A 56,100-nucleotide genomic window follows, 5' to 3' on the forward strand; every position below is an offset into this window, starting at 1 on the left:
CGTCGGTCGACGACCACGTCTTCGCCGCGGAGGGCTCCGAGTCCTCGCACCAGGCCCAGTTCTCCGAGCTCGACATGCTCAAGGAGCGCTTCGCCAGCGGCTTCGAGAGCGGCACGATGTTCAGCGGCAGCAACGCCGAGCTCGAGGCCGCGAACTGAGCACCCTGGCGTGACTACACCAGAGCAGCAGCGCGGCCGGTCTCCTGTGGAGGGGTGACCGGCCGTGCTGCGTTTTTTCAGGCGCAGGCGACGCAGGTGCGGGCGGCCGGACGGGCCAGCAGGCGCTCGGGCGGGATCGGGCGGCCGCAGCGCTCGCAGACGCCGTACGTGCCCGCGTCCAGGCGGGCCAGGGCGTCGTCGAGGTCGGCGAGGCGCCGGCGGGTGGCGGCCAGGACCGCGGTGAGCTGGGCGCGCTCGTAGGCGATGGTGCTGCCCTCGGGGTCGTGCTCGTCGTCGGCGTTGGACTCGCGGGACGCCTCGAACACGGCGCGCAGGTCGGCCTCCAGCGCGACGGCCTCGGCCTCGGCCGCGTCCCGGCGGTGCCGCAGCTCCGCCCGCATCACGGTATCCACCGGTACTCCACCTCCGGGCGGCCCGCGCCGGTGCCGTAGCGCAGGTGGCGGGCCGCGGCGCCGCGCTCGGCCAGATACTCAAGATACCGCCGCGCGGTCACCCGGGAGGCCTGCAACGACTGGGCCACCTCGGCCGAGGAGAGGCCGCCGGACGCCGCGCGGATCAGGTCCGCGACGGCCGCCAGGGACTCGGGGCTCATCCCCTTCGGCAGGTGGTTCGGGGACTGCCCGCGCAGGGTCTCCAGCAGCCCGTCGACCTCGCCCTGGTCCGCGACGGACTCCGTGCGCGCGATCTGGGTCCGGTACTGCCGGTACCGCTCCAGCTTCTCCCGCAGCGCGGCGAAGGCGAACGGCTTGAGCAGGTAGTGCACGATGCCCTGCGACACCGCCGCGCGCACCACGTCCAGGTCCCGGGCCGAGGTCACGGCCATCACGTCGGCGGGATGGCCGGCCGCCCGCATCGCGCGCACCAGGTCCATCCCGTGCATGTCCGGGAGGTTCATGTCCAGCAGGACCAGGTCCACCCGCTCCTTCACGAGCACCCGCAGCGCCTCCGCGGCCGTCGCGGCCCGGGCCGCCACCGCGAAGCCGGGGACGCGCTCGACGTACATCACGTGGGCGTCGGCCGCGATGGGCTCGTCCTCGACCACGAGCACCCGGATCACGGCGCGACCGCCGCGGCGCGCATCGGCAGCCGGACGGTGAACGCGGCCCCGTCCACGTCGATGCCGCCGCCGTGCCGGTGCACCGCCTGCCCGGCGAGGGCCAGGCCGAGGCCGCGGCCCATGAGTGCCCCGGCCGCTGGCTTCGTCGACCAGCCGCGCTCGAAGGCGTGGGTGACGTCGGCGGGGTCGAGGCCGGGGCCGCTGTCGGCGACGCGCAGCACCAGCGCCCCGTCGCGCAGCAGCGCGGCGAACTCGACCCGGCGCGGGGGCGGGGCGGCGACGGCGGCGTCGATGGCGTTGTCGAGCAGGTTGCCCACGATCGTCACGAGGTCCCCGGGTGGGAGGGCTGCCTCCGGTACCTCCGCGTCGGCCGCGACCTCGAGGTCCACGCCGCGCTCGGCGGCCTGCGCGGCCTTGGCGAGCAGCAGCGCCGCCAGCACCGGCTCGCGCACGGCCCCCACCACCCGGTCGGTGAGCCGCTGCGCGACCGCGAGCTCGTTGGCGGCGAACGCGATCGCCTCCTCCGTGCGGCCCAGCTCGATCAGGGAGAGCATGGTGTGCAGGCGGTTCGCGGCCTCGTGGGCCTGGGCGCGCAGCGACTCGGCGAAGCCGCGCACCGAGTCGAGCTCGCCGGTGAGCGCCTGCAGGTCGGTGTGGTCGCGCAGGGTCACCACGGTGCCGAGCGGCGCGCCGGCGCCGGCGGTGCTCGCGGGCGCCTGGTTGATGACGAGCACCCGGTCGCCGGCCAGGTGGATCTCGTCGGTGCGGGCCCGGCCCTCGGCCAGGGCGCCGCCGAGCGCGGCGGGCAGCCCGGCCTCGCCGATCGGCCGGCCCAGCGCGTCCTCGCCGAGCGCGAGCAGGCGACGGGCCTCGTCGTTGGCCAGCAGCAGGCGGCCGTTGCGGTCGAGCAGGAGCAGGCCCTCGCGGACGGCATGCAGGACGGCGTCGTAGAACTCGTACATCCGCGCCAGTTCTGCCGGCCCGAGGTCGTGGGTCTGCCGGCGCAGCCACCGGCTCACCAGCCAGGAGCCGGCCCCGGCGAGCAGCATCGCCAGCGCGGCGGTCACGAGCAGCGACGGGATGCGGCCGCGGACCTGGCGGGCGACCGAGGTGAGCCGGATGCCGACCGAGACCAGCCCGGCGATCCGGTCGCCGTCGCGCACCGGGACGACGGCCCGCATCGACGGGCCGAGGGTGCCGGTGTAGGTCTCGGTGAGCGGGCGGCCCTGGGCCGCGGGGCCGATGGTGCCGAGGAAGTGCCCGCCGATCTGGCGACGATCCGGATGGGTGTACCGGATGCCGGCCGTCGTCATGATGACCACGAAGTCGGTCTCGGCGTCGCGGTTGAGCTGGTCGGCCAGCGGCAGCAGGACGGCGGTCGGGTCGGGGGCGGCGAGCCCGTCGCGCACGGCGGGCGAGTCGGCGACGCTCCACGCGATGCCGAGGACCTTCTGCCGGGCGGCGTCGAGGCTGGCCCGGTCGGCCTGCACGTACGCGCCGCCGAGAGTGCCGGCGACGAGCACGGTGATGACGGTCAGCTGGAGGCCGAGCAGCTGACGGGCGAGGCTCCAACGGCGCGGGGACATGTACGCAATGTACTTAATAGTGACCGGGGTCACTGCGGCTCGCATGCTCACGGTATGACGCCCCCAGACACCACCGCGGCCGCCCCCGCCCGGCGGCGCGACCGAACCCATCTGCTGTATCTGGCCGTGATCGTCGCGGTCGTCGCCGGCGCCGCGTTCGGCCTCCTCGCGCCCAAGGCGGCGCTGGAGATGAAGCCGCTCGGCACCGGCTTCGTCAGCCTCATCCGCATGATGATCAGCCCGATCATCTTCTGCACGATCGTGCTCGGCATCGGCTCGGTGCGCCGGCTCGCCCGGGTCGGCCGGGTCGGCGGCCTGGCCCTGGGCTACTTCCTGGTCATGTCGACCGTGGCGCTCGCGATCGGCCTCGTCGTGGGCAACATCCTGCAGCCCGGCGCGAACCTGCACCTGACCGAGGCGGCGAAGGCGGCCGCGGAGAAGCAGGCGCAGAGCGGCTCCGGCTCGACGACCGACTTCCTGCTCGGCATCATCCCGACCAGCTTCTTCTCGTCGCTCACCTCGGGCCAGGTGCTGCAGGCCCTGCTCGTGGCGCTGCTGACCGGCTTCGCGCTGCACGCGATCGGCGAGTCGGGCCAGAAGATCCTGGTCGGCATCGGCCACCTGCAGAAGCTCGTCTTCCGCGTGCTCGCGATGATCATGTGGCTGGCCCCGATCGGCGCGTTCGGCGCCATCGCGGCCGTCGTCGGCGCCGGCGGCTGGAGCGCCATCGAGAGCCTGCTGCAGATCATGGCCGGCTTCTACCTCACCTGCGCGATCTTCGTGTTCGTGGTGCTCGGCGTCATCCTGCGGGCGGTGGCCGGGGTGAACATCCTGCTGCTGCTGAGGTACCTCGCGCGGGAGTTCCTGCTCATCCTGGGCACCTCGTCGTCGGAGTCCGCGCTGCCGCGGCTCATCGCCAAGATGGAGCACGCCGGCGTCTCGCGCACGGTCGTCGGCCTGACCGTGCCGACCGGCTACTCCTTCAACCTCGACGGCACCGCGATCTACCTGACCATGGCGTCGCTGTTCATCGCCGACGCGCTCGGCCAGCCGCTGAGCATCCCCCAGCAGATCTCGCTCCTGCTCTTCATGATCATCGCGTCGAAGGGCGCCGCGGGCGTGACGGGCGCCGGCCTGTCGACCCTCGCGGGCGGCCTGCAGGCGCACCGCCCCGAGCTCGTCGACGGCGTCGGCCTGATCGTGGGCATCGACCGCTTCATGTCCGAGGCCCGGGCCCTGACCAACTTCGCGGGCAACGCGGTGGCGACGATCCTGGTCGGCAAGTGGACGCACGACTTCGACCGCGCCCGCTGCGACGAGGTCCTGGCCGGCCGCCTGCCGTTCGACGAGCGCACCATGGTCGACGACCACACCCCGCGCACCGCGGACGACGAGGAGCCGGCACCGCGCCCGCCTGCCCCGAGGACCGAGGCTGCGGTCTGAGCACCCCGAGGGGCGAGCGGGTCACCGCTCGCCCCTCGCCGTGCCCCGGCGTCAGCGCGCGCCGAGCCTCGTCGCCCCGTGCGTGGCCATCGCCCGGGTGCCGAGCCAGGTGACGACCTCGCCGGAGGGCATCGGGCGGCCCAGGTAGTAGCCCTGGATCTCGTCGCAGCCGAGGGCGTGCAGCTGCTCCCAGGTGGCCGCGTCCTCGACGCCCTCGGCGACGACGTGCATGCCGAGGTTGTGGCCGAGGTCCACGGTGGAGCGCACGATCGCGAGCTCGCTGGTGCGCTCGCGCATGTGGGTGACGAAGGAGCGGTCGACCTTGAGCTCCTGCACCGGGAGGTTCTTGAGGTAGGCCAGCGACGAGTAGCCGGTGCCGAAGTCGTCGATCGACAGGCGCACGCCGAGCTCGTGCAGGCGGTTGAGCACCTCCAGGGCGCGGTCCGGGTCGGTCATGATGACGCTCTCGGTGATCTCGACGACGAGCCGGTCGGCCGGGACGCCGTACTGCTCGGTGAGGCGCCGGATCTCCTCGGGCAGCTCCAGGTCGAGCAGGCAGCGGGCGGACACGTTCACCGACACGGAGATGTCGTGGCCGGCCGCGCGCCAGGCGTGGCAGTCGCGCAGGGCGGTCTCGAGGACGTACGAGGTGAGCTGGCGGATCAGGCCCGTGGTCTCCGCGAGGGGGATGAACTCGTTCGGGCCGAGCAGGCCGTGCTCGGGGTGCTGCCAGCGGACCAGGGCCTCGGCGCCGAGCACCCGGCCGGTGCCGGCGTCGGCCTTGGGCTGGTAGAAGATGACGAGCTCGCCGGTGGCGACCGCGCGGCGGAGCTGGCCGAGCAGCCCGAGGCGGTAGGGGTTGTGGCGGTCGAACCGGGGGTCGTAGACGACGTGGTGCTCGTGGCCGCTCTTGGCCGCGTACATCGCCACGTCCGCGCGCTGCAGCAGCTGGGCCGAGTCGGTGGCGTGCTCCGGGTAGACGGCCACCCCGATGCTGCTGTCCACCTCGAGCGACAGGCCCCCGAGCGCGAACGGCTCGTCGAGCGCGGCGGTGATCTCGGCCGCGGCCGCCGTCGCGTCCCCGGTGCCGCCGATGTCCGGCAGCAGTACCGCGAACTCGTCCCCGCCCAGCCGGGCCACCGTGGCCCGCTCGCCCAGCACCCCGGTGAGCCGCCCCGCGACCTGCCGCAGCAGCAGGTCCCCGTTGTGGTGCCCGAGCGTGTCGTTGACCTCCTTGAACCGGTCGAGGTCGATGAGCAGCAGCGCGCTGGACCCGCCGCGGCGGTCGGCCGCGAGCAGCACCTGCTCGGCCCGCTCCAGCAGCAGCGCCCGGCTCGGCAGCCCGGTCAGCTGGTCGGTGAACGCCTGCTCGGTCAGGGCCTGCTCGCGCAGCCGCCGCTGGACGTCGTGCAGCCGCGCGGTGATCCAGCCGACGGACTCGCCGGCCAGCACGCACGTGGCCGTGACGTAGTACACCGAGCGCCCCAGCCCGGGAGCGTGCGACGCGATCGCCAGCGGAATCCAGTACGCGATCGCGAGGACGGGGCTGAGCACGAGGGTGGTGCCGCGCCGCTGGGCGGTGCCGACCCAGACCGCGAGCAGGAAGTAGAGGATGGCGGCGAGGTACGGGTCCGGCTCCGCCCAGTTGCCCACCCCGAGCAGCAGCAGCGCGGGCACGACCGTCCACAGCGAGGCGCGGCGGGGCCAGCGATGCCAGGGCAGGCGCCACATCACGAACCCGGCGACCATGGCGACGACGCCGACGACACCGACCACGAGCGCGGCCATGCCGGACAGCGTCAGCGGGAGCCCGAGGGTGAGCAACCCGCCGGCGACGAACATGGCGCTGATGGCCCGGCCGGCGACCCGGCGGAACTCGCCGTCGGGCTCTTCCCGGGGTTGCGTTCGGGCAGTCGACCTCACGGCCCCTCCATCGGACCTGGCCCGCGCTCCTTGAGGGGGCCCGGCGACCGCACCCGGATTGCTCCCGCAAGATGGACGGATGGACGCGGGGCATAGGCGCTGTCCCGCCGCCGTGCCTAATTCTCTATCGGATAGATAGGGGATTGACCGACCCCGTTTCTATTGTCTACCGTATCGGCATGAATTCACTCCGGTTGACCAGTCGGCGGTACGTCGACTGCTGCCGGACCTGCGCGTGCCTGTGTCCGGCCCGAGCCGTCTGACCGCCGCGCCCCAGCAAGCCCAAGCACCCGCGACCCGGCCGCCGCCGGGCGATTCCCCGTGCCCAGAACCCCGGGAGCCCCCATGTCCGAGAACCCGGAGACCGGAACGCGGCGCCGCGTCCCGCTCGACTGGATCGCCGTCGGTGTCGCCGCGGCCGTCGCCGCGCTCGCCGCCGCCCGTCTGCTGCCCGCCATCCCGTGGGACAGCGTCACCGTCCCCCTCATCAAGTAGGACGCCGCCATGACCGCCGTGACCGCTGACCCGCCGAGCCGGGCCGAACGCTTCACCGCCATCCCGGTCCTGCGCTATGCGCCGGGCGTGCTCCTGCTCATCGCGATCGGCCTGGCCGGCAAGTGGGCCCAGGCCGAGCTCAAGGTCGTCGCCGCGAGCACGCACACGCACCTGCCCGACATCGAGTACGTGCTGTGGGCCATCGTCATCGGGCTCGTCGTCGCCAACACCGTCGGGCTGCACCCGATCTTCCGGCCGGGCGTGGGCACGTACGAGTTCTGGCTGAAGATCGGCATCGTGCTGCTCGGGGCCCGGTTCATCCTCGGCGACCTCGCCAAGGTCGGCGGGGTCAGCCTGGGGCTCATCCTCATCGACGGCACCATCGCGGTCACCACCGTGCTGCTGCTGAGCAGGCTCTTCGGGCTCAAGGGCAAGCTGGGTTCGCTGCTGGCCATCGGTACCGCCATCTGCGGCGTGTCCGCGATCATCGCCGGCAAGGGCGCCATCGAGGCCGACGACGAGGAGTCCGGCTACTCCATCGCCGCGATCCTCGCGCTCGGCGCCGTCGCCCTGTTCTCGTTCCCGGCGATCGGCCACGGCCTCGGGCTGAGCCAGCACGAGTTCGGGCTCTGGGCGGGCCTGGCCGTCGACAACACCGCGGAGACCACGGCCACCGGCGCCATCTACGGCGCCGAGGCCCAGAACGTCGCCGTGCTCGTGAAGAGCACCCGCAACGCGCTCATCGGCTTCGTGGTGCTCGGGTTCGCGCTGTACTGGGCCTCCCGCGGCCAGGCCGCCACCATCGAGAAGGGCAGCCGGGCGAGGTTTCTGTGGGAGAAGTTCCCCAAGTTCGTGCTCGGCTTCATCGCCGTCTCGGCCCTGGCCACCTGGGGCGTGTTCACCAAGGCGGACATCGCCAGCCTCGGCAACGTCTCGAAGTGGGCGTTCCTGCTGACGTTCGCCGGCGTCGGGCTCAACACCGACTTCCGCGCGTTCGCCCGCAGCGGCTGGCGGCCGTTCATCGTCGGCGCGCTCTCGCTCGCCGTCGTCGCCGTCACCTCGCTGCTGCTCGTGCTCGGCGCGACCGCCGTCTTCGACCTCGGATGAGCACCGCCGTCCGGACCGCGCCGCCGGCCCAGCGGGCCTGGGGCCTGCGGCTCGTCTCGATCGTGACGCTGGGCGTGCTGTGGCAGATCACCGCCACCGTCATGCACAACCCGGCGTTCATCCCCGCCCCGGCCGCCGTGTGGCACCGGCTCGTCCAGACCTCGACCGACGGCTACAGCGGCCACACGCTCGCCGAGCACCTGGGCGTGAGCCTGCGCCGTATCCTGATCGGCTCCGCGATCGGCGTCGCGGGCGGCCTGCTCGCCGGGGTCGTGATGGGCACCGTCGCCTGGGTCCGGGTCGTCACCGAGCCCGTGGTCACGTTCGTGCGGGCGCTGCCGCCGCTGGCGTACTTCAGCCTCTTCATCATCTGGTTCGGCATCGACGAGACGCCGAAGCTGTGGCTGCTGTCCATCGCCGCGCTCCCGCCCGTGGCCGTGGCCACCGCCTCGGCCGTCGGCTCGGCCCCGACCGCGCTCGTCGAGGCGGTCCGCGCGCTCGGCGCCGGCCGGTGGGCGGCCGTGCGCGACGTGGTGCTGCCCAGCGCCCTGCCGGAGATCTTCACCGGCATCCGGCTCGCGGTCGGCATCGCGTACTCCTCCGTCGTCGCGGCCGAGACCATCAACGGCGTCCCGGGGATCGGCGGCATGGTCCGCGACGCCCAGCGCTACTCGCAGACCGACGTGGTGGTGCTCGGCCTCTTCGCCATCGGACTCTCCGGGCTCGCCATCGACGGCGTGCTCCGGCTCATCGAACAGCGCCTCATTCCGTGGCGCGGCAGAAGCTGACTGAAGGAATCCCCTTGCGAATCAAGCGTCTCGCGATCCTCGCCGTCACCACCGCACTCCTCGCCGCGTGCGGCAACGGTGCCGCCGGCGGAAGCCCGGACAAGAGCGAGAAGACCATCCGGATCGCGTACCAGGCCTTCCCCAGCGGCGACCTGATCGTGAAGAACCAGGGCCTGCTCGAGAAGGCCCTGCCCGACTACAAGATCACGTGGACCAAGTTCGACTCCGGCGCCAGCATCAACACCGCGTTCGTCGCCGGCAGCGTCGACATCGCGGCCATCGGCTCCAGCCCGGTCGCGCGCGGGCTGTCGGCCCCGCTGAACATCCCGTACCAGGTCGCCTTCGTCCTCGACGTGGCCGGCGACAACGAGGCCCTCGTGGCCCGCAACGGCACGAACATCGCCACCGTGGCCGACCTGCGCGGGCACAAGGTCGCCACGCCGTTCGCCTCCACCGCGCACTACAGCCTGCTCGCCGCGCTGGACCGGGCCGGCGTCAAGGAGTCCGAGCTGACCATCGTGGACCTGGAGCCGCAGGACATCCAGGCCGCGTGGACCCGCGGCGACCTCGACGCCGCCTACACCTGGCTGCCGTCGCTGGACGAGCTCAAGAAGACCGGCAAGGTGCTCGTCTCCAGCCGCGAGCTGGCCACCGCGGGCAAGCCGACGCTCGACCTCGGCGTCGTGTCCACCGCGTTCGCCAACGCGCACCCGGACGCGGTCGACGCCTGGCGCAAGGCCGAGGCGAAGGCGCTCGGCATCATCGCCGGGCAGCCGGACGCGGCCGCCGCGGCGGTCGCCAAGGAGCTCAACATCACCGCCGCCGACGCCGCGCACCAGCTGAGCCAGGGTGTGTTCCTCAAGCCGGCCGACCTGTCGTCGCCGGAGTGGCTCGGCACCGACGGCAAGGTCGGGGACCTCGCCCGGAACCTGCTCGCCGCGGCCCAGTTCCTCAAGGCCCAGAACAAGATCGACGCGGTGCCCGACCCGGCGGTCATCGAGAAGGCCATCTACACCAAGGGCCTGCCCGGTGTCCTCGCCGCCTGAGCCGGCCGTCCTCGTCGAGGATGTCGAGCACCGCTACGGGCCGGTGACCGCGCTCGGCCCGCTGAGCCTCACCGTCGCCGCGGGCGCGTTCCTCGTCCTCGTCGGGGCCTCCGGCTGCGGCAAGAGCACCCTGCTGCGGCTGATCGCCGGCTTCGAGCGCCCGAGCGCCGGCCGGGTCCGGGTCGCCGGCGCCGAGCCGGTGCCGGGCCGCGGCGCGGGGCTGGTGTTCCAGGCCCCGCGGCTGCTGCCGTGGAAGACCGTCGGCGGCAACGTGGCCCTGGCGCTGCGCTACGCCGGGGTCCCGCGCGAGGAGCGGGCCGGGCGGGTCGCGGAGCTGCTCGAGCGCGTCGGGCTGCACGACGTGGCCGGGCGCCGGACCTGGGAGGTCTCGGGCGGCCAGCAGCAGCGCGTGGCGATCGCGCGGGCGTTGGCCGTACCGAATCCGCTCCTGCTGCTCGACGAGCCGTTCGCCGCCCTCGACGCCCTGACCCGTGAGCGGCTGCAGGAGGACCTGCGGCGCGTGAGCGAGGCGAGCGGCCGCACGTGCGTGTTCGTCACCCACAGCGTGGACGAGGCCGTGTTCCTCGGCAGCCGGGTCGTGGTGCTCAGTGACCGGCCCGGCCGCGTCGCGCTGGACCAGCCGATCGACCTGCCGCGGACCGGCGTCGACCCGGAGGAGCTGCGGCGGTTGCCAGAGTACGCCGCCTACCGCGCCGAGCTCGGGCGCGCCGTCCGGGCCCCGGAACAGCAGAGGAGTACCGTATGAAACTCGATCCGCTCGGCCCGGCCTTCGGGGCCGAGGTGTTCGGTGTCGACCTGCACCGCGCGACCGACGAGTCCATTGTGGACATCCGGGCCGCGCTCGTCGAGCACAAGGTGCTGTTCTTCCGCGACCAGCAGCTCGACGACGACGGGCACGTGCGCCTCGGCCGCCGGCTCGGCGAGCTGACCGCGTCGCACCCGGTCGTCGGCGGCGTGGACGAGGCCCACCCGGAGATCTACGCGCTGGACAGCTCCGACGGCGGGTTCGCCGACGTGTGGCACACCGACGTGACGTTCATGCGCCGCCCGCCGCTGGGCTCGATCCTGCGCGCGGTCACGCTCCCGCCGACCGGTGGCGACACCAGCTGGGCCGACAGCCAGCTCGCCTACGAGTCCCTGTCGGCGCCGGTGCGCCGCCTCGCCGACGAGCTGACCGCGGTGCACGACGGCAACCGGGAGTTCGGCTACTACCTGGCCCAGCGCCGCGGCGGCCGGGGCAGCGAGTGGGACGGCGAGGTGGTGACCCGCCTCGACCCGGTCGAGCACCCGGTGGTGCGGGTCCACCCGGAGACGGGCCGCCGCGGGCTCTTCGTGAACCCGGGCTTCACCTCGCACATCGCCGGGGTGTCGGAGGCGGAGAGCCGCGGCATCCTCGACCTGTTCTACGCGCACCTCACCAAGCCCGAGCACATCGTGCGGCACCGCTGGCGGGTCGGCGACGTGGCGATGTGGGACAACCGCAGCACCGCGCACTACGCCAACCACGACTACGGCACCGCGCACCGGGTCATGCACCGCATCACGCTGCGCGGCGACATCCCGAGCGGGGTCGCATGAGCCTCCCCGACTTCCTCATCGCCGGGGTGCCCAAGGCCGGCACCTCGGCGCTGCACGCGGCGCTCGCCCCGCACCCGCGGCTGCACCTGTCCGCCGTGAAGGAGCCCAAGTTCTTCCTGAGCGACGGCCCGCCCCCGCGCCGCGGCGGCCCCGGCGACGTGCAGACCTACCAGGAGCACGTGTGGCGGCGGGCCGACTACGAGGCCCTGTTCGACCCGGCCCCGCCCGGTGCCCTGCGCGGCGAGGCGACCCCGTTCTACCTGCACGACCTGGACTCGCACGCCCGCATCGCCAAGCTGCTGCCGGGCGTGCGGATCATCCTGGTGCTGCGCGATCCGGTCGACCGCGCCCACTCCAACTGGGCGCACCTGTTCGGCGCCGGCCTGGAGTCCGAAGCCGACTTCCTGCGCGCGGTCGAGCTCGAGCCGCGGCGCGTCGCCGCCGGCTGGGCGCAGTTCTGGCACTACACGGGGCTCGGGCGCTACGGCAGCCAGCTCGAGCACCTGCTGGCCCATGTGGACCGGGAGCGGGTGCTGCTGCTGCGGTACCGCGACCTGCGCGACCGCCCCGCCGAGACCCTCGACCGCGTGTGCGCGTTCCTCGGCGTCGAGACCGGCCTGCTCGCCGAGGCCCCGCCGGAGAACGTGCGCGCGTTCGTCGACGACACGCGGGCCAACGCCGTCATCCGCCTCGCGTTGCGCACCGGCGGGCGGATCGGGCACCATTTCCCCCTGCCGGTGCGCAAGGTCTTCCGCACACCGCTGCTCGGCCTGCTGCACCGCCGGCACGGGTCGCGGCCGCGGGTGACCGCCGCGCAACGCGCGACCCTGCTGCCTCGTTTCGCCGATGAGATCCGCAAGCTCGAGGACGTGAGCGGGGAGTCGTACGCCGACTGGCTCAGCCTCGAACACGCCAGCCGCTACCAGCCGTGAGGGGACGTACCGTGTCCGTGCCGCCGCTGCCCCGCCTGCACGACTCCGCCGTGGCGGTCGCCCCGCCCGACGGCGGCACCGGCACCTGGGCGGGTGCGCCGAGCGCCTGGCGCGAGGGCGAGGAGATCTACCTCGCGTACCGCCTGCGCCGCCCCGTCGGCGAGGGCCGCGGCTACGCGAACGTCGTGGCCCGCTCGGCCGACGGGGTGACGTTCACGCCCGTCGCCGAGGTGCACAAGGACCGCTTCGGCGGCGCCTCCCTCGAGCGCCCGGCCCTCGTGCGCACCCCCGACGGCCGGTGGCGGCTGTACGTGAGCGTGGCGACGCCCGGCACCAAGCACTGGCGCGTCGACGTCCTCGAAGCCGACTCGCCGGACGGGCTCGGCGACGCCCCGGCGCGGACGGTCCTGCCCGGCGACCACACGATCGGCGTCAAGGACCCGGTGGTGTACTTCGACGGCGTCCAGTGGCACCTGTGGGCGTCCTGCCACCCCCTCGAGTCCGACGAGCACGCGGACCGCATGTCGACCTGGTACGCGACCAGCCGCGACGGCCTGGAGTGGCAGTGGCAGGGCGTGGCCCTGGCCGGCCGCCCCGGTGCCTGGGACGCCCGCGGGGTCCGGGTCTCCGCGATCGTGCCCACGGCGACCGGCGTGCTCGCCACCTACGACGGCCGCGCGAGCGCCGAGGAGAACTGGGAGGAGCGCACCGGCGTGGCCACGGGCACCTTCGACGCCCTGACCGCGACGGACGCCGAGCCCCTGACCTCGCCGCACGCGCCGGGCGGCCTGCGCTACCTGAGCCTGGTCACCCTGCCGGACGGCCGCCACCGCGTGTACTACGAGATGACCCGCGAGGACGGCGCCCACGAGCTGCGTACCGAGCTGGTCTGACCGGGGTTTGCCTCAATGCTGCGCCGCGAGCCGCCGGCGGAACTCGGCGTAGGCGGACTGGACGACCCCGTTGAGGCGCTCCAGCTCGGCCGGTGACGGCTCCCGGCGCAGGTTCACCTCGATCTTGAAGTCGCCGTCCTCGACCCGCACGCGCAGGTCCTCGAGCAGGTCCGGCGGCAGCTTGCTCAGCACGAACGCGCGGAACGCCTCGGCGAGGGTGCCGGGCATGTCGCCGCAGCCGCACGTGCGGCCCTCCAGCACCGCGCCGAGGTGGCTGCGCCCGACCATCGCGTCCGGGTGCACCGGGTCGAGCACGGCCAGGCCCTCCTCGATGACGGTGCGGGCCTCGCCGAGGCGGTTGCGGTGCTGCAGGAACAGTCCCAGGGCGATCCGGCCGCGGCCCAGCAGCTCGGGGTCGGCGCCGGTCTGCGCGATCCGCACGGCGTCGCGCAGGCACGGCTCGGCCTCGGTGAACCGCTCGGCCTCCTGCAGGGCCAGGCCCCAGTTGCGCAGCACCTGGCTGACCGGCTCGGGCCGGCCGATGCGCACGGCCCGCTCGTGGGCGGCCGCGTACGCGTGCAGGCCCGCCCCCGTCTCCCCCGCCTCGCCGTGCGCGAGGGCCAGGCCCATCGCGGCCATGAGCGCGGCCTCGGCGTTGCCCTGCCGGTCGTAGGCGGCGAGCACCCGCCGGATGGCCTCGACCCGCCCGGCCTGGTCACCGGCGTCGCGGCCGAGGTTGGCCAGGCTCGACAGGGCGTTGAGCGTGGCGCGGTGGTCCGGGCCGAGCTGGGCCTCCAGCAGCCGCACCAGGTCGCGGACGATGCCGGCGTACATCCTCGGATCCCCGGCCTCGATCCGCCGCTGCACGGCCAGCGCCAGCTGTTCGAGCACGGGCCCGGGCAGCCGGTCGGCGTCGGCGAACGCCTCCGCCCCCGGGTCCGCGGCGCGCACGATCTCGGCCCGCAGCGCCAGCGCGACCGCGACCCGCTCGTGCCCGTTGCGCCACAGGTTCGCGACCATCTCCTCGGCCGCCTGGTGCGCCGCGGCGAGGGCGCCCCGGCTCAGCAGCAGCTCGGCCAGGGGCTCGAGGCCGAACGCGTAGCCGGGGTGCTCCCGGCCGTAGAACGCCTCGCGGGCGGCGAGCCCGGCGCGCAGCTCCGCCTCGGCCTCGTCCAGCCGGCCGGCGAGGCGCAGGGCCAGGCCGAGGTTGCTGCGGTACGTCAGGTGGTCCTTGTGCAGGCCGGGGAAGTCCCGCGGCGACACCGACACCGCGGCGCGGAAGCAGTCGACGGCCCGGCCGAGCTGGTCGGCGTTGAGCAGCACGTTGCCGAGGTCGCACTGGGCCGACGCCCACTGCGGGCTGCCGGCGCCGTGGCGGGCGGCGACGGCGTCGAGTTCGCGCACCATGACGGCCTCGGCCTCGACCAGGCGGCCGTCCTGCAGCAGCGCCACGGCGGCATCGAACGGGGTGGGGGTGATGGTCACCGCGGGAGTTTAGGCCAGGCGCTCTCGGAGGAACGCGGCGATCTCGGCCCGCGCCGCCTTGGCCCGTCGCTGCACGCCCGGCATGCTCAGGAACGCGTGGACGGCGCCCGGGTGCTCGGCCAGCGTGACGGGCGTGCCGGCCGCGCGGAGCCGGTCCGCGTACGCGCGGCCCTGGTCGGCGAGGGGGTCGTCGGCCGGCACGACGACGAGCGCCGGGGCGAGCCCGGACAGGTCCCCGGCGTGCAGGGGCGAGACGGCCCGCGGGTCGGTCCCCTCCGGCACGGCCAGGCGCAGGAACAGCTCCAGCTGCGCGAGCGTCAGGGTGGGGCTGCCGGCGTGGGCGCGCATCGACGGGTACGTCAGCGCGGTGCCGGTCAGGTCGGTGGCCGGGTTCACGAGCACCTGGGCCCGCAGCGGGATGCCCTCGGCGCGGGCGCGCTGGGCGGCCAGGGCCGCGATCAGGCCGCCCGCGCTCTCGCCGAACACCGCGACCCGCGCGGGGTCGACGGCCAGGCCCAGCTCGGCCGCGCGGTGCAGGACGGCCCAGCCGTCGTCGGCCGCGGCGAGCATCGAGGTGCCGGGGGCCAGGAGCCGGTGCTCGACCGACACGACCACGGCGGGCACCCGGGCCGCGAGGTGGCTGTTGATCCAGTCGCTCTGCGGGGCCGTGCCCACGAACCCGCCGCCGTGGACGTGGACGACGAACGCATCGGCGCGCTCGGGGCGGTACACCCGCAGCCGCAGCGAACGGCCGGGCAGGTCGAGCGTGTGCCAGCCGATGGTCACGCCCGGCGCCGGGAACCCGCTCACGACCCGCACCAGCCGCGAGGCCCGGCGGCGGTTCTCGGCCTCCCGGAACGCGTCGAGCTCCGCGGCCGACATTGCCGGCCAGTCCGGCTGCTTGCGCACCGCCTGCAACAGCCTCAGTCCCAGCGACATGACGCCCTCCCCGACTTCCGATACTCGTCGTATCGATACTCGAAGTAGCATAACTCGCTAGGATGGCGGCATGGCAAGACCCGGCCGGCCCCGCTCCGGCGTCGACGACACGGTGTTCGCGGCCACCCTGCGCACGGTCCACGAGCTCGGCTACGAGCGCGCGACCGTGGACCGCATCGCGGCCGCGGCGGGCGTGGCGAAGACGACGATCTACCGCCGCTGGCCGGCGAAGGGCGCCCTGATCACGGCCGCGCTGGTGGACGCGTTCGGCCCGGCGCCCCTCGACGGCGACGACCCCGCGGCGATGCTCGCCACGGCGATCCGCTGGATCGCGGGGAAGATCGGCGAGCCCGGCGTCGGGGCGGCCTTCGCGGGCGTGTTCACCGACGCCGTCAGCGACCCGCAGCTGCGCGACATCCTGCGCACGCGGCTGCAGGACCCGTACCGGATCGCGTTGCAGGAGGCCCTCGGCGAGCCCGAGCAGCGGGTGCTGTTCTTCATCGACGTGGTCGTCGGCACCCTGCTGCATCGGATGGGCATGACCGGCGAGCCGATGGTGGACGCCGACGTCGACGCGCTCGTGGCGATGGTGACGCGGGCGCTCTAGTGCTGCTGCGGGTTCTCACGCCCGACGTCGCCGGCCGGTACGGCCGAAAGGGGCGGCGCCGCCGTAGCGGAGCCGCCCCGTGTTCCGGGTTCCGGGTCAGACCATGATCATCGACACGGGCCACTGGCCGCCGTTGTTGACCGCGCTCACCGTGGTGGCGTGCACGCCGGTGCTGCCCTTGTGCCAGCCGCTCGCGTCGCCGTAGATCTGGTACAGCGTGCCGCTGTCGGCCGCCATCGTCTGCGGCCACGTGCCGCTGAGGTACACCGCCGAGATCGAGGCCGTGCTCGACACCGCGACGCCGGTGTTGGCGTCGTGCCAGCCGGTGCCGTCCGCGTAGACCTCGTGCAGCACGCCGCCGGAGACCGTCATGCTGGTCGGCCACTGGCCACCCATGTTCACCGCGGACACCTTGGTCGCCGACTTGCCGGTGCTGCCCTTGTGCCAGCCGCTCACGTCGCCGTAGATCTGGTAGAGCGTGCCGCTGTCCACGGCCATGACCTGCGGCCACTGCCCGCCCATGTTCACCGCGGAGATGCTGGAGCCGTTGGGCAGGGAGATGCCGGTGCTCGCCTTGTGCCAGCCGCTCGCGTCGCCGTAGATCATGTAGAGCGTGCCGTTGTCGACCGCCATGGTGTGCACCCAGGCGCCGGTCATGTAGGCCGCGGAGATCGAGGCGCCGGCCGAGAGCGTGATCCCGGTCGAGGCGTCGTGCCAGCCGGACGCGTCACCGTAGATCTGGTGCAGCACGCCGCCCTCGAGGGCCATCGTCTGCGGGTGCGCGTCGCCGGGGACGAGCGCGGAGGTCATCGCCTGGACGTTGGAGCCGGTCGAGCCGTCGTTCCAGCCGTCGGTGTCGGCGTAGACCTCGTGCAGGCCGCCCGTGCCGGTGCCGCTGCCACCGCTGCCGTCCTCGACGATCTTGTTGTACCGCCGGGCCACGTAGTCGCCGTTCGGGTGCGAGTCGAAGGTCGCGGCGTTGATCGAGACGTGGGTCTTGTGCTTCACCGGAGTGGAGCCGAAGGAGTAGTACGAGAAGTAGACGTGGTCCGGCTCCCACTGGTCGAACAGGATCACGTGGTCCTGGGCCGAGTTGAGGATGTCGCCGGGACGCAGGTCCGACCGGTTGATCTGGGCGGAGATGTCGGACAGATTGCCGGTCCAGTTGTCGGTCGACGTGTGCCAGGACATGTCCACGAAGCCGGAGCAGTCGCGGCGGTAGTTGCGCGAGCCGGTTGGATCGGGCGAGAACCCGGTCTGGCTGTAGGTTCCCGGCTGATGGTCCACCCAGTACTGCGCGCGTTCGATGACTTCCGAGCGGGTGATCGAGCCGCCGACCGAGGAGGTGAACGCGGCGTGGGCGGGCGTCTGGAGGGCGGCGAGGCCGGTGAGGGCGACGGTCGCGGCGAGGGCGCTGCCCAGCAGGCGGCGAGCGAGGGTCTTCATGGCGTGGGCGCCTTTCAGGGATCGAGGGATGGTGCGGAAACGGTGCGGGTGGTGCGGGTGGGTCAGCAGGTGCCGAGCTGCTCGGCGACCGCGTCCGGCACGAATCCGGTGCAGTAGTCGGCGGTGCCGAGGTTCAGGGCCACCCACTGGTGGGTGGCGGACAGGTAGGCGAAGACGACGGTCGAGGGCTGCATGCGGCCGTCCGGCTTCGTGTGCGCGGTGGCGAAGCCCTGGGCGCAGGCCGGCTTCTCCAGCGCCACCGGGCTGCCGGCGCGTTCGTGCATGTCGGCGTTGGCATGCAGGGCGGTGAAGAGCGTGTCGGCGGTGACCGGGCACACGGCCGGGTCGACCGCGCCGACCTTCGGCGCGCCGCCGACCGGCCGGGCCGGGATGACGGTCGAGCCGGTGGCCGGATTGCCGGTCGGGTTGACGGCCGGATCGCTGGTCGGGTTGCTGGTCGGGTTGACGGTCGGATTGCTGGCCGGATCGCTGCTTGGGTTGGCGGTCGGGTTCGCCGCCGCGGGGGACGTGGGGGTGGCGGCCGCGGGCTGCGCGGCCGGTGGGGGCGACGATGTGCCGCAGCCGGCGAGGGCCAGGGTCGCGGTGGCGGCCAGCATGACGCCGGCCAGGGCGCGTGCGCTGTTCATCGGAGTGCTCCCCGTGTGATGTCGTCGATTCGCCAGCCGGCGAAGATGGGCGTGTCGGCGACGGCCCGCCGCGCGAGCCGCTCGGCGCGGTCGCGGGCCGACTCCTCGGTTCCGGTGCGGTAGAAGAGGCCCACGTCCAGTCCGCGCGCGGCCCGGCGGGCGCTGAGGTGCTCCAGCGCCTCGGTGGGCTCGGCCCGGGCCTGCAGTACGTGCCGGGCGTCGGCGGGCTCGATGCTCTGGTGCGCCGCGCCTGCGGTGGGCGACAGGTGCAGGATCACCAGGTGCATCGCCAAGCCCCCGTTCGCTTCACCCGGCGTGCGGGCGGCGCCGGGCCGGCTCTGGGGACGGCCGCCGCCGGCCCGGCAGGGGGACGCCGGTGCGAGGGGGCCGGCGGCCGTTGGGGGCGCTGCCGGTGGCCGGATCCGGTCATCGCCGTGGGCGCAACCGGTCTGCGCCTGGTTCGGGCGGATGCCGCCATGACGATCCTGGCCGTGGTGTCCGATCGATTCATGAGAAAGCTCCCGGTGACAATTCCTCGTCCACTCGCCAGCCGGCGAAGATGGGTGTTTCGGCGATGGCCCGGCGCGCGAATCGAGCGGCGCGGCCATGGGCCGTTTCCTTGGAATCGGTGCGGTAGAAGAGGTCTCGGTGGGCCCGGTCCGCGCCCGCAGCGCGTCGGCGGCGTCCTGCGGCCCGATGTACCGGTGCGCCGCGTCGCTGGCGGGCGACAGGTGCAGGATCACCAGCCGCATCGGCTACCCCCAGGTCCAGCCGTCGGTCGTGAACACCACCGCGTCGCCCGGGCCGTCGGCGCGCGTCTCGGCGCCGGTGGAGTGCGCCAGACCGAGTGCGAGGCATGCCGCGGTGGCCAGCAGGATGAGCGCGACGATGTTCTTGCGACGGCTGGAAAACGACATGGCTTCGCCCCTGTTCGAAAGCTGTGGTGTGATTTCGGTCCGTTTCCCGGTGGCTTTTCGTCCCGCCGGTGAGCAATACATTGCCGGACGCCGGGACCGCCGGACAGGCTATACGGCTGGACGGTTCCGGCCTGGCCGGAACCGTCCAGAGAGGCCGCTTCCGGCCGCGATATTGCCCGGATTCGAGGCTTTGCTGCCCCGTTTCGCCGATATCGACCTCTTGCTATGGACCGCTCGGCGCTGGGAAGATCTCTTCGCGCCCGCATCGCCGGGCGCTGCTACACGGGGGATCAACGTGCTTGAATATTTGGGACTGAACGCCACTTCGGAGGGCGTTTACCGCCTCATGCTCGACCACCCGTCATGGGGCGTGGCCGAGCTCGCCGAGCGGCTCGGCGCCGAGCCCGGCGAAGTCCGGTCCGCCCTGGACGAGCTCTTCGAGCTGGCGCTGCTGCGCCAGTCGGTGGAGCGCGACGGGGGACTGCGGCCGGTCAGCCCGGCGGTCGGGCTGCAGATGCTGCTGGCCCGTCAGCAGGCCGAGCTGGAGCATCGCAAGCAACGCATCGCCGAGGGGCAGGCCGCGGTGGCGGCGATGGTCGCCGAATACTCCGCGCGCCCGGCCACGGTGGCCGAGGAGGCCGAGCGCGTGCTCGGCATGGACCAGATCCTGCGGCGGCTCGAGGAGCTCGCCGACACGGCCCGGGTCGAGGCGCTGAGCATCACGCCCGGCGTGCAGTCGGCGGCCTCGATCGAGGCGGGCCTGCGCAACAACGCGGCGCTCGTGGCCCGGGGCGTGAGCCTGCGCACCGCCATGCAGGACACCGCCCGCAACGACCGGCCGACCCTCGCCTACGCGCAGAGCCTCACCGACGCCGGCGCCGAGGTGCGCACCGCGCCGGTGCTGCCGCCGCGGATGCTCATCGCCGACCGCGCCACGGCGATCGTGCCGATGGACCCGGGCGAGACCTCGGCCGGGGTGCTCGTGCTGACCGGGCGCGGCGTGGTGGCCGCGCTCGTGGCGCTCTTCGAGCAGGTGTGGTCGACGGCCGTACCACTGGGCGCCGCCAAGACCCGCGACCGGCAGGGCGTCACGGCGCAGGAGCGTGAGCTGCTGCACCTGCTCGGGCAGGGCCACACGGACGAGTCGGCGGCCAAGCGGCTCGGGCTGTCCGAGCGCACCTGCCGCCGGATGATGGCCGACCTCATGGAGCGCCTCGGCGCCCGCAGCCGCTTCGAGGCCGGCCTGCTGGCCGTGCGGGAGGGCTGGCTCTAGATCCAGGCGTCCGCCAGCAGCTCGAACGAGCGCACCCGGTCCGCGGGGTCGTGCGTGATGGTCGTGACGAGCAGCTCGTCCGCGCCGGTGACCCGCCGCAGGGTCTCCAGCCGCTCGGTGACCTGGCCCGCGTCCCCGACGAACCGGGTGTCCAGCCGGTCCCGCACGAGGGCCTGGTCCTCGTCGCTCCACGGCAGCGCGGCGGCCTCGGCCGGGGTCGGGAAGGGGATCGCGCCGGTGCCCGTGCGGATGCTGCGGACCCAGTGGCGGTACGGCGAGCCGAGGTGCCGGGCGAGCGCCTCGGACTCGGCCACGAGGACGTCGGCGGAGACGAGCACGTAGGGCCGGTCGAGCACCGCCGACGGCCGGAACGCGGCCCGGTAGGCCTCCACCGCCTCGAGCACGTTCGACGGTGCCACGTGGTAGTTTGCCGCGAAGGGCAGGCCCCGCTCCCCCGCCACCCGGGCGCTCTCGCCACCGCTGGAGCCGAGGATCCACAGCTCGGCCTTGGCCCCCTCGCCGGGCGTCGCGTGCACGTCGAGCCCGTCGCGCTCGAAGGTGCCCGCGATCAGGGACTGGATGTCCGCGACCGTCGAGGCGAACGGCGGCGGGGTGGCCCCCGGCTGGCGCAGCAGGCCCGCGTACAGCGCGAACCTCGGCGACCCGGCCAGCGTCGCGAAGTCGAACGGCGCCGGGATCAGCAAACCGTCCACCACCCGGTCGGCGGCCGGGGTGACCGGGCCCGGCTTGCCGCCCGAGCGCCCCAGGCCCAGGTCCAGCCGGCCCGGGTGGATCGCGTCGACGAGGCCGAACTGCTCCACGATCGACACCGCGGTGGAGTAGCCGACCTGGACCGCGCCGGAGCCGACCCGGATGCGGTCGGTCGCGGCGGCGATGAGGCCGATGAGCACGGCCGGGGCGGCGCTGGCCACGCCGGCGGCGAAGTGGTGCTCGGCGACCCAGTACCGGTGGTAGCCCAGCGCGTCGGCGCGCCGGGCCACGTCGATCGTCGTGCGCAGCGCGGCTCCGGCGTCGGAGCCGGAGCTGATCGGGGCGAGGTCGAGGATGGACAGGGGGACGCTCATACGGTCACCTCCAGGGCGGGGAACGGGCGGCTGGGGATCTCGCGGCGCAGCACCGGGGCGACCTCGGACTGGAACAGCTCCAGCGAGGCGCGGTGCTGCCGCTCGGTGAGGCCGTCGGCGTCGGCCTGCACGTGCATCACCTCGTGGCCGAGGCGGGCGTGGTATCGGTGGACCTTGTCGATGATCTGCTGCGGGCTGCCCACGAGGATGGAGCTGCGCTCGACGGCGTCCTCGATGCTCGTGAACACCGGCGGGACGCCGTAGCGCTTGAACGTCTCCAGCCGCGCCTCGAAGATCGGGCGGTAGGCGTCGATCGCCTCCTGCGAGCGCTCGTGCACGTAGAACCCGGCCGACCCGGCGCCGACGAGCGCGGTCGCGGGGTCATGGCCGTGGAAGGCCAGCCGCTCCCGGTAGTGGTTCACGAGCTCCTCGTACGGCTCGACCGGGTTGGTGACGTTGGCCGAGAACAGCGGGTCGCCGTGCTGCGCGGCCAGCTCCACCGACGCCTTGCTCGTGGCGCTGCCGTGCCAGATGCGGATCGGCTGCTGCAGCGGGCGGGGCAGCACCTCGGCGTCGGTCAGCGACGGGCGGAACCGGCCGGACCAGGTGACCCTCTCCTCCCGCCACAGCTTCGTGAACAGCTCGTAGCCCTCGCGGTTGCGGTCCCACTGGTCGTCGGCGGTCACGTGGAACAGCTCGGCCTGGGCCGCGCCGTTGCCCTTGCCGACGATGAGCTCCAGCCGGCCGCCGGAGAGGTTGTCGAGGGTCGCGTAGTCCTCGTAGGCGCGGACCGGGTCGAGCAGGCTCAGCGTGGTGACGGCGGTGAACAGCCGGATGGTGCGGGTGCGGGCCGCGATGTGGCTGAGCACGACCGGCGGCGAGGAGGAGATGAACGGCCGCTCGTGGCGCTCGCCGACGCCGAAGCCGTCGAAGCCCAGTTCCTCGGCGAAGACCGCGTTGTCGACGACCTCGCGCAGCCGGTCGCGCGGGGACTTCCCGCGGTCGTGGACGATGAGGGTGATGGCCAGGAATTTCATGCGGTCAGCCCGAGGTGCTCGCGAAGGGTCGTGGTGGTGTAGTCGCGGCGGAAGACGCCGCGCTCCTGCAGCAGGGGCACGACGGTGTCGACGAACTCGTCGAGGCCGCCGGGCACGATGTGCGGGACGAGGATGAAGCCGTCCGCGGCGTCCTGCTGCACGAAGTCGTCGATCGTCTCCGCGATCTTGGCGGCGGTACCGATGAAGGTCTGCCGTCCCGTGAGCTCGATGACGAGATCGCGGATCCCGAGCCCCTTCTCCTCGGCGATGGCGCGCCACTTCGCCGCGGTCGCCAGCGGGTCGTCGAAGATCCGGGCCCGGCCCTTGATGATCGAGTCCTGCTCCGGCACCGGGTCGAACGACGGCAGCGGCCCCTCGGGGTCGTGGTCGCTGAGGTCCTTGTTCCACAGCTGCTCCAGCAGCAGGATCGCCGTCTGCGGGCTGACCTGCTGCCGGCGCACGTGGCGGGCCCGCTCCTGCGCGTCGGCCTCGGACGAGCCGAGCACGAAGGTGCTCGCGGGCAGGATCTTGAGCTGGTCGGGGCGCCGGCCGTGCCTGGCCATGCGGCCCTTCACGTCGGCGTAGAAGGCCTTGCCCTCCTCGAGGGTGCCGTGCCGGGAGAAGATGGCGTCGGCGTCGCGGGCCGCGAACTCGCGCCCGGCGTCGGAGTCGCCGGCCTGGATGATGAGCGGGCGCCCCTGCGGGCTGCGCGGCACGTTGAAGTGCCCGTGGATGTCCACGTGCCGCCCGGTGTGCGCGAACGCGCCCGGGTCGGCGTGGCGGGACCAGGTGCCGGCGGCGCGGTCGGCGACGATCTCGTCCGCGGCCCAGGTGTCCAGCAGCTCCTTCACGGTCTGCAGGACCTCGGCGGCGCGGCTGTAGCGGTCGTCGCGCTCGAGGTAGCCGCCGCGGCGGAAGTTCTCGCCGGTGAACGCGTCCCAGGAGGTGACGACGTTCCAGCCGGCCCGCCCGCCGGAGAGGTGGTCGAGCGAGGCGAGCTTGCGGGCCAGCTCGTAGGGCTCGTTGAAGGTGGAGTTGACGGTCGCGGTCAGGCCGAGGTGGGTGGTGACCGCGGCCAGCCCGCCCAGCACGGTGACGTTGTCGGGCCGGCCGACGACGTCGAGGTCGTGGATGCGGCCCCGCTGCTCGCGCAGGCGCAGGCCCTCGGCGAGGAAGAAGAAGTCGAACTTGCCGCGCTCGGCGGTCTGCGCGAGACGGCGGAACGACTCGAACGCGATCTGGCTGCCGGCCGCCGGGTCGCTCCACACCGTGGTGTTGTTGACGCCGGGGAAGTGCGCGGCGAGGATCACCTGCTTGGTCACGCCGAGACCTCCTGAGGCGCGTAGCGGTTGGCGGCCGCGGGCAGGCCGAGGTGGCCGCGCAGCGTGGTGGACGTGTACTCGGTGCGCAGCGCCCCGCGCTCGCGCAGCAGCGGCACGAGGCCGGTGACGATCGCGTCGAGGTCGGCGGGCAGGACGCCGGGGCGAAGCCGGAAGCCGTCGAGGCCGGCCGAGCGCCACGCGAGGAGCAGGTCGGCGAGGCCGGCCGCGTCGCCGGTGTAGGTGTGGGCGTCGCTGGCGTAGGGGGCGCCGGCGAGCGCGTCGAGCCGGGCCTTGCGCTCGGGGTCGAGGAACACGTTGAGGTCGGCGAAGACGAGCGGGGGCCGGTCGGTGAGCGAGCGGACCTCGCCGGCGATGGCCCGGGCCTGCTCGGCACTCGCCGGGGTGACGTAGACGACGTCGGCCGCGGCGGCGGCGAACTCGTACGGCACCCTCGAGTGCGCGAGCGCGGTGACGACCGGCTGGCCCTGCGGCGGCCGGGGCGTGATCGAGGGGCCCTTCACGCTGAAGTGCCCGCCCGTGAAGTCGATGTAGTGCAGCTTGTCCCGGTCGATGAACCGGCCGGTGGCGGCGTCGCGGATGACGGCGTCGTCCTCCCAGCTGTCCCAGAGCCGCCGCACGACCTCGACGTGGTCGGCCGCCTCGGCGAAGAGCTCGGCGATGAGGGCGCGCACGGGCGGGGAGTCGAGGTCGGTGGTGGCCGGGTCGATCGCCGGGATCGCGCGCCGGCCGAAGTGCTCGGCCTCGCCGGGCCGGGCCGAGACCTGGGCCCGCCAGCCGGCCCGGCCGGTGCTGAGGTAGTCGAGGGTGGCCAGCTGGGTGGAGACGTGGAACGGCTCGGTGTGGGTGGTGGTGACGGTCGGGACCAGGCCGATGTGGCTGGTCAGCGGGGCGACCCGGGCGGCGATGAGCAGCGCGTCGAGGCGGCCGCGGACCGTGCCGGGGCCGGGGAGGCCCAGGGAGTCCTCGATGGTGACGAAGTCCAGGGTGCCCCGCTCGGCGAGGCGGACCAGGCGCAGCCAGTACTCCGGCGTGAACAGGTCCCCGGTCTCGGCGGACGGGTCGCGCCAGGCCGCCGGGTGCCAGCCGGCCCCGTCCAGCGCGACGGCGAGGTGCAGGTGATCGCTCATGCGAGGGTCCAGTCGGGGTGGGCGAAGGTGGTGAAGTCGGTGGTGTCGCGGAACGCCGGGATCGCATACAGGGCGCGGGCGTAGCGCAGCAGGTTCGGGTGGTCGGCGAGGCTCGGGCCGAGCCGGGCCAGGTGCACCCACAGGCGGATGTCGGCCTCGGTGAGGACGCCGCCGACCAGGTACTCGCGCCCGGCCAGCCGCTCGTCGAGCGCGGCGAGCCTCGCGGGCGAGCCGATGGACAGGTCGAGGCTCTCGATCTCCTCGCGCAGCGCCTCCGGGTAGGTCTCGGCCACCGGGTTCGCGAGCCGGCCGAAGCGGGTGGCCAGGTCGATGCCGATGCCCGCGAAGTCGTTGCTGACCACCCGGGCGAGGTGGCGGTCCCAGAGCGTCGGCACGCTCACGTGCCCGTCGAAGCCCTCCTCGGTGGCCTCGTACGCGTGGCGCAGCAGGGTGAAGCCGTTGACGGGGTCGGGGCCGTAGCGCTCGCGGAACGCCCAGCCGCGCCCGTCGCGCTGGTTGTCCACGTAGGACACGGTCACGGCGTCCTCGAGCCCGGCCAGCGCCCGGGCGATGGTGACGCGCTGTGACCACGGGCAGAACCAGCCCGCGTAGATGTGGTACCGGCCGGGCTGGGGGTCGTCGACCACGTGGCCGGTGAACCGGTACAGCGGGCGGGGGTCGTCGGGGCGCTGGGATATGCGGTACTCGCCGTGGGCCGCGGTGTCGACCGGGCTGGCCAGACGGCTGGAGCGGGGCAGGTTGGGCACGGGGACCTCCGTGGAGCCGGAAGCAATAGCCGACTAATCCTACATGTAGAGTAGGATTATGGCGAGACCCGCGTGACATGCCCCTCACCGACCCCCATCGAACGTTGACAGTCACGCAGGGTCGCTGCTGCACTGGCCGACACCACCCGAGCCGAACGCCTTGGCGCGCCGGGTCTTCGCCGTCTGAAATCGAGGCATCCCCATGCGTAAATCCCTATCGATGCTTGCCGCGGTCGCCCTCCTGGCCGCCGGCTGCGGTGGCACCGCGTCCGGCGAGCCCGGGGCCGGCGCCGGCGCACCGGTCACCGGCGGCAGCCTCACCTGGGCCGTGGAGACCGAGCCGGTCACGTTCAACCCGCACCTCTACGCCCAGGCCAAGGCCCGCCTGCTGGTCTGGAACAGCTTCGAGGCGCTGCTCACGCACGACGAGCAGGGCGGCTACGTGCCCTGGCTGGCCAAGTCCTACGAGGTGTCGGCCGACGGCAAGGCGTACACCTTCAAGCTCCGCGACGACGTGACCTTCCACGACGGCGAGAAGTTCGACGCCGCCGCGGTCAAGGCCAACCTCGACCAGCTCTTCGTGCCCGGCTACGCCCCGGGCGTCACCTCGACGCAGCTGAAGCACTACGCGGGCGCGAAGGTCGTCGACGCCTCCACGATCGAGGTCGATCTCAAGCAGCCCGACGTGCTCATCCTCGACTTCTTCGCCTCCCCGCAGGGCGCGCAGATCTCGCCGAAGTCGCTCAAGAGCCCGGACCTCAAGGCGGGCGGCCCGGACGTGGTCGGCACCGGCCCGTTCATCCTCGACCGCTACAGCAAGGGCCAGGAGGTGCACTACAAGAAGAACCCCGCCTACAAGTGGGCGCCGGCCAATGCCGGCCATCAGGGCCCCGCCTACCTCGACGAGGTGACGTACCGCTTCCTCAAGGAGTCCTCGGTGCGCGTCGGGGCCCTGACGTCCGGCCAGGTCGACGTGATCGAGGGCGTCCCCGCCACCGAGCAGGGGCTGGTCAAGGCCGACCCGAGCCTCCAGTTCGCCCAGCACCTCAACAGCGGCACGGCGTACAACTACTACTTCAACCAGGCCAAGGCGCCCTTCGACGACATCAACGTGCGCAAGGCGTTCCGCGACGCGGTCGACGTCGACGGGGTGCTGCAGGGCGTGTACCGCGGCACCGCGACCCGGGCGTGGAGCGTCCTGAGCCCGTCCGGCCCGTTCTACGACTCCTCGCTGGAGAAGTCCTACGGCAACGACCCGGCCGCGGCGAACCGCCTGCTCGACCAGGCCGGCTGGGCGGCGAAGGACGCCGACGGCTTCCGCACCAAGGACGGCAAGCGGCTCACCGTGCGCATCGTGCTCTCCGCGCCGTTCGTGCGGGACAAGCGCGACATCCTGGCCCAGGCCGTGCAGGCCGCGGTCAAGCAGTCCGCCGGCATCGACCTGCAGGTGAAGGTCGTCGACCAGGGCACCGCCACGGACGCGCTGAACAAGGGCGAGTTCGAGGTCTTCGACAACTCCCGGGCCGACACCGACGCCGGCGCCGCGCTCACCCTGATCGTGCCGAAGGGCGCGCCGATCAACCGGCACGGCTTCACCAGCCCGGAGCTGGACGCGCAGGTGGCGGCCGGCTCGGCGACGAGCGACGTGGCCAAACGCAAGGAGATCTACACCGGCATCCAGAAGACCCTCACGGACAACGCCACCCTGCTGCCGCTCTACGCCCCGGCCGACCAGATCGCGGCGCAGAAGACCGTCGGCGGCGTCGGCTTCGAGCCCACCGCGGGCGTGCCGGCCAGTGCGTACAACGTGTGGATCGGAAAGTAGGCAACCCATGTGGCGTCCCGTCCTGCGGCGCCTCGGCAGCGGGGTGGTGGTCCTCTGGGCCGCCGCCACCGCCGCCTACCTGGCGCTGCACCTGGCCCCGGGCGACACCGTCGACACCCTCGTCGGCGACGGGCCCGACACCCCGCAGATCCGCGCGCAGATCGCGGCCGACCTCGGCCTGGACCGCCCGGCCGCGGTGCAGTACGTCACCTACCTGTGGCGGCTGCTGCACGGCGACTTCGGCCGCTCCTACGTGCTGCAGCGCCCGGTCCTCGACATCATCGGCAGCCAGGTCTGGCCGACGGTGAAGCTGACGCTGGTCGCGTGCGCGTTCAGCGCGGTCATCGCGGTCGTGGTCGCGCTGGTGAGCACCGGCCGGTCCCGCTGGGTCCGCGGGCTGGTGTCCGCCCTGGAGCTCTCGGTCGTCTCCGCGCCCGGGTTCCTCATCGGCATCCTGCTGCTGAGCGTGTTCTCGTTCCGGCTCGGCTGGTTCCCGGTCTCCGGCGACCGGGACGTCTCCGCGCTCGTGCTGCCCGCGCTGTCACTCGCCCTGCCCATCGGCGGGCTGCTCAGCCAGGTGCTGCGCGAGGGCCTGGAGCGGGCGCTGGACGAGCCGTTCGCGGTGACCGCCCGGGCCCGGGGCCTGACCCGGCGGGCGCTGCTGTGGCGGCACGCGCTGCGCCACGCCCTGCTGCCCGCCGTCACCCTGGCCGGCACGCTGATCGGCTTCCTGCTCAGCGCCGCCGTCGTGGTGGAGCGGGTCTTCGGCCGGCCCGGGCTCGGCCAGGTCGCCACCGACGCGGTCGGCACCAAGGACATCCCGGTGGTCCTCGCGGTCGTGATGCTCTCGGCCGCCATCTACGTCGGGCTGAGCACCCTCGCGGACCTGACGTACCTCGCCGTCGACCCCCGGCTGCGGAAAGGCTGACCATGTCCATCGCCCTGCCCGTCCCCGCCGCCGCGCCGCGCCTGGCTCGCTGGTGGTGGGCCCCGGCGCTCGCGCTGGCCGTCATCGTGCTCGCCGCGCTCGCGCCCCGGCTGCTCTCCGGCGCCGACCCGCTGGCCGCGGACCCGCTCGCCGCGCTGCAGCCGCCCAGCGCCGAGCACTGGTTCGGCACCGACCAGCTCGGCCGGGACGTCTTCACCCGCACGGTCTACGGCGCCCGCTACTCCCTCGCCATCGGCGCCGCGTCGACCCTGCTCTCGCTGGTCGCGGGCGGGCTCGCGGGCCTGCTGGCCGGGCTCGCGCCGCGCTGGGCCGACGAGGTGCTCAGCCGGGCCCTCGACGTGCTCTCGGCGTTCCCCGAGGTGCTGCTGGCGCTGCTGTTCATCGCCTTCACCGAGCCGGGCACGCCCAGCCTGGTGCTGGCCATCGCGCTGGCGTTCGCGCCCCGCTACGGCCGGATCGTGCGGGCGCAGACGCTGCTGGTGCGCCGCTCCGGCTACGTCGAGCAGGCCGTCACCTTCGGCCTGTCCCGCGCCCGGCTCGCCTGGCGGCACATCCTGCCCAACGTGCTCGGCCCGCTGCCGATCCTGGCCACCATCGGCCTCGGCACCGCGATCGTGAACGCCTCGGCGCTGTCGTTCCTCGGCATGGGGCCGCAGCCGCCGTCGCCGGAGTGGGGCGCGATGCTCTCGGAGAGCCGCAACTACCTGCGCGTCGCGTGGTGGTCGGCGATCCTGCCGGGCGCCGCCCTGACCGTCACCGTCATCTCGCTGACCGCCCTCGGCCGGCGGCTCCAGCGGCGCTTCGAGGGACGGCACTGATGGCGCCCCTGGTCGAGGTGGACAACCTCCGGGTCACGTTCCCGGGGCCGGTGCCCGCGGTGCGGGGCATCAGCTTCACCGTCGAGCGCGGCGAGTGCGTGGCCATCGTCGGCGAGAGCGGCTCGGGCAAGAGCGTCACCGCCCGGACCCTCGTCGGGCTGGCCGGGCCGGGCGCGGACGTGCGGGCCGACGCGCTGCGGCTCGACGGCCGCGACACCGCCGGGTTCACCGACCGGCAGTGGCGGCGGCTGCGGGGCCGCGTCGCCGGGCTCGTGCTGCAGGACGCGCTCGTCTCCCTCGACCCGCTCAACCCGGTCGGCCGGGAGATCGGCGAGGTGCTGCGCGCGCACGGCATCGGCACGCCGGGCGAGCGCGAGGCCCGGGTCGCCGCGCTGCTGGAGGCGGTGCACGTGCCCGATCCGGCCGAGCGGGCGCGGCAGTACCCGCACCAGCTCTCCGGCGGCCTGCGCCAGCGGGCGCTCATCGCCTCCGCCATCGCCGCCGACCCGCCGCTGCTCATCGCCGACGAGCCGACGACCGCGCTCGACGTCACCGTGCAGGCGCAGCTGCTGCGGCTGCTGGCCGAGCGCCGGGCCGCCGGGTCGGCGCTGCTGCTCGTGAGCCACGACCTGGCCGTGGTGGCCGGCATCGCCGACCGGGTGCTGGTCATGCGCGACGGGGTGATCGTCGAGCAGGGGCCGACCTCGGAGGTGCTCAACGCGCCACGGCACGAGTACACCCGGCTGCTGCTGGCCGCCGTGCCCACGGCCGCGTCGAAGGGGCTGCGGCTGAGCAGCACCGCGCGGGAGCCCCTCCCGCCGCGGGCGGTCGACGCGGAGCGGATCGTGCTGCGGGCCGAGGGCCTGCACCACCACTACGGGGACCGGCACGTCGTCGACGACGTCGGCTTCACCCTCGCCCGCGGCGAGACCCTCGGCGTCGTCGGCGAGTCCGGCTCGGGCAAGACCACCCTGGCGCGCATCGCGCTGGGGCTGCTGGAGCCGGAGGCGGGCACCGTGCACCTCGGGGACGCGCTCTGGAGCGGGGTGCCGGAGCGCCGGCGGCGGCCGCTGCGCCGGCGGGTGCAGGTGATCGCCCAGGATCCGCGGTCGTCGTTCGATCCGCGGTACACCGTGGAACAGCTCGTCGCGGAGCCCCTGGGGCTGCGGGGTCCGGCCCGCCGCGACCGGGTCGTGGAGCTGCTCGAACGCGTCGGGCTCGGCCCCGCCCACCTGCGCCGCCACCCGCGCGAGCTCTCCGGCGGGCAGCGGCAGCGGGTCGCGATCGCCCGCGCCGTCGGGCCCCGGCCGGACGTGCTGGTCTGCGACGAGCCGGTCTCCGCCCTCGACGTGTCCATCCAGGCCCAGGTCCTCGATCTGCTCGCCGAGCTGCAGGCCGCCGACGGCACCGCCCTGCTGTTCATCTCCCACGACCTCGGGGTCGTGCACCACCTCGCCGACCGGGTGCTCGTCATGCACGACGGGCGGGTCGTCGAGCAGGGGGCCGTCGGCTCGGTCTTCGACCATCCGGTGCACGACTACACCAAGACCCTGTTGGCCGCCGTACCCACTCTCGAACCAGAGGCCGCCCGATGACCAAGCACGTTCTGGACAACCCCGCCTGGTACGCCCTGCACGGACCGCACGCGCGCTTCGCCGAGTCCGTCGGCGACGCGGTGCGCTACCACCCCGACGTTGCCCCGTTCCTGACCGTCCACCCCGACGCCGGGCCGGAGGTGTGGCCGGACGTGGCCGCCCTCGCCGGGCCGGGCGCGGTCATCGCGGTCACCGGGGACGGGCCCGCCCCGCCGCCCTCGTGGGAGGTCGTGGAGGACGCGGGCGCCGTACAGCTGCTCGACGTCGCCGTCGAGGCGCGCCCCGACCCGGAGGCGGTCGTGCTCAGCGCGGCCGACGTACCCGAGATCCTGGACCTGGTCGCGCGGACGAAGCCCGGCCCCTACCGGCAGCGCACCATCGAGCTCGGCACCTACCTCGGCATCCGGCGCGAGGGGCGGCTGATCGCGCTGGCCGGCGAGCGGCTGCACCTGGACGGGTGGACGGAGATCTCGGCCGTGTGCACCGATCCCGCGTTCCGGGGCCAGGGCCTCGCCACCCGGCTCGTGCGGGCGGTCGCGCACGGCATCCGGGCGCGCGGCGAGCGGCCCCTGCTGCACGCGGCGGCGACGAACACGAACGCGATCAGGCTGTACGAGTCCATCGGCTTCGAACTGCGGCGCCGTACCGCGTTCCGGGTCGTGCGGGTGCCCGCGCTCGTGGGCGGGGCGACGGCATGAGCGGTCCGCAGCGAAGCGGAGGGGCCGCTCATCATGGACACAGTTTCCTCATGCCGGCGCCGGAGCTTGCGGAGGTGGCGGCATGAGCCTGTTGTTCGCGGCGGAGGTCGACGCGGCCGACCTCGCGTCCCTGCAACGGCGGGTGCTGGAGGCCGAGGCGGCCGGGTACGCCTTCGTCACCCTCCCCGACGACCCGCTGCGCGGCGGGGTCGAGGCCGGGGTGCGGGCCGCGTTCCTGGCCCGGCGCACCACCCGGATCGGGCTCGCCCCGGCGCTGCACACCAGCACCACCGAGCCGTTCCACCTCGCGACCCAGCTCGCCAGCCTCGACCACGCGTCGCTGGGCCGGGCCGGCTGGGTCGTCGGGGCCACGAGCGACCCGGCCGCGCTGGCCGCCGTCGGGCGCGCCGGGGTCGACCCGGGCGAGGTCCGCGACGTCGTCGACGTCGCCCGCGGGCTGTGGGACTCCTGGGAGGACGACGCGGTCATCCGGGACGTGGCGACGGGCCGGTTCCTGGACCCGGCGCGCGTGCACCACGTGCGCTTCGAGGGCGAGCGGTTCTCCGTCGTCGGCCCGCTCATCACCCCGCGCCCGCCGCAGGGCCAGGTGGTCGTGATCGGCTCGGCCGCGCTCGGCATCACCGACCGGCTCGACGTCGTCGTCGCGGAACCGGACCGGCTGCCCGCACGCGGCGGCCCGCTCGTGTTCGCGTCGGTGCCGGTGTCGTACGACATCGAACAGCTCCGAGGCGTCGCCGACGGGGTGCTGTTCCAGGACACCGGCGGAGCCCTGCCGCGGGTGCCCGCTCCCTCGACCGCCGGCACGCTGCGGGAGGCGCTCGGCCTGCCGCGTCCCGAGAACCGCCACGCGCTCGCCCGGAGGCACGCATGACTGGTCCGGAGCGAAGCGGAGGGGCCAGTCATCATCAACTCAGCTCCCAGGTCGTGCGACCGGAGCGAAGCGGAGGTCGCATGACTGGTCCGGAGCGAAGCGGAGGGGCCAGTCATCATCAACTCAGCTCCCAGGTCGTGCGACCGGAGCGAAGCGGAGGTCGCATGACCCGCCAGCTGCACCTCGGCGTCTTCTTCACCGGCGTCGGGCCCAACCTGCTGTGGACCGAGCCGGACTTCGCCGACCACACCCACATCGACACGTTCGTCCACGTCGCCAAGACCCTCGAGCGCGGCCTCTTCGACGCGTTCTTCCTGGGCGAGGGCCTGCGGGTGCGGGAGCACCGCGGGCAGGTCCACGCGCTCGACGTGGCCGGCCGTCCCGACGCCATCACCCAGCTCGCCGCGCTCGCGGCCGAGACGACCCACATCGGGCTCGTGGCGACCCAGAACACCACCTACAACTACCCGGCCGACCTGGCCCGCCGCCTCGCGAGCCTCGACGCCGTCTCCGGCGGCCGGGCCGGCTGGAACATCGTCACCACCGACAACGCCTGGACCGGGGAGAACTTCCGGCACGGCGGCTGGCTGGCGCACGAGCGGCGCTACGAACGGGCCGGCGCGTTCGTGGAGACGGCGAAGGCGCTGTGGCGCGGCGAACGGGTCACGGCCGCCACGGACATCCTCACCCTCGACGCCGCGGGCGCGGTGCCGCCGAGCCCGCAGGGGCGGCCGGTGCTGTTCCAGGCCGGCGACTCCCCCGGCGGCCGGGAGCTGGCCGCGCGCCACGCCGACGTGGTGTTCTCGGCGAACACGTCCTATGACAAGGCGGCCGCGTACGCCGCGGACCTGCGCCGCCGTTTGGCCGCGCACGGGCGGGCCCCGGACGCGGTGCGCATCCTGCCGGGCGCCTCCGTCGTGCTCGGCGACACCGCGGCGGAGGCCCGGGACCGGGCCCGCTGGATCAAACGAGAGCAGACCACCGGGCCGCGGGCGATCGCGTTCCTGGAGCAGTACTGGGGCAGGGACCTCTCCGCCTACGACCCCGACGGCCCGCTGCCGGACGTCGACCCCACCGGCGACGAGCTGGACCCGTCGCGCGGCACGATCCCGATCGAGCACCGCACCGGCAAGCTGGCCCGGATCGCGGCCTGGCGGGAGCTGGCGGCCGCGCGGCACCTGTCCATCCGGGACCTCGTCATCGAGGTCAGCCCCGGCCACGACAGCTTCGTCGGCACGCCCGGCGAGGTCGCCGAGGAGTGGGGCCGCTACCTGCGCGACGGCGTGGTGGACGGGTTCAACCTGCTGCCCGAGCGGCTGCCGGGCACCGTCGAGGAGATCGTCGACCGGCTGGTGCCCGAGCTGCAGACCAGGGGGTTGTACCGCACCGAGTACGCCGGCACCACGCTCCGGTCCCACCTATCCCTATCGCTTTAGTAGGACTTCGGCTAGACTTCTCATGACCGGTACACCAGCGGAAAGCAGGGCCGATCCGATGACCGCTCCCGCATTGCTGTCCCCGACCGACCTGCGCCGGGTCTTCGGCGCGTTCCCGACCGGCGTCACCGCCATCGCCGCCGTCGTCGACGGCATCCCCGTCGGGCTCGCCGCCAGCTCGTTCACGTCGGTCTCCCTCGACCCGCCGCTGGCCTCGGTGTGCATCGCCCGCACCTCGACCACGTGGCCGGCGCTGCGCCGCGCGAGCCGGCTCGGCGTGAGCGTGCTCGCGGCCGACCAGGAGCGCCTGGGCCGGCAGCTGTCCCAGCGCGGCGGCGACCGCTTCGCCGGCGCGACCTGGCGGGCGAGCCGCGACGGCGAGATCCTGCTCGACGGCGCGTGCGCGTGGCTGGAGTGCAGCATCCACGAGGAGTACGCGGCCGGCGACCACGACATCGTCCTGCTGCGCATCCACGACCTCGACGCCGACCACTCGGCCGCGCCGCTGGTCTTCCACCGCAGCGGATTCAACCGTTTGCGCAGCTCCGAGGCGGGTACGCGGACCTGAGACAGGCCCCGTACCCGGCAAGGAGAGTCGATGTCGACCGACGCCATTGTGCTGCTGAAGGAAGACCACAAGCACCTCAAGCGGCTGTTCAAGGAGTTCCAGGCCGCGCAGGACGGCCCCGCCGAGGCCAAGGCGAAGATCGTCGAGCGGATCCTGCACGAGCTCACGGTGCACACCTACATCGAGAACGAGGTCATGTACCCCGAGGTCCGCCGGCTGCTGCCCGACCTCGAGGAGGACATTCTGGAGTCCTACGAGGAGCACCACGTCGCCGACGTGCTCTGCTTCGAGCTCGCCACCATGGACGCCGGCGACGACCACTTCGACGCGAAGGTCACCGTACTCATCGAGAACGTGACCCACCACATCGAGGAAGAGGAGCACGAGTGGTTCCCGAAGGTCCGCGAGGGCCTCGGCCGCCACCAGCTCCAGGAGCTCGGCGCGAAGATGCTGGAGCTCAAGCCGAAGGCGCCGACGAAGCCGACCCAGCCGGCGGCGCTCAAGAAGGCGCTGGACGCCGTCCGCGCGTGATGGTCGGCTTCGGGTACACCCTCATGACCGAGCAGAGCGGACCCCGGGAACTCGTCCGCTACGCGGTGCAGGCCGAGCGGATCGGCTTCGACTTCGAGGTCTGCAGCGACCACTACTCGCCGTGGCTGACCGAGCAGGGGCACGCGCCCTACGCCTGGTCGGTCCTCGGCGCCGTCGCCCACGCGACCTCCCGGGTCGAGCTCGCCACCTACGTGACGTGCCCGATCCAGCGGTACCACCCGGCGGTCGTGGCCCAGAAGGCGGCGACGATCCAGCTGCTGTCCGAGGGGCGGTTCATCCTCGGCCTCGGCGCCGGGGAGAACCTCAACGAGCACGTCACCGGGGAGGGCTGGCCGCCGGTCGCCCAGCGCCAGGACATGCTCGAGGAGGCCGTGGCGATCATCCGGGAGCTGCACACCGGCGAGCTCGTCACCTGGGACGGCGACTACTTCCGGGTCGACTCGGCCCGGGTGTGGGACTGCCCGGACGACGGCGTGCCGATCGGGCTGGCCGTCTCCGGCGAGCACTCGGTGGAGCGCTTCGCGCCCATCGGCGACCACCTCATCGCCGTCGAGCCGAAGGCCGAGCTGGTGTCGGGCTGGCACGACGCCCGGGGCCCCGGCTCGCCGAAATCGCGGGCCATCGGGCAGATCCCGATCTGCTGGGCCCCCGACCGGCAGCAGGCGATCGATCTCGCCCACGAGCAGTTCCGCTGGTTCGGCGGCGGCTGGTTCGTCAACGCGGACCTGCCGACCCCGGCGGGCTTCACGGCCGCGTCGCAGTTCGTGCGCAAGGACGACGTGGCCGGCTCCATCGCGTGCGGCCCCGACCTCGACGAGCTCGCCGAGACCGTCAAACCCTTCTGGGAGGCGGGCTTCACCGACATCGCCCTCGTGCAGGTCGGCGACGCGTTGCAGCAGCGCTTCCTCGACGAGGCCGCCGGGCCGCTGCTGGAGCGGCTGCGGACCCTCGCCAAGTGACCGGCCGGGTGGGCACCGGGGCGCACCCGGTTGCCCACCCGATCCCCATCCGTCGTCCCTAGACCGGCAGCCCCCCGACCCGCATCGCCGACCTGCGCGAGCACCCGGCCGGCGACCGCCCGCTGCCGCGCGGCGGCGCGCTGCGGTGCTGCCCGGCGTCGCGCAGCACCCGGAGAGCGGGTCTGAGCCCTGCTGGCGCGCCTGACGCCGTACCATCACTCGTGGCCTACTTCGCGGACCTGACGCCCTACGCCTACTCGCACACCGGCGAAGAGATCGTCTGGCGCGAATGGGGCGAGCTGAGCTACCGCCCGCGGTACGAGCGGCGCAACGTCGGCTGGCTGGCCGCGCCGCACCCGTTCGAGCAGGGCCCGGTCCCGGCCTGGTTCGCCGGCGCGCTGCTCGACATCATCGACGGCCCCGCCGTCAACGAATGCCGCGGCCTGCACGAGTGCGAGTTCTGCCCGCCGGGCACGGGCCCCATCGCCCATCCGCGACCGAGCCGGAACTGGCTGGCGTACTACGAGATCAGGGTGCCGGCCGAGCCGGGCGTGATGTTCGCGGCGCCGTCGCTGATCTGGCACTACGTCACCGCGCACGACTACCGGCCACCGACGGCGTTCGTCGAGGCGGTGCGGCGCTACGACGCCGGCTGGGCCGCCGAGCCGAGCCCCTGGATCCCGCCCGACGCGGAGCGCGACCTCTGGGACCGTACCGGCGAGTCGCCGCGGCCCCCCGGGCCGCGATCGACGCGCTGGTCCGCTCTCAGCCGGCGAAGCGCTCCCACACCCGGTGGGTCGCCAGCAGGGGCCGCAGCGACTCCAGGGCCGCCGTCCCGCTCTCGGCCGTGACGACGCCGGCCGTCTCCGACACGCCGGCCTGGCGCAGCACCTCCACGCCGCGGCTCCACGCGCCGATCGCCTTCGCGTGCCGCCAGCACTCCTCCACCATGAGCAGCACCCGCGGGTCGACGGTCGGCGAGTCCGACGCGCCGGCCTTCGCGTCCCGGGACGCGAGCGCGTCCGGGCCGGGCGCGGGCGCGGCGGCGAGCAGCAGCGCGTCGAACTCGACCGAGCGTGCCCCGGCGAAGGTCCGCTGCACGGTGAGGTCGCCGATCACGCCGCCGCGCGGGCCGATCACCAGGGGCACCATGCCGGCGCTGAGGACCGCGCGGCGCAGCCCCTCGACCCCGTCGGCGTCGGCGGGCTCCGGGCCGATCACGATGCCGATGGCCCGGCCGTCGGCGGGCCACTCGCGGCCCAGCTGGGACAGCGCCGGGCTGGGCGTCACGTCGGCCAGGGGCAGCGTCGCCTCGGGCACCGGCAGGCCCAGGCCGGCGGCGACCAGCTCGCACAGGACCGGGTCGATGTTGGCCAGGCTGAGCAGCTGGCGCTCGCGGATCTCCTGCTGGTAGCAGTGGGAGAGCTCGAAGGTGTACGCGTTGACGATGTGCTCGCGCTCCACCGGCGACATGCTCAGCCAGAACAGGCGGACCTGGCTGTAGTGGTCGTCGAACGAGGCCGGGCTCGCCCGCACCTTGGGCGCCTGCGTGACCACCACCGGGGCCTCGACGAACGCGCCCTCCTCGGCGGTCGCCGTGAACGGGTTGCCGGCGTCGAGGGAGTTGGGGCGGTACGGCGCCACCCCGCCGTGCACCGCGTCCTGGCGGAAGCCGTCGCGCAGCATGTCGTTGACCGGCGCGTGGGGGCGGTTGATCGGGATCTGGTTGAAGTTCGGGCCGGCCAGCCGGGTCAGCTGGGTGTCGAGGTAGGAGAAGAGGCGGCCCTGCAGCAGCGGGTCGTTGGTGACGTCGATGCCGGGCGGCAGCTGGGCGAGGTGGAAGGCGACCTGCTCGACCTCGGCGAAGAAGTTCGTCGGGGTCCGGTCCAGCACCATGCGGCCGATGGGCTGCACCGGGGCCAGCTCCTCGGGGACGATCTTGGTCGGGTCCAGCAGGTCGACGCCGGCGAAGGTCTCCTCGGGCGTGTCGGGGAGGACCTGCACGCCGAGCTCCCACTCCGGGAACGCGCCGGACTCGATGGCGTCGTAGAGGTCGCGGCGGTGGAAGTCGGGGTCGATCCCGCCGATGAGCTGGGCCTCCTCCCAGGTCAGGGAGTGCACGCCGAGCTTGGGCTTCCAGTGGAACTTGACCAGGGTCGTCTCTCCGGCCCGGTTGATCAGCCGGAAGGTGTGGACGCCGAAGCCCTCCATCATGCGGAACGACCTGGGAATCCCCCGGTCCGACATGGCCCACATCGTGTGGTGCTGGGCCTCGGTGTGCAGCGAGACGAAGTCCCAGAACGTGTCGTGCGCGGACTGCGCCTGCGGGATCTCCCGGTCCGGGTGCGGCTTGGCGGCGTGGATCACGTCCGGGAACTTGATCGCGTCCTGGATGAAGAAGACCGGTATGTTGTTGCCGACCAGGTCGAACGTGCCCTCGTCGGTGTAGAACTTCGTGGCGAAGCCGCGGGTGTCGCGAACCGTGTCGGCGGAGCCGCGGGAGCCCACGACGGTGGAGAACCGGACGAACACGTCGGTGCGCACGTCCTTGCTCAGGAACTTCGCCTGGCACAGCCGGTCGGCGGTGCCGTAGCCCACGAAGTAGCCGTGCGCGCCGGCGCCGCGGGCGTGCACGACGCGCTCCGGGATGCGCTCGTGGTCGAAGTGCGTGACCTTCTCGCGGAAATGCTGGTCCTGCAGCAGGACCGGCCCGCGCGGACCGGCCTTGAGCGAGTGGTCCGTGTCGGGCAGCCGCGCGCCGTAGGACGTGGTGAGGTAGTCGCCCTGCTGCGCGTTGGCGGTCGCCGGGCCTCCGGCCGGCACACCCGTCGGGGTCTGCGGCGCCGGCGTGCCCTGCTCCGGCGAGGGCGGAGGCGGGCCGGTCGGCGTGGTCGGCTCGGTCGGCGACGGGGTGACGCTCCCGGGCTTGCCGGGCACATCCGGGGTGGCCGCGTCGGTGACCTTCGCGGCGGCGGCCTCCACGACGTCCTTGACAACCTCGGTCGGTTTGCGGGCGTTCATCCGTTCAGTCCCCTTCACGACAATTGCGGGCCGTGCTGCCGCTACCCGGCACCGATGGCGCGAAACACGCGCGCACGGGCCCTCAAGATCGTGAATCGCGGCACTGCCGGTGGCCTGCGATTGACGGTGTGCCCGCACGGGCCGTAGCGTCGGCGCAATCGACGGTGACAGGAAGCCGGTGTGAGTCCGGCACGGTCGCGCCACTGTGAGCCGGGTCCGCCCGGTGAGTCAGACCCTCCGCCGTCGTCCGCCACTACAAGAGGGACGCAGAATCCCTGAAGGAGGCTCCTCGTGAGCGTGTCCTCGCCCACCACCCCCGGCGCCGTCGCGACGCCGGTCGTCATCCCGCTGTCCCGGTCGCTGGTGTGGCTCGCCGGCACCGCGGCGCTCGCCCTGCTCGTGTACTACTTCATCGGCGTCGACCAGGGCGCGGTGTCGATCTTCGGCAACGACGCCCACGTGCACGAGTTCGTGCACGACGGCCGGCACTTCCTCGGCTTCCCCTGCCACTGAGCGCGGGAGACATCGTGGAAAAGCGGATCATCGCCCGTGGCGCCCTGGCCGGGCTCGTCGCGGGCCTGGTCGCGTTCGTGTTCGCGCGGATCTTCGCCGAGCCGCTCATTCAGGACGCGATCAACTACGAGAGCGGCCGCGACGAGGCCCAGGAGGCCCTGGAGCACGCCGCGGGCGCGGCCGACCACGCCCACGAGGGCGGGGAGCTGTTCAGCCGCACCGTGCAGGGCAACCTCGGCATCGGCGTCGGCATGGTGCTCTTCGGGCTCGCGATGGGCGCGCTGTTCGCGGTCGCCTACGCGATCTGCCTGGGCCGGGTCGGCAACGTCCGCCCGCGCAACCTGGCGCTGCTGCTGGCCGGCTCCGGCTTCCTGACCATGTACCTCGTGCCGTTCCTCAAGTACCCGGCGAACCCGCCCGCGGTCGGGCACGAGGAGACGATCGGGCAGCGCAGCGCGTACTACCTGATCATGGTCCTGGCCTCGGTGCTGCTGCTGATCCTGGCCGTGATCCTGGGCCAGCGCCTGAAGCCGCGCTTCGGCACATGGACCGCGACCCTGCTCGCCGGCGCCGCCTTCGTCGTGGCGACCGGCCTGCTCATCGCGCTGCTGCCGGACTTCGGCCGGCTCCCGACGAACGTCGCCGACTACGGCAAGCACGCGACGGAGACGCCGCTGCCCCTGCGCAACGAGGCCGGCGACATCGTCTTCCCCGGCTTCGACGCCGACCTGCTCTACGAGTTCCGCCTGTACGCGGTCGCGGCCCAGGCGCTGCTGTGGGGTGTGATCGGGCTGATCTTCGCGCCGCTGGCCGAGCGGCTGCTGGGCAACCGCCCGGTCCGCGTGGCCCCGGTCGAAGAGAAGGCGACGGTCTAGCCGATCGGCCGCGGCCCGCGCGCTTTACGGCGGGCCACGGCCGACCGTGTCAACGCACGCCGGCCACGGCCGCGTCGGGACCGCCGCGCCACACGACGCCGGCCTCCGCGTATCCGGCCGCCCGCAGCGCCTCGAGGTGCCACGCCACCGTGGGCGTGAACTCGGCGGCGTGCCCGGACGGGTAGATCTCGTGCCGCCGGGCGACCAGCTCGGTCAGGGCGGGCATCGTGGCCACGTGCTGCCACCACTGCGTCCACGACAGCGCGGCCCCGGCGGCGACCCGGGCGTCACGCCGCGTCTCCCCCGCCGCGAGGAGATCCTTGGTGAGCGCCGGCAGGCCGTCGTCGGGCATGTGGTCGGCGTTGACGAACACGCCGCCCGGGCGCAGCAAACCGCGGATCTCGCCGTAGACGGCGGCGATGCGCTCGGCGGGCAGCCAGTGCAGCGCGGTCGCGGTCAGCACCGCGTCGAAGCCGCCCGCGGGCAGCCCGGCGGTCCAGTCCGGCCGGGCGAGGTCGGCCTCGACGACGGTCGCGCGCCCGGCGAGGCTGCTGCGCGCGATGGCCAGCAGCGCCGGGTCGAGATCGAGGACGGTCGCGGCGGCGCCGGGAAAGCGGCGCAGGGCCCGCAGGGTGATCGAGCCGGTGCCGCCGGCCAGGTCGAGCAGGCGCACCGGGGCGTTCGCCGTGACGGCGGCGACGGTGTCGAGCATCGCGGCGAAGCGGTGCTCCCGGTCCGGCAGGTACGCCTCCTGCTGACGATCCCAGCTCTCCTGCAGCGCGGCGGCGTGCATGGCGGACAGTGCAGTCGGATGCATGGACCCACCATTCCGCACCCATCGGTAAGTTGCAATATGGCGTCCGTGCCTTACTCACCGGGCCGGCGGAGCCAGGCCTTGGCGGCCTCGAGGTTTCCTACAGGAATTCCTTGCGGTACAGGTCGATGAGCTCCGCGTAGTGCGGGCCGACGTTCGCGACGTACACCTCGTCGAAGCCGGCATCCTCGTACTGCCGCAGGAACGAGGCCTGCGCCGCGGGATCCGGGCCGCAGGCGATCGCCTTCGCCGTCCGCTCGGGCGTGACCAGCTCCGAGGCCTGCTCGTTGAGGGCCTCGCCGGAGCCGACGCCGAGAATGAACCGGCCGTCGTGCAGCACCGCGCTCGTGGCGGCCGCCTGGGCCACGATCGCGGGGTGGATGCGCTGGATCGGGCACGTGACCGCCGTGGTGATCGGGATCGTCACGACCCGGCTGAGCGCCCCGATGATCGACCAGACGAACGGGCTCTGCCCCTGCTCGTCGTTCCACGGATGGTAATGGTCGGAGATCCACAGCCCCTGGAACCCGGCGTCCTGAGCCAGGCGCGCCTGCTCGATCAGCTGGGCCGGGGCGTACTCCTCGCAGGACAGGAAATACCCGATACGCATGCGGGCCTGGTACCCACGGAGCATGGGCCGTACCGTCGCCCCGTCCACATCCGCGCCGAACGGCGTGACGCCGGCGACTACCATCAATGCGATGAACCGCGACCTCGCCCGGGACGAACGGCTCGCGGCCGAGCTCGCCGGGCACGCGCCGGGGCCGCCCGGCTGGGGCCCCGCCCGGGTGGTCGTCACGCTGATGGCCGTGCTCATCCAGCTCGCCGCGATCGCCGCGCTCGGCTGCGGCGCCTGGCTCGTCGTGCGGGACTTTCCGAGCATCTCCGTGCTGCCGGGCGTGGTGCTGCTGGCGTTCGGGGCGGTGCTGCTGCCCAGGCCGGCCGGGCTCCCCCGCTACTCGACGCGGCTCGATCGCGCCGACGCGCCGCACCTGCACGCGTTCGTCGCCGGGGTCGCGGCCGCCGTCGGCACGCCCTGCCCGCGGATCATCGTCGTGGACGACTCCTTCGAGGCTGACGGCGGGACGACCGGGCTGCTGCGGCGGCGGTACCTGCGGATCGGGGTCCCGCTGTTCGCCGTGCTGACCCCGCTGCAGCGCACCGCACTCGTGGCGCATCAACTCGCCCACTTCACCAACGGCGACCCGCTGCGCAGCGGCCCGGCCGGGTCCGTCGACCGCAGCCTGACCGCCCTCGTATCCCTGTTCGAGCCGAGGCGCGACACCACGATCCGGGCGTTGCAGGACCCGGCGATCCTTGGCGCGATGGCGGGCTCGGGCGGCGGCCCGATGCGCGGCAGCGTCGGCTCGGTCTGGTACGCCGAGCTCATCCTCAGCCCCGTGAACGCCGTCCTGCGCTGGATCGCCGCGGGCGTCCGGCGCCTGTTCGCGAGCATGGCCCGCGCCGACGTCCACCGCGCCGAGTACCACGCCGACGCCGAGGCCGCCCGGATCGCGGGCTCGGCGGCGACGCTCGCGATGCTCTACACGCTGGGCCTGCGCGAACCGATGGTGACGGTCCTGCGCCGCCACATCCGTCAGGCCGGCGACGACCGGCCCGATCTCGCCGCCTGGCGTGCACTCGGTGACGGCGTGCGTGCGCACGCCCCCGCCGAGCCGCCGCTGTCCACGTCGCCGTTCGCGGGCCACCCGCCGCTTGCCCTGCGCGTCCGGCTGGTGCGATCGCGGCCGACGCTGGAGCCGACGCTTCCGGAGCCCGCCGACGCGGGCGCCGACGCCGACCTCGCGACCGAGTACCGTCGCCTCGCCCGAGACCTCCGTTACGGCTGACCGGCCCGGCCTCCAGTAGCGTGTGCGCGCATGACCAGCAGTTCCGCCGTCGCGCCGGCCCGGCAACGGCTGCCCGTGGTCGCCGCGGCCTCGGCCGGCGCCGCCGGCATCACCCTCGGTGGTCTGGGACTGGCCGGGCATGGCGGGTTCGCCACCGATCCGGCAGGTGTGCTGGCACTCGCGCTGGGTGCCGTCGGCACCGCCGTCGCGGGCGCCCGCCTGAGCCGGGCCGGCAGCCGGGCCGCCGGGCGATACGCGGCCGGGCTCGCCGCGGCGCTGCTGGCCTATCTCGCGCTGACCGCCCTCGCCGTGGCCGCGCACGCCGCCGGTCACCCGCTGACCGGCGCGGCCGTGGCCCTGTGGAACTCCGCCTGGATCCCGCCCCTCGTGCTCATGCAGCTCACCGCCTCGGCCGCGGTCCGCCGGGCGGCGCCGTGGACGCACCGGGCCGTCGGCGCGGCGATGGGTGTGGTCGCGCTGGCCAATGCGCTGCTGACCTCGGCCGGGGAGCCGTTCGCCGGGCTGCCGACGATCGCGCCCGAATCGTGGCGGACCATGCTCGCGCCGGTGGATGCCGCCGCGACGCTCCTCGGCGGCGTCGCGCTGCTCGTGCTGCCCGTCGTGCTCTGGCGCGCCGCGCTCGGGTCGCACGGGACGGTCCGGGGCCGGCTCGGGGTCGCGGCCGCCGGGACCACCGCGGCGCCCCTCACCGTCGCGTTCTGCGTGCTGCTCGCCGTCGCCCGCGCGCCCGGCGGGGTGGAGCCGGAGCTGGGTTCGGTCGCGTTCCTCGTCGCGCTCGGCGGGGCCGCGGTGTGCAGTGGTGCGTGCGCGCTCGTCGCCGCCCGCGGCGCCGTGGCGCCCGCGCACCTGCTGCTCGCCGTCCGTGGTGCCGGCCTCACCGCCGCCGCGCTGGTCGTCGCCGGCACCGGGACGGTCGTCGCCGCGCCGGGGCTCGCGCTCGGCGCCACGCCGGTCGCCCTCGTCGTCGCGGCGATCACGGCGGTCGTCGGAACCGCCGCGTGGGCGGGCACCGGCCGGCTTGCCCGGACCCTGGTCCCCCCGGCGCCCGCCGACAACGCCGTCCCGGTCGGCACCGCCGTCCCGGTCAACACCGCCGCCCCGGCCGCACCCGAAGACCCGGCGTCACACGCCGACGCCGCCGTCCCGGCCGACGGCGGCGCGGTCGGCAGGCTCACCGCGCGGGAGGCCGAGGTGCTCTCCGCGCTCGCCGAAGGCGCCAGCAACGCGGGCATCGCGGCACAGCTGGTCATCTCCGAACGGACCGTCGACGCGCACCTGCGGGCCATCTTCGCCAAGCTCGACCTCTCCCCGGAGTCGGGCGGCAACCGCCGGGTCCAGGCCGCCCGCTATTGGCTCGAGCACGCCGGGCCTGCGGTTTCTCCGAAATAGGTGCTGAGGCCGATGCCACCGGCGACCCGCCGGCGGCACGGTGGGAACCCCGATTCCCCACCGAACGGAAGGCCGATCCGCCGTGCCCGCATCCATGCTTCGCCGAGCCGCGCTCGTCGGGCTCTTCGTCCTGCTGCTCGTCTCGCTCGCCGGGCGGGTCGTGTTCACGTTCTGGGAACCGCCGTTCGACGGCACCATCCGCTACGACGACGTCCGCGGGCTCGGGGGCGCCTACTGGCCGATGAACCTGTACCTCGGCGGCCCCGCGTACGCCGTCTCGTGGGTCGCGACCGCCGTCTTCATGGTGCTGCTGGCGCGCGGCCGGGCGGGCATCCTCAACCTCGTCGGCGCGCCGCTCGTGGGCGTCGGCGGGATCGTGTTCGCGCTGGTGATCACGGCCGAGGTGCTGCCGTTCGCGTACGCGGCCGACCCCGCGGTGCTGCCCGAGGCCGAGGGGCGGGCGCTCACCGCCGCGTTCAACGGGCAGCTCGGCACGCTCGTGCCGGCGATCGTCGGCACACAGGTGGCCGTCGTGGCCGGGATGCTGCTGGGGCTCGTCGGGGCGCTCGTCGGGCGCACGATGCCGCGGCCGGTGGCGATCGCGGCCCTCGCCTACGCGGTGCTGTTCGTGGTGCTGCCGCTGGAGTCGTTCGGGCGGGTCGCGGCGGCCGTCGACTACCTGGTGCAGGTCGCCCTGGTCGGTGCGGTCGGGTGGTACGGGCTCGCCGCGGCCCTCAGGCCGCGGTCGTGAGGTGCGGTCGGGTGGTACGGGCTCGCCGCGGCCCTCAGGCCGCGGTCGTGAGGTGCTGGGCGGCCAGGAGGGCGGTCAGCTCCGCCGCCGGCATCGGGCGGGCCAGGTGGTAGCCCTGGCCCAGGGAGTACCCCAGCTCGATGAGGCGGTCGGCCTGCTCCCGGTTCTCGATGCCTTCCGCGACCGTGTCCAGGCCCAGCGCCAGGGACAGCTGCATGACCGCGCGGGCCACGGCCTGGCGCGCGTCGGCCTCGGGTGAGCCCGGCTCGTCCAGCTCGATGCCGTCGACGAAGGACTTGTCGAGCTTGATGATCGCGGCGGGGAAGGCGCGCAGCAGGCTCAGCGAGGACTCGCCGGTGCCGAAGTCGTCCAGGGCCATGCGGACGCCGAGGCCGTGCAGCTCGTGGAGGGTGCGCGAGACCTGCTGGCCGCGCAGGGCCGCGGACTCGGTCAGCTCCAGCACCAGGCGGTCGGCGGGCAGGCCGCCGTCCCTGAGCGCGGCCTGGACGTCGGCCACGAAGTCCGGGTCGTGCAGCTGGCGCGCGGAGACGTTGGGGCCGACCTTCTGCAGGGCGTCCGGGCCGAACTCGGCCAGCCACACCGCGGCCTGGCGGCACACCTCGCGCAGGACGTACCGGCCGAGGGGGACGATCAGCCCGGTGCTCTCCGCGGCCGGGATGAACTCGGCGGGCGAGATCATGCCGCGGGCCGGGTGGCGCCAGCGGGCGAGGCCTTCCACGCCGACGATGCGGCCGGTGTGCAGGGACATGATCGGCTGGTAGTACACGGTGAACTCGCCGGCGTCGAGGGCCCGGCGCAGCTCGCCGCCGAGCTGGGCGTGGCCCACGACCGCCTGCTCCATGCCGTCGCGGTAGCGGACCCAGTTGTTCTTGCCGCGCTCCTTGGCGGCGTACATGGCCACGTCGGCGTCGCGCAGCAGGCGGTCCAGCGGGGTGCCGGCCGGGGCCGTGGCGATGCCGAGGCTGGCGTGCACGAGGAGCCGGTGCTCGCTGAGCGGGACGGTGAACGCGTCGAGGATGCGCTGGGCGACGGTCTCGCCGAGGATCGTGGGCTCGGTGATCAGCACGGCGAACTCGTCGCCGCCGAGGCGGACGGGCAGGCCGTCGGGGCCGGCGCCGGCGTGCAGTACCGATGCCACGGCCATGAGCAGATGGTCCCCGACGTCGTGGCCGAGGGAGTCGTTGATGGTCTTGAAGTCGTCGAGGTCGACCAGCAGGACCGTGGCGCCGCCCGTCTCGAGCTGCTCGCCGAGCCGGCGGCGGAACAGGGCCCGGTTGGCCAGGCCGGTGAGGCCGTCGTGGGTGGCCTCGTGCTGCAGGCGCTCCTCGGAGGCGCGCTTCTCGCGCAGCAGGCGGGCGTTCTCGCGGAAGACGACGTACTGCCGGATCGTGACGAGCCCGGTCACGCACACCGAGGCCACGATCACGAGCCTGTCGGTCCAGGTCAGGGCGCCCGGGATCACGGCGATGAGGGGCACGTCGACGGCGGCGACGGCGAGGTACGGCAGCCAGGTGTTCGACCGGCGCACGCGCGCCTCGGTGAAGCCCCACTGCCGGCGCACCGCGAGGGTGCCGAACGCCGGCGCGAGGGGCATGACCACGGCCTGGGCCGGGATCGTGCCGGGGTCGCCGCCGAGGACCATGAGCACCGCCACGCCGGCTCCGACCAGCCCGCACAGGCCGATGAGGCGCAGCGAGATCCGGTCGATGGGGCCGCCGCGGATGTACGAGACCTTGGTGATGCCGCCGATCGCGAGCGCGAAGGACATCCCGAGCAGGATGATCGCCTGGGTGCTCCACACCTGGTTGCCGGAGACCATCGGGGCCAGGCCGAAGTGGAACAGCACCGTGCCGCAGCCGAGGAACGCGATGGAGCGGTCGAGCCACTGCCGCCAGCGCTCTCCCGCGCTCGTGATGCCGAGCGGGACGCGTCCCATGGCCCACATCGCCGTGAGGAACCCGGCCCCGGCGAAGGCGGCCGCGGCCGGGGGCATGACGGGCAGGATGGACGTGTCCCGGAAGCCGGCGACGGCGAGGAGGGTGTAGCCGACGCCGACGGCGCCGAACGCGAACGTCATGAGCCGCCAGAACCGGCGGGCCGGGCGGCTGAGCGGGGCCCGCCGGAGCAGGTCGAACGCGGCCGCGGCGGTGATCGCGGCGCCGGCGGGCAGCGCGACGAAGGACACGGCGGCGGGGCCCACGCCGGTGAGCACCCAGGCGACGAACCACAGTGCGCTGGCGGCCGCGATCACGAGCGTGGCCACGACGTAGCGCATCGGGGCGCGTTCGGCGGTCACGGATCGACCCATCGGCCGCCGGCTGCGCGCCTTGAAGGCTTTCCGCGCAGGTCACACCCGCTCGAAAGTTTCATCCTGGTTCCGCAACTTTCGGCGCCGAAACCGCACGGCACGCCACAAACGGCCAGTTCACGACCGATACCGCCGTTCCGGAACGGATTGACAAGGTCCGCGGCCCGATCCCACACTGCCGCCATCGACGAGCGTCGACCCGAAAGGACCCCGCATGAAGGCAAGGCTGCTCTTCGCCGGCGCGTGCGCCGCGGCGCTGGCCGCGACCTCGCTCGTGCTGGCCGGCACCGCCCACGCCGAGGCCGATCGCACGGTCACCGCGAACACGACCGGCACCCACAACGGCTACTTCTTCTCGTACTGGAAGGACAGCGGTAACGTCACGATGAACCTGGGCGCCGGCGGCTCGTACAGCGTCCAGTGGAGCAACATCAACAACACGGTCGTCGGGAAGGGCTGGAAGCCCGGCTCGAGCCACACCGTGAACTACTCGGGCACCTTCAACGTCAACGGCAACGGGTACCTCGCCCTGTACGGCTGGACGACCAACCCGCTGATCGAGTACTACGTCGTGGAGAACTACGGCAGCTACAACCCGAGCACGGGCGCCCAGCGGCTCGGCTCGGTGACGACCGACGGCAGCACGTACGACATCTACCGCACCCAGCGCGTGAACCAGCCGTCGATCATCGGCACCGCGACGTTCTACCAGTACTGGAGCGTCCGGCAGCAGAAGCGCACCGGCGGCACCATCACCACAGCCAACCACTTCAACGCGTGGGCCGCCCTCGGCCTGAACCTCGGCTCGCACGACTACCAGATCCTCGCGACCGAGGGCTACCAGAGCAGCGGCAGCTCCAGCATCACGGTGAGCGAGGGATCGGGCGGGGGCGGCAACCCGACCCCGACCACGCCGGGCGTGACGACCCCGCCCCCGAACAACGGCGGCGGTGCGTGCAAGGTGACGAACTCGGTGAGCCCGTGGAACACCGGCCTCACCGACAACATCACGATCACCAACACGGGCTCGTCCGCGATCAACGGCTGGGCGCTGAAGTTCAGCCTCGCGGCCGGGCAGACCATCACGTCGGGCTGGAACGCGACCTACTCGCCGTCGAGCGGCCAGGTCACCGCGACCAACGTGAGCTACAACGGCAGCATCCCGCCGGGCGGCTCGACGACGATCGGGTTCCAAGCCAACCACACCGGCAACAGCGCGGCCCCGACCGGCTTCACGCTCAACGGCGCCGCCTGCTCCTAGGACTCGAGCCCGGGCGGGAGCGGGTCGCGGTGGAGGATCACCAGCGCCGCGACCGCCCGGGTCAGGGCGACATACAGCCGGCTCATCCCCCGCGGCTCGGCCCCGGCGATGACGCCCGGCTCCACCAGGATGACGTGGTCGTACTCGAGCCCCTTCACGAGACTCACCGGCACCACGGGCCCGGGCAGCGCCGGGGCGAGCGCGTCCGGGGCGATCACCGCGACCGTCGCCCCCGCCGGAGCCTCCCGCAGCGCCGAGCGCACCGCGGCGTGCAGATCCTCGACGCGCCGGACGTCGAGGGTGCCGCCCGGGCGGTACGAGCGCGTCGGCTCGATCCCCGCGGCGAGCGCCCGCGCCGCGTAGTCGGCGATCACCTGGGGGACCCGGTATCCGGTCGGCAGGTCGAGGTGGCGCACTTCCCGCTTGCGCAGCCGCTCGATCAGCTGCGGCCAGCCGGTGACCGCGAGCGGGTGGGTCGCCTGCCCGAGGTCACCGACGACGGTCATCGAGGCGAACTCCGCGCGCCGCGCGATCATCCGGCACTCCATCGGCGAGAGGTCCTGGGCCTCGTCGAGGATGACGTGCAGGTACGGCTCCGGGTCGGCCGTGTCGTCTTCCGGCGGGTCCTGCAGCAGCGGCTCGGCGAGCCGGGGCACGTAGCCCTCCTCGCCGTGCGGGTCGAAGCCGTCGCCCCAGCCGACGACCCGGTGCCCCTCGCGCCGGATGACGGCCTCGGCCCAGCGCTGGGCGGCGCCGATCTGGTCGTTGTCGATCCCGGGGCCGGCCTGGGCCATCGGCGTGAGCAGGCCGGGGGCGTACAGCTCCCAGCCGTCGCGCAGGCCGCAGCTCAGCACGAACGTGGACACGAGACGGGGGCCGGCGCCGAGCTCCCGCAGCCGCCACTCGGGCTCGGGAGCCCGGGGCGGGACCGGGGGCTCGCCCAGCAGGACGGCGAGCTCGTCGAGGAGCGGGACGTCGTCGACGGACCAGGTGGGCTCGTCGCGGTACGACCGCGACAGCCGCTCGGCGTCGACCGGCTCGAGGCCGATGACCCGCCCGGGTTCGGCGAGCCAGCGCAGCACGGCCGCCGGGGTGAGCGGCGGCCACCACGCCCGCAGGAACCGCGCGAACTCGCCGCGGTCGCGGGCCTCCTCGGTGAAGAGGCTCCGGTCGAGATGCCCCTGGTCGAGCCGGTCCCACAGCGCGTCGACCAGGGCCCCGGCGGCCCGGGAGCGGGCCTCGTTGGGCTTGCCGTCGTCGCGCACGCGGCGTCGTACCGCCCGCAGGTCGTCGGGTCCGAGGGTCAGGACCTGCCCGGCGTACACCATCCGCAGTTGCTCCGGAGCCTCCGGCGGCGTCTGCCACATGAGCTCGGTCAGCACCGCCCGCATGCGCTCGTGGCCCTTGATCGCGGCGAGGGCGGCGGGGTCGCGGCGGGTGGCGGTGACGCCGTCGACGAGCTCGCCCACGGCCCGCAGGTGCACGCTGTCCTCGCCGAGCGAGGGCAGGACGCGGGCGATGTAGGTGGTGAACACCGTCGACGGGCCCACCACGAGGATCCGCCCGCCGGTGAGCCGGCCCCGGTCGGTGTAGAGCAGGAACGCGGCCCGGTGCAGCGCGACCTGCGTCTTGCCGGTGCCCGGGCCGCCGGTGATGAGCGTGACCCCGCGGGCGGGCGCCCGGATCGCCCGGTCCTGCTCGGCCTGGATGGTGGTGACGATGTCGCGCATGTGCGGGCCACGGGACCGGCGTAGCGCCGCCAGCAGGGCACCCTCGCCGAGCACGCGCAGGTCGCCGGCCCGGTCCGGGGTCAGCACGTCGTCGTCGAGGTCGAGCACGTGCCGGCCGCGGCAGATGATGACGCGGCGGCGCACCACGCCGAGCGGCTCCCCGGAGGTAGCCCGGTAGAACGGCGCGGCGGCGGGCGCGCGCCAGTCGATGAGCAGCGGTTCGACGCCGTCGCGGACGCCGAGGCGGCCGATGCGGTAGGTCTCCCCGTCGTCGAAGTCCAGGCGCCCGAAGACGAGCCCCTCATCCTCGGCGTCCAGGTCCCGCATCCGCGCGGCGGCGCGCAGCACCATCGCGTCGCGCTCGACCAGGCCGGTCAGCGTGCTGCCGGAGGAGCGGTTGTACCCCTCCCGCTCCAGCGCGCCCGCCTGCGCGCGCATCTGCTCGAGGCGCTCGTAGACCCGGTCGACGATGTCCTGCTCGGCGGCGATCTCCTGCGTTCTGACTTCGGGCACAGTGCAGCGTAGGTCCGTTCCGAGCGGCGAAAATCGGCATCAGGGCCGATGAGAACGGGTTGACGATTCCGTACAATAAAGACAGGAAGACAGGGCCGGCACCGCTCGACCAGCCGTGGCTGGAGCCCTGCCCGGAGCACCTGCTCGACCCGGCCGCGGGCGCGGTCGACCAGGAGACCATCGAGCCCCGCGCGGCTGCGGCTGCGGGACCGGCGCGACTACGACAACGGCGTGCTGCGGCTGACCTACGTCCCGGCCGACGCCGGCTGACCCGGGCTCAGGCCGCGGCCGGGCCGGCGGGCAGGGCCGAGACGATGGTGAACACCTGATCCAAAGCGGTCATCCGGAACGTGCGCAGCAGGCGCTCGTGCGGGCTGACCAGCGTCAGGCTCTGGCCGCGGCCGGCCAGGCGCTGGTAGACGCTCACGAGCACGCCCAGGGCGCTGGAGTCGATGAACTGCACCGCGGCGACGTCGACGCAGAGGGCGGCCTCGTGCTCGTCGAGGATCGCGTGCAGGTAGCGGCGCAGCTCCGGCGAGGTCGCGATGTCGAGGTCACCCGCGGCGGTCACCACCGTGGCGCCCGCTCCGGGCCGCACCGACAACTCCACGAGGTCCCCACATCCGCGTCGCCGGCCCGGTCGGACCGTCCGCCGATGGTAGCCCCCGGGTGACGCGATGTGCGCTACCGCGATCGAGCGCGTCAGCGTTCCGGGGCCGTTCACCCGGAAGGCGTACGTCAGGTGCTGGCGTTGCGCGCGGCCACGGGCCGGCGACCGGCCACGCGGCCGCCCGAGACCGCGATCGGCTCGTCGGCCAGGTTCACCGCGGCCCAGACGTGGTTGGGCGCGACGCGGACGACGTCGCCTCGGGCCGGTACCGCGGCGTCGCCGGGAAAGACGTCGACCACCGCGTACGGCGTGCTGAGCTCCATGCGCGCGATCGTGCCACGCCGGGCCGCCGGGGTCCTTGGTATGGTGCGGGCCGACCCCTCGCCCTCCCGGGAGCACCCGATGCCGACCATCCGCGCCGTCCCGGTGCTCGCCGCGCTGCTCGCGCTCCTCGTCGGCTGCACCGGCGGCACCGCCAAGTGGGTGTCGCCGGAGCTCGCCCCGGGCGCCCAGGGGCCGCTGCCCGCCGCCTCCGCCAATCTCCCGCCTGCCCCCGCCGAGACCTACACCTCCCCCGCGTCGCGGACCAAGGCCGCGAAGGAGGTCACCTTCACCATCTCGAAGGGCACGGCCAGCCCGGCGACCGGCCGCGTCGACGTGTCCCAGGGCCAGGTCGTGCGGATCACCGTCACCAGCGACACGGCCGACCGGGTGACGGTCACGGGCTACGACCGCGGCGTCGACCTCAAGCCCGGCAAGGCCGGCTCGCTCACCCTGGAGGCGACCAAGACCGGGCTGTTCCAGGTCGAGACGCGCACCTCGCACCTGGTGCTGCTCCAGCTCGTGGTGCGCTGAGCGCAGGTCACCGGCGGCTACACTGGCAGTGATGGCCGATGACGGGCAGACCGCGAAAGTCCTGCGCGCCTGGGAACAGCAGGCGGCGGCGTACGACCGGCAGATGGCGTTCTTCGAGCGTGTCTGGTTCGGCGGCGGGCGGGAGTGGCTCACCGCCCGCGCGCGGGGACGCGTCCTCGAGGTGGCGGTCGGCACCGGGCTGAACCTGCCGCTCTACCCGGCGGACACGACCGTGACCGGGGTCGAGCTGAGCCCGGCGATGCTCGCGATCGCGCGGGAGCGGGCGGCCGGCCTCGACCGCACGGTACACCTGCTGCGGGGCAACGCCGAGGCGCTGCCGTTCGCGACCGGCACCTTCGACACCGTCGTGTGCGGGCTGTCGCTGTGCGGCATCCCGCGGCCGGGCGCCGCGATCGCCGAGATGCTCCGCGTGCTCGTGGGCGGCGGGCGGCTGCTGCTGGTCGACCACGTCGGCAGCACCTGGCCGCCGATCCGCGCCGCGCAGTGGCTGGTGGAGCGGTTCACCATCCGGGCCTGGGGCGAGCACTTCACGCGCCGGCAGCTGCCGCTCGTGCGGGGCGCCGGGTTCGAGGTCGTCGAGGTGGAGCGGCGCAAGGCCGGGACCATCGAGCGCGTGCACGCCCGCAAGATCGTTGTGTGAGCGTCGGGGCCGCCCTCGCGGACGGCCCCGACTATCAACTACACGAGCTTCCAGGGGCCCCAGGGGTCACCCGGGGTCTGGTTGCGCGTCCACCACTTGGCGACGTACTGCTTGCCCTGGTACACGACGACGTCCCCAGTGTTGAAGACGCGCGAAGGCGTCCACAGGGCGGTCCCGTCCGGCGTCGTGGCCATCTGCTGCCACGGGCCGTAGGGGTCGCCCGGCTTCTGGTTCTGCGTCCACCACAGCGCCGTCCACACGGAGCCGTTGTACGACACCGTGTCGCCGTTGTTGTAGACCTTCGACGCGTTCCAGGCCGGCACGGGCGGCGTCACCGGGGCGTTGAGCCCGACGACGACCGGGTCGTGGTCCGAAGCCGTGAACGGGTCGGCGCCGTTGAACAGCAGCGTGGCGTTGTAGTTGTACCGGCTGTAGGCGAATGCGATCGCCTCCTGCGCGTTGATCTGCCAGACGTCGGCGCCGGTCACGAGGGCGCGAGCGCCCGGGTTGGCCAGCACGTGGTCCAGCGACCCCTGCAGTCCGTCGAAGGCGTAGGTGGCCTCCGACGGGTCCAGGGTGGAGCCCAGGTCGGTGTACCCGGCCTGGTAGAGCACCTGCATCGGGTCTTCCTGGGTGTACGAGTTGAGGTCGCCCACCAGGAACACCCGGTTCGTGCCGATCACCGACGCCTGCTGCGAGGCGAACGCCACGGTGTCCTGCGCCTCCCGGACGCGGGTCGCGTTGAACGAACCCTGGTCCTTCGCGGGAGACGACGTGTCCTGGGCGTCGCCGTCGTACATCGGGGTGCCGGAGCCCTTGGACTTCCAGTGGTTCGTGACGACCAGGAACGCGTCCGCGTCCTGGGCGCCCGCCTTCTTGAAGCCCTGCGCGAGCGGCTCCCGCGCGATCGAGAACGGCTGGCCCGGAGCCGACGACGTCAGCAGGATCGCCGAGTCGCCGACCAGCGCCACGTCCGCCGGCTTGTAGATGAACGCCGAACGGATCACGTCCTCCTCGGCGAGGGCCGGCAGCTTGTCGGCGCTCGGCGAGGGCACGTAGGCCCACACGTTCGCGCCGGCCGCCGCGTTGAGCGCGTCGACGAGCTGGGCGAGGGCCGCGTCGCGGCTCTTGCCGAACTTCGCCGAGTTCTCGACCTCTTCGAGCGACACGATGCTCGCGCCGAGCCGGTTGATGCCGGTCACGATCTTCGCCTGCTGCCGCTGGAAGCTGGCGTCGTTCGCGGCCCCGCGCGGGCCGGCGCTGTTGCCCGGACCGGTGCACGACTTCACGCTGACGCGCGTCTCGGCCCGGTCGACGTACCACGTGCAGGTGCCCATCCCCGCCGCAACGTACTGCTCCCCCGTCAACGGGAAGTAGTTCTGCACGTTGAACGTGGCCAGGCGCAGGTTGCCGCCGACGTTGGCGGGCTGCGCGTTGGCCGTGCGGGTGTCACTGAAGGTCGCGACCGCGTGGCCGTCGTCGGTGACCTGGCTCGTCGGCTGGAAGTTCCAGAGCGAGAAGCGGTACTCCAGAATCACCGACTGGTGGAACGTGACCTTCGAGCCGACGCTGACCGGGTTGGTCGGCGTCAGCCACGGCAGCGCAGTGCCGGTGTTCGAGCCGGTGCTGTAGTTGACGCTGGCACCGTCATCGAGGGTGATCTTCCGGGCGGCGTTGTCCGCCACCACGGCCTGCGCCTCGGGGCTGCCCGGCTTGCCCACGTCGGTGGGCTGCCGCAGCGGGGCGTCCCCGGCGACGAGGGTGAAGGAGCCGTACCAGTTCGCGTCGTAGTTGTCCGACACGGTGAACGTGCCCTGCGGCGCGATCAGCTCACCCTCGTGCGCCTCCTTCTGCGCGTCCGTGGTCAGGCTCGACCACGGCAGCGTTGCGGGCACGACCGCCGGCAGCGGCGTGGCGAGCTTGGTCACCGACGGCGAGGAGATCTCGGTCTCGCCCTGGAACTCCTGGACGGTACCGCTGACCCGCACGCTGTCGCCGATGCTCACCTGCCCGGCCGAGATCGACCCGAACACGAAGACCGCGTCGGAGGCCCCGGGCGTCGTGTCCGCCGCCTCGGTGCCGCCGCTGCCCCCGGTCTGCAGGAAGAAGCCGTTGAAGCCGCCGGTCGTGTAGACCGCCGTCACAACGCCTTCGGTGGTCACGAACCGGCCCGCGTACGGTGACGTGTCCGTGTTCGTGCCCTGGATCGCGGCGATCGCCAGCACCTCGGTCGCGGCGTTCACCGTGAAGGTGAACGTCGCCGAGGCGCTCGCGCCGGCGGCGTCGGTCGCGGTGACCGAAACCGACGACGAGCCGGCCGCGCTGGGCGTGCCGGTGACGACCCCTGCCGACGAGATCGAGAGCCCTGCGGGCAGGCCCGTCGCCGTCCAGCTGTACGGCGTCGTGCCCCCCGTCGCCGCCAGGTTCAGCGGCGTGATCGCGGTGCCGGTGATGGCGCTCTGCGCGCCGGGGTTCGTCACCGCGAGCGGGCTCGTGCCCCCGTCCGAGGCCGCGTTCTGCGGCTCCGGCGTCGCCGTGTGGAAGTCGGCGGCGTTGTTGTCGGTGTCAGCGCCGGCCGTGTCCCGCTGGTAGCTCAGCACCAGCGAGTTTCCGGACGTCACGGACCCCTCGGGGGAGTTGCTGGTACCCCAGCCGATCTTGTCGATGACCGAGCTGTCGGTCGGCAGGACACCCGAGGCACTGGCGGCGAGGTAGAGCGTGCCGCCCCCGGCGCCCGGGTTGACGCTGGTGCCGGTGTTGAGGTCCGCCGCTGGCAGCGGCTCCCCCGGGTTGGTGCTCGCCCCGTTGCTGGGCAGCTGAATCAGGAAGTGACCGTGCGCGGCCACCGTCCCGGACAGCGCGAACACCTGGGAACCGCTGGGCACGACGGTGCT

Annotated in this window: 53 protein-coding genes and 1 riboswitch (1 of these 54 only partly in view); of the genes, 30 read left to right on the forward strand and 23 right to left on the reverse strand. The window is 73.5% G+C overall.

From position 1 onward, the window contains the following. Positions 1-235 precede the first annotated feature (235 nt). Genes ABT369_RS52240 through ABT369_RS52250 form a run of 3 tightly spaced genes read right to left on the reverse strand, consistent with a single transcriptional unit; the run spans position 236 to position 2,822 of the window. Positions 236-571, reverse strand: a complete 336-nt coding sequence (locus ABT369_RS52240) for a TraR/DksA family transcriptional regulator (RefSeq protein ID WP_350625180.1) — start codon at positions 569-571, stop codon at positions 236-238. Next, entirely contained in the window at positions 559-1,236 is a 678-nt protein-coding gene (locus ABT369_RS52245; protein ID WP_350625182.1) for a response regulator, read from the reverse strand. The genes ABT369_RS52240 and ABT369_RS52245 overlap by 13 nt, the downstream gene beginning before the upstream one ends. Beyond that, positions 1,233-2,822, reverse strand: coding sequence for a sensor histidine kinase (locus ABT369_RS52250; protein ID WP_350625184.1), 1,590 nt, complete (start codon positions 2,820-2,822; stop codon positions 1,233-1,235). Before ABT369_RS52250 ends, ABT369_RS52245 begins: the two co-directional genes overlap by 4 nt. Positions 2,823-2,876: 54 nt before the next feature. Here ABT369_RS52250 and ABT369_RS52255 point away from each other — a divergent pair, with 54 nt between their 5' ends. Further along, on the forward strand, positions 2,877-4,265 hold the full coding sequence (locus tag ABT369_RS52255) for a cation:dicarboxylate symporter family transporter (protein ID WP_350625186.1): 1,389 nt from the start codon (positions 2,877-2,879) through the stop codon (positions 4,263-4,265). 51 nt (positions 4,266-4,316) lie between these two features. Here ABT369_RS52255 and ABT369_RS52260 read toward each other — a convergent pair whose 3' ends face one another. Then, positions 4,317-6,188 (reverse strand): putative bifunctional diguanylate cyclase/phosphodiesterase, encoded by a 1,872-nt coding sequence (locus ABT369_RS52260; RefSeq protein ID WP_350625188.1) that lies wholly within the window; start codon positions 6,186-6,188, stop codon positions 4,317-4,319. Positions 6,189-6,533: 345 nt separating this feature from the next. Here ABT369_RS52260 and ABT369_RS52265 point away from each other — a divergent pair, with 345 nt between their 5' ends. The 8 genes from ABT369_RS52265 to ABT369_RS52300 are packed head-to-tail and all read left to right on the forward strand — an operon-like array spanning position 6,534 to position 13,048. Continuing rightward, positions 6,534-6,683, forward strand: coding sequence for a hypothetical protein (locus ABT369_RS52265; protein WP_350625190.1), 150 nt, complete (start codon positions 6,534-6,536; stop codon positions 6,681-6,683). A 9-nt stretch (positions 6,684-6,692) separates the two neighbouring features. Beyond that, positions 6,693-7,790, forward strand: coding sequence for a YeiH family protein (locus ABT369_RS52270; RefSeq protein WP_350625192.1), 1,098 nt, complete (start codon positions 6,693-6,695; stop codon positions 7,788-7,790). Then, entirely contained in the window at positions 7,787-8,578 is a 792-nt protein-coding gene (locus ABT369_RS52275; RefSeq protein WP_350625194.1) for an ABC transporter permease, read from the forward strand. Before ABT369_RS52270 ends, ABT369_RS52275 begins: the two co-directional genes overlap by 4 nt. Before the next feature lie 14 nt (positions 8,579-8,592). Next, positions 8,593-9,624, forward strand: coding sequence for a taurine ABC transporter substrate-binding protein (locus ABT369_RS52280; RefSeq protein ID WP_350625196.1), 1,032 nt, complete (start codon positions 8,593-8,595; stop codon positions 9,622-9,624). Next, positions 9,608-10,390 carry an ABC transporter ATP-binding protein gene (locus tag ABT369_RS52285; RefSeq protein ID WP_350625198.1) on the forward strand — a complete coding sequence of 261 codons (783 nt, stop codon included), beginning with the start codon at positions 9,608-9,610 and terminating at the stop codon, positions 10,388-10,390. The genes ABT369_RS52280 and ABT369_RS52285 overlap by 17 nt, the downstream gene beginning before the upstream one ends. Then, positions 10,387-11,223, forward strand: coding sequence for a TauD/TfdA dioxygenase family protein (locus tag ABT369_RS52290; protein WP_350625200.1), 837 nt, complete (start codon positions 10,387-10,389; stop codon positions 11,221-11,223). The genes ABT369_RS52285 and ABT369_RS52290 overlap by 4 nt, the downstream gene beginning before the upstream one ends. Then, a complete protein-coding gene (locus ABT369_RS52295; protein WP_350625202.1) occupies positions 11,220-12,155 on the forward strand; it encodes a sulfotransferase family protein in 936 nt (311 codons plus the stop codon). The genes ABT369_RS52290 and ABT369_RS52295 overlap by 4 nt, the downstream gene beginning before the upstream one ends. Positions 12,156-12,166: 11 nt before the next feature. Beyond that, entirely contained in the window at positions 12,167-13,048 is an 882-nt protein-coding gene (locus ABT369_RS52300; protein WP_350625204.1) for a glycoside hydrolase family protein, read from the forward strand. Between the two features lie 12 nt (positions 13,049-13,060). On the opposite strand, the gene ABT369_RS52305 is transcribed toward ABT369_RS52300, so the two are convergent. Together ABT369_RS52305 and ABT369_RS52310 are read right to left on the reverse strand one after the other, a co-directional pair. Further along, positions 13,061-14,533: a tetratricopeptide repeat protein gene (locus tag ABT369_RS52305; RefSeq protein ID WP_350625206.1), complete on the reverse strand. Its 1,473-nt coding sequence runs from the start codon at positions 14,531-14,533 to the stop codon at positions 13,061-13,063. Between the two features lie 9 nt (positions 14,534-14,542). Then, positions 14,543-15,472 carry an alpha/beta hydrolase gene (locus ABT369_RS52310; protein ID WP_350625208.1) on the reverse strand — a complete coding sequence of 310 codons (930 nt, stop codon included), beginning with the start codon at positions 15,470-15,472 and terminating at the stop codon, positions 14,543-14,545. 70 nt (positions 15,473-15,542) lie between these two features. Here ABT369_RS52310 and ABT369_RS52315 point away from each other — a divergent pair, with 70 nt between their 5' ends. Beyond that, positions 15,543-16,079 carry a TetR/AcrR family transcriptional regulator gene (locus ABT369_RS52315; RefSeq protein WP_350625210.1) on the forward strand — a complete coding sequence of 179 codons (537 nt, stop codon included), beginning with the start codon at positions 15,543-15,545 and terminating at the stop codon, positions 16,077-16,079. A 96-nt stretch (positions 16,080-16,175) separates the two neighbouring features. Here the strand turns inward: ABT369_RS52315 and ABT369_RS52320 are convergent, their stop codons facing one another. From ABT369_RS52320 to ABT369_RS52335, 4 genes are all read right to left on the reverse strand, one after another. After that, positions 16,176-17,525: a hypothetical protein gene (locus tag ABT369_RS52320; RefSeq protein WP_350625212.1), complete on the reverse strand. Its 1,350-nt coding sequence runs from the start codon at positions 17,523-17,525 to the stop codon at positions 16,176-16,178. Between the two features lie 62 nt (positions 17,526-17,587). Further along, the gene (locus ABT369_RS52325) at positions 17,588-18,172 is read right to left on the reverse strand and encodes a hypothetical protein (protein WP_350625214.1); all 585 of its coding nucleotides are present in this window, start codon (positions 18,170-18,172) and stop codon (positions 17,588-17,590) included. Continuing rightward, the gene (locus tag ABT369_RS52330; RefSeq protein WP_350625216.1) at positions 18,169-18,459 is read right to left on the reverse strand and encodes a hypothetical protein; all 291 of its coding nucleotides are present in this window, start codon (positions 18,457-18,459) and stop codon (positions 18,169-18,171) included. The genes ABT369_RS52325 and ABT369_RS52330 overlap by 4 nt, the downstream gene beginning before the upstream one ends. A gap of 468 nt (positions 18,460-18,927) precedes the next feature. Continuing rightward, positions 18,928-19,089 carry a hypothetical protein gene (locus ABT369_RS52335; RefSeq protein WP_350625218.1) on the reverse strand — a complete coding sequence of 54 codons (162 nt, stop codon included), beginning with the start codon at positions 19,087-19,089 and terminating at the stop codon, positions 18,928-18,930. Positions 19,090-19,435: 346 nt separating this feature from the next. Between ABT369_RS52335 and ABT369_RS52340 the strand changes: the two genes are divergently transcribed. Beyond that, positions 19,436-20,362 (forward strand): helix-turn-helix transcriptional regulator, encoded by a 927-nt coding sequence (locus ABT369_RS52340; RefSeq protein ID WP_350625220.1) that lies wholly within the window; start codon positions 19,436-19,438, stop codon positions 20,360-20,362. Here ABT369_RS52340 and ABT369_RS52345 read toward each other — a convergent pair. Genes ABT369_RS52345 through ABT369_RS52365 form a run of 5 tightly spaced genes read right to left on the reverse strand, consistent with a single transcriptional unit; the run spans position 20,359 to position 25,721 of the window. Beyond that, positions 20,359-21,447 carry an LLM class flavin-dependent oxidoreductase gene (locus ABT369_RS52345; protein WP_350625222.1) on the reverse strand — a complete coding sequence of 363 codons (1,089 nt, stop codon included), beginning with the start codon at positions 21,445-21,447 and terminating at the stop codon, positions 20,359-20,361. The two genes, ABT369_RS52340 and ABT369_RS52345, sit on opposite strands and share 4 nt — an antisense overlap. After that, the gene (locus ABT369_RS52350; RefSeq protein WP_350625224.1) at positions 21,444-22,484 is read right to left on the reverse strand and encodes an LLM class flavin-dependent oxidoreductase; all 1,041 of its coding nucleotides are present in this window, start codon (positions 22,482-22,484) and stop codon (positions 21,444-21,446) included. The genes ABT369_RS52345 and ABT369_RS52350 overlap by 4 nt, the downstream gene beginning before the upstream one ends. Further along, a complete protein-coding gene (locus ABT369_RS52355; RefSeq protein ID WP_350625226.1) occupies positions 22,481-23,806 on the reverse strand; it encodes an NtaA/DmoA family FMN-dependent monooxygenase in 1,326 nt (441 codons plus the stop codon). Before ABT369_RS52355 ends, ABT369_RS52350 begins: the two co-directional genes overlap by 4 nt. Then, entirely contained in the window at positions 23,803-24,954 is a 1,152-nt protein-coding gene (locus ABT369_RS52360; RefSeq protein ID WP_350625228.1) for an LLM class flavin-dependent oxidoreductase, read from the reverse strand. The genes ABT369_RS52355 and ABT369_RS52360 overlap by 4 nt, the downstream gene beginning before the upstream one ends. Beyond that, positions 24,951-25,721, reverse strand: coding sequence for a glutathione S-transferase C-terminal domain-containing protein (locus ABT369_RS52365; protein ID WP_350625230.1), 771 nt, complete (start codon positions 25,719-25,721; stop codon positions 24,951-24,953). Before ABT369_RS52365 ends, ABT369_RS52360 begins: the two co-directional genes overlap by 4 nt. Before the next feature lie 202 nt (positions 25,722-25,923). Between ABT369_RS52365 and ABT369_RS52370 the strand changes: the two genes are divergently transcribed. The 11 genes from ABT369_RS52370 to ABT369_RS52420 all read left to right on the forward strand — a co-directional run bounded on the left by ABT369_RS52370 (position 25,924) and on the right by ABT369_RS52420 (position 36,864). Then, positions 25,924-27,546, forward strand: a complete 1,623-nt coding sequence (locus ABT369_RS52370; protein ID WP_350625232.1) for an ABC transporter substrate-binding protein — start codon at positions 25,924-25,926, stop codon at positions 27,544-27,546. Positions 27,547-27,553: 7 nt separating this feature from the next. Beyond that, entirely contained in the window at positions 27,554-28,474 is a 921-nt protein-coding gene (locus ABT369_RS52375; protein WP_350625234.1) for an ABC transporter permease, read from the forward strand. 2 nt (positions 28,475-28,476) lie between these two features. Next, positions 28,477-29,313 (forward strand): ABC transporter permease, encoded by an 837-nt coding sequence (locus ABT369_RS52380; protein WP_350625236.1) that lies wholly within the window; start codon positions 28,477-28,479, stop codon positions 29,311-29,313. Next, positions 29,313-30,908: a dipeptide ABC transporter ATP-binding protein gene (locus ABT369_RS52385; protein WP_350625238.1), complete on the forward strand. Its 1,596-nt coding sequence runs from the start codon at positions 29,313-29,315 to the stop codon at positions 30,906-30,908. Before ABT369_RS52380 ends, ABT369_RS52385 begins: the two co-directional genes overlap by 1 nt. Further along, positions 30,905-31,606, forward strand: a complete 702-nt coding sequence (locus ABT369_RS52390) for a GNAT family N-acetyltransferase (RefSeq protein WP_350625241.1) — start codon at positions 30,905-30,907, stop codon at positions 31,604-31,606. The genes ABT369_RS52385 and ABT369_RS52390 overlap by 4 nt, the downstream gene beginning before the upstream one ends. Before the next feature lie 82 nt (positions 31,607-31,688). Next, positions 31,689-32,498: an LLM class flavin-dependent oxidoreductase gene (locus ABT369_RS52395; RefSeq protein ID WP_350625244.1), complete on the forward strand. Its 810-nt coding sequence runs from the start codon at positions 31,689-31,691 to the stop codon at positions 32,496-32,498. A gap of 164 nt (positions 32,499-32,662) precedes the next feature. Continuing rightward, on the forward strand, positions 32,663-33,934 hold the full coding sequence (locus tag ABT369_RS52400) for an LLM class flavin-dependent oxidoreductase (RefSeq protein ID WP_350625246.1): 1,272 nt from the start codon (positions 32,663-32,665) through the stop codon (positions 33,932-33,934). Between the two features lie 58 nt (positions 33,935-33,992). Beyond that, a complete protein-coding gene (locus ABT369_RS52405; protein WP_350625248.1) occupies positions 33,993-34,502 on the forward strand; it encodes a flavin reductase family protein in 510 nt (169 codons plus the stop codon). Positions 34,503-34,532: 30 nt separating this feature from the next. Beyond that, positions 34,533-35,033: a hemerythrin domain-containing protein gene (locus ABT369_RS52410; protein ID WP_350625250.1), complete on the forward strand. Its 501-nt coding sequence runs from the start codon at positions 34,533-34,535 to the stop codon at positions 35,031-35,033. Continuing rightward, a complete protein-coding gene (locus ABT369_RS52415) occupies positions 35,033-36,013 on the forward strand; it encodes an LLM class F420-dependent oxidoreductase (RefSeq protein ID WP_350625312.1) in 981 nt (326 codons plus the stop codon). Before ABT369_RS52410 ends, ABT369_RS52415 begins: the two co-directional genes overlap by 1 nt. A 221-nt stretch (positions 36,014-36,234) precedes the next feature. Next, positions 36,235-36,864 (forward strand): DUF7919 family protein, encoded by a 630-nt coding sequence (locus ABT369_RS52420; RefSeq protein ID WP_350625252.1) that lies wholly within the window; start codon positions 36,235-36,237, stop codon positions 36,862-36,864. Here ABT369_RS52420 and ABT369_RS52425 read toward each other — a convergent pair. Then, on the reverse strand, positions 36,779-39,034 hold the full coding sequence (locus tag ABT369_RS52425) for a catalase (RefSeq protein WP_350625254.1): 2,256 nt from the start codon (positions 39,032-39,034) through the stop codon (positions 36,779-36,781). The two genes, ABT369_RS52420 and ABT369_RS52425, sit on opposite strands and share 86 nt — an antisense overlap. A gap of 145 nt (positions 39,035-39,179) precedes the next feature. Beyond that, positions 39,180-39,293, forward strand: a riboswitch (cobalamin riboswitch). Between the two features lie 32 nt (positions 39,294-39,325). On the opposite strand from ABT369_RS52425, the gene ABT369_RS52430 reads away from it, so the two are divergent. Continuing rightward, positions 39,326-39,547 (forward strand): CbtB domain-containing protein, encoded by a 222-nt coding sequence (locus ABT369_RS52430; protein ID WP_350625255.1) that lies wholly within the window; start codon positions 39,326-39,328, stop codon positions 39,545-39,547. A gap of 14 nt (positions 39,548-39,561) precedes the next feature. Then, positions 39,562-40,422, forward strand: coding sequence for a CbtA family protein (locus ABT369_RS52435; RefSeq protein ID WP_350625256.1), 861 nt, complete (start codon positions 39,562-39,564; stop codon positions 40,420-40,422). 49 nt (positions 40,423-40,471) lie between these two features. Here the strand turns inward: ABT369_RS52435 and ABT369_RS52440 are convergent, their stop codons facing one another. Further along, the gene (locus ABT369_RS52440; RefSeq protein ID WP_350625257.1) at positions 40,472-41,239 is read right to left on the reverse strand and encodes a class I SAM-dependent methyltransferase; all 768 of its coding nucleotides are present in this window, start codon (positions 41,237-41,239) and stop codon (positions 40,472-40,474) included. Positions 41,240-41,336: 97 nt separating this feature from the next. After that, entirely contained in the window at positions 41,337-41,846 is a 510-nt protein-coding gene (locus ABT369_RS52445) for an LLM class flavin-dependent oxidoreductase (RefSeq protein ID WP_350625259.1), read from the reverse strand. A 91-nt stretch (positions 41,847-41,937) separates the two neighbouring features. Here ABT369_RS52445 and ABT369_RS52450 point away from each other — a divergent pair, with 91 nt between their 5' ends. From ABT369_RS52450 to ABT369_RS52460, 3 genes are all read left to right on the forward strand, one after another. Beyond that, positions 41,938-43,086 carry a M48 family metallopeptidase gene (locus ABT369_RS52450; RefSeq protein WP_350625261.1) on the forward strand — a complete coding sequence of 383 codons (1,149 nt, stop codon included), beginning with the start codon at positions 41,938-41,940 and terminating at the stop codon, positions 43,084-43,086. Positions 43,087-43,116: 30 nt separating this feature from the next. After that, positions 43,117-44,496, forward strand: a complete 1,380-nt coding sequence (locus ABT369_RS52455) for a helix-turn-helix transcriptional regulator (protein WP_350625263.1) — start codon at positions 43,117-43,119, stop codon at positions 44,494-44,496. Positions 44,497-44,590: 94 nt separating this feature from the next. Next, positions 44,591-45,247, forward strand: a complete 657-nt coding sequence (locus ABT369_RS52460; RefSeq protein WP_350625265.1) for a hypothetical protein — start codon at positions 44,591-44,593, stop codon at positions 45,245-45,247. Positions 45,248-45,281: 34 nt separating this feature from the next. Here the strand turns inward: ABT369_RS52460 and ABT369_RS52465 are convergent, their stop codons facing one another. Next, entirely contained in the window at positions 45,282-47,564 is a 2,283-nt protein-coding gene (locus tag ABT369_RS52465; RefSeq protein ID WP_350625267.1) for a putative bifunctional diguanylate cyclase/phosphodiesterase, read from the reverse strand. A 226-nt stretch (positions 47,565-47,790) separates the two neighbouring features. Between ABT369_RS52465 and ABT369_RS52470 the strand changes: the two genes are divergently transcribed. Continuing rightward, entirely contained in the window at positions 47,791-48,837 is a 1,047-nt protein-coding gene (locus tag ABT369_RS52470; protein WP_350625269.1) for a glycoside hydrolase family 11 protein, read from the forward strand. Here ABT369_RS52470 and ABT369_RS52475 read toward each other — a convergent pair. From ABT369_RS52475 to ABT369_RS52485, 3 genes are all read right to left on the reverse strand, one after another. Beyond that, positions 48,834-51,080, reverse strand: coding sequence for a HelD family protein (locus ABT369_RS52475; RefSeq protein WP_350625271.1), 2,247 nt, complete (start codon positions 51,078-51,080; stop codon positions 48,834-48,836). The genes ABT369_RS52470 and ABT369_RS52475 overlap by 4 nt on opposite strands. Positions 51,081-51,357: 277 nt before the next feature. After that, a complete protein-coding gene (locus ABT369_RS52480; protein WP_350625273.1) occupies positions 51,358-51,690 on the reverse strand; it encodes an STAS domain-containing protein in 333 nt (110 codons plus the stop codon). 128 nt (positions 51,691-51,818) lie between these two features. Next, positions 51,819-52,013: a hypothetical protein gene (locus tag ABT369_RS52485; RefSeq protein WP_350625275.1), complete on the reverse strand. Its 195-nt coding sequence runs from the start codon at positions 52,011-52,013 to the stop codon at positions 51,819-51,821. Between ABT369_RS52485 and ABT369_RS52490 the strand changes: the two genes are divergently transcribed. Both ABT369_RS52490 and ABT369_RS52495 read left to right on the forward strand, forming a co-directional pair. Continuing rightward, positions 52,012-52,545: a hypothetical protein gene (locus ABT369_RS52490; protein ID WP_350625277.1), complete on the forward strand. Its 534-nt coding sequence runs from the start codon at positions 52,012-52,014 to the stop codon at positions 52,543-52,545. The two genes, ABT369_RS52485 and ABT369_RS52490, sit on opposite strands and share 2 nt — an antisense overlap. Before the next feature lie 31 nt (positions 52,546-52,576). Next, a complete protein-coding gene (locus ABT369_RS52495) occupies positions 52,577-53,206 on the forward strand; it encodes a class I SAM-dependent methyltransferase (protein ID WP_350625280.1) in 630 nt (209 codons plus the stop codon). 38 nt (positions 53,207-53,244) lie between these two features. On the opposite strand, the gene ABT369_RS52500 is transcribed toward ABT369_RS52495, so the two are convergent. Then, a protein-coding gene (locus tag ABT369_RS52500) for an ExeM/NucH family extracellular endonuclease (RefSeq protein ID WP_350625282.1) crosses the window boundary here: on the reverse strand, positions 53,245-56,100 show its 3' portion. It continues 246 nt past the right edge of the window; the window shows 2,856 of its 3,102 coding nt (coding positions 247-3,102); its start codon lies off the right edge, out of view; it ends in the stop codon at positions 53,245-53,247.

Source organism: Dactylosporangium sp. NPDC000244, from assembly GCF_040300725.1.
In the GTDB taxonomy this organism is placed as follows: Bacteria; Actinomycetota; Actinomycetes; order Mycobacteriales; family Micromonosporaceae; genus Dactylosporangium.

Bases quoted from the DNA above. Each gene is read 5' to 3' on its own strand.
- ABT369_RS52335 (WP_350625218.1), bottom strand. From the start codon at position 19,089: ATGTCGTTTTCCAGCCGTCGCAAGAACATCGTCGCGCTCATCCTGCTG.
- ABT369_RS52275 (WP_350625194.1), top strand. From the start codon at position 7,787: ATGAGCACCGCCGTCCGGACCGCGCCGCCGGCCCAGCGGGCCTGGGGC.
- ABT369_RS52340 (WP_350625220.1), top strand. From the start codon at position 19,436: ATGCTCGACCACCCGTCATGGGGCGTGGCCGAGCTCGCCGAGCGGCTC.
- ABT369_RS52470 (WP_350625269.1), top strand. From the start codon at position 47,791: ATGAAGGCAAGGCTGCTCTTCGCCGGCGCGTGCGCCGCGGCGCTGGCC.
- ABT369_RS52450 (WP_350625261.1), top strand. From the start codon at position 41,938: ATGAACCGCGACCTCGCCCGGGACGAACGGCTCGCGGCCGAGCTCGCC.
- ABT369_RS52405 (WP_350625248.1), top strand. From the start codon at position 33,993: ATGACCGCTCCCGCATTGCTGTCCCCGACCGACCTGCGCCGGGTCTTC.
- ABT369_RS52415 (WP_350625312.1), top strand. From the start codon at position 35,033: ATGGTCGGCTTCGGGTACACCCTCATGACCGAGCAGAGCGGACCCCGG.
- ABT369_RS52425 (WP_350625254.1), bottom strand. From the start codon at position 39,034: ATGAACGCCCGCAAACCGACCGAGGTTGTCAAGGACGTCGTGGAGGCC.
- ABT369_RS52395 (WP_350625244.1), top strand. From the start codon at position 31,689: ATGAGCCTGTTGTTCGCGGCGGAGGTCGACGCGGCCGACCTCGCGTCC.
- ABT369_RS52255 (WP_350625186.1), top strand. From the start codon at position 2,877: ATGACGCCCCCAGACACCACCGCGGCCGCCCCCGCCCGGCGGCGCGAC.
- ABT369_RS52440 (WP_350625257.1), bottom strand. From the start codon at position 41,239: ATGCATCCGACTGCACTGTCCGCCATGCACGCCGCCGCGCTGCAGGAG.
- ABT369_RS52370 (WP_350625232.1), top strand. From the start codon at position 25,924: ATGCGTAAATCCCTATCGATGCTTGCCGCGGTCGCCCTCCTGGCCGCC.
- ABT369_RS52270 (WP_350625192.1), top strand. From the start codon at position 6,693: ATGACCGCCGTGACCGCTGACCCGCCGAGCCGGGCCGAACGCTTCACC.
- ABT369_RS52315 (WP_350625210.1), top strand. From the start codon at position 15,543: ATGGCAAGACCCGGCCGGCCCCGCTCCGGCGTCGACGACACGGTGTTC.
- ABT369_RS52385 (WP_350625238.1), top strand. From the start codon at position 29,313: ATGGCGCCCCTGGTCGAGGTGGACAACCTCCGGGTCACGTTCCCGGGG.
- ABT369_RS52250 (WP_350625184.1), bottom strand. From the start codon at position 2,822: ATGTCCCCGCGCCGTTGGAGCCTCGCCCGTCAGCTGCTCGGCCTCCAG.
- ABT369_RS52375 (WP_350625234.1), top strand. From the start codon at position 27,554: ATGTGGCGTCCCGTCCTGCGGCGCCTCGGCAGCGGGGTGGTGGTCCTC.
- ABT369_RS52295 (WP_350625202.1), top strand. From the start codon at position 11,220: ATGAGCCTCCCCGACTTCCTCATCGCCGGGGTGCCCAAGGCCGGCACC.
- ABT369_RS52380 (WP_350625236.1), top strand. From the start codon at position 28,477: ATGTCCATCGCCCTGCCCGTCCCCGCCGCCGCGCCGCGCCTGGCTCGC.
- ABT369_RS52410 (WP_350625250.1), top strand. From the start codon at position 34,533: ATGTCGACCGACGCCATTGTGCTGCTGAAGGAAGACCACAAGCACCTC.
- ABT369_RS52485 (WP_350625275.1), bottom strand. From the start codon at position 52,013: ATGGAGCTCAGCACGCCGTACGCGGTGGTCGACGTCTTTCCCGGCGAC.
- ABT369_RS52330 (WP_350625216.1), bottom strand. From the start codon at position 18,459: ATGCACCTGGTGATCCTGCACCTGTCGCCCACCGCAGGCGCGGCGCAC.
- ABT369_RS52360 (WP_350625228.1), bottom strand. From the start codon at position 24,954: ATGAGCGATCACCTGCACCTCGCCGTCGCGCTGGACGGGGCCGGCTGG.
- ABT369_RS52445 (WP_350625259.1), bottom strand. From the start codon at position 41,846: ATGCGTATCGGGTATTTCCTGTCCTGCGAGGAGTACGCCCCGGCCCAG.
- ABT369_RS52390 (WP_350625241.1), top strand. From the start codon at position 30,905: ATGACCAAGCACGTTCTGGACAACCCCGCCTGGTACGCCCTGCACGGA.
- ABT369_RS52490 (WP_350625277.1), top strand. From the start codon at position 52,012: ATGCGCGCGATCGTGCCACGCCGGGCCGCCGGGGTCCTTGGTATGGTG.
- ABT369_RS52495 (WP_350625280.1), top strand. From the start codon at position 52,577: ATGGCCGATGACGGGCAGACCGCGAAAGTCCTGCGCGCCTGGGAACAG.
- ABT369_RS52400 (WP_350625246.1), top strand. From the start codon at position 32,663: ATGACCCGCCAGCTGCACCTCGGCGTCTTCTTCACCGGCGTCGGGCCC.
- ABT369_RS52460 (WP_350625265.1), top strand. From the start codon at position 44,591: ATGCTTCGCCGAGCCGCGCTCGTCGGGCTCTTCGTCCTGCTGCTCGTC.
- ABT369_RS52290 (WP_350625200.1), top strand. From the start codon at position 10,387: ATGAAACTCGATCCGCTCGGCCCGGCCTTCGGGGCCGAGGTGTTCGGT.
- ABT369_RS52320 (WP_350625212.1), bottom strand. From the start codon at position 17,525: ATGAAGACCCTCGCTCGCCGCCTGCTGGGCAGCGCCCTCGCCGCGACC.
- ABT369_RS52350 (WP_350625224.1), bottom strand. From the start codon at position 22,484: ATGAAATTCCTGGCCATCACCCTCATCGTCCACGACCGCGGGAAGTCC.
- ABT369_RS52265 (WP_350625190.1), top strand. From the start codon at position 6,534: ATGTCCGAGAACCCGGAGACCGGAACGCGGCGCCGCGTCCCGCTCGAC.
- ABT369_RS52455 (WP_350625263.1), top strand. From the start codon at position 43,117: ATGACCAGCAGTTCCGCCGTCGCGCCGGCCCGGCAACGGCTGCCCGTG.
- ABT369_RS52325 (WP_350625214.1), bottom strand. From the start codon at position 18,172: ATGAACAGCGCACGCGCCCTGGCCGGCGTCATGCTGGCCGCCACCGCG.
- ABT369_RS52345 (WP_350625222.1), bottom strand. From the start codon at position 21,447: ATGAGCGTCCCCCTGTCCATCCTCGACCTCGCCCCGATCAGCTCCGGC.
- ABT369_RS52310 (WP_350625208.1), bottom strand. From the start codon at position 15,472: ATGTCGCTGGGACTGAGGCTGTTGCAGGCGGTGCGCAAGCAGCCGGAC.